At 62.1% G+C, this 54,992-nt stretch carries 59 protein-coding genes and 1 tRNA gene (1 of these 60 running past the window's edge); 29 read left to right on the plus strand and 31 right to left on the minus strand.

The window, feature by feature from the left end; genetic code table 11:
* Window positions 1–170 precede the first annotated feature (170 nt).
* Window positions 171–1,292 carry a carbohydrate ABC transporter permease gene (locus NKJ67_RS28025; RefSeq protein WP_127321754.1) on the plus strand — a complete coding sequence of 374 codons (1,122 nt, stop codon included), beginning with the start codon at window positions 171–173 and terminating at the stop codon, window positions 1,290–1,292.
* 26 nt (window positions 1,293–1,318) lie between these two features.
* A complete protein-coding gene (locus NKJ67_RS28030) occupies window positions 1,319–2,236 on the plus strand; it encodes a carbohydrate ABC transporter permease (protein ID WP_127268003.1) in 918 nt (305 codons plus the stop codon).
* A 172-nt stretch (window positions 2,237–2,408) separates the two neighbouring features.
* Here the strand turns inward: NKJ67_RS28030 and NKJ67_RS28035 are convergent, their stop codons facing one another.
* Together NKJ67_RS28035 and NKJ67_RS28040 are read right to left on the minus strand one after the other, a co-directional pair.
* The gene (locus NKJ67_RS28035; protein ID WP_352584438.1) at window positions 2,409–3,152 is read right to left on the minus strand and encodes a creatininase family protein; all 744 of its coding nucleotides are present in this window, start codon (window positions 3,150–3,152) and stop codon (window positions 2,409–2,411) included.
* A 3-nt stretch (window positions 3,153–3,155) separates the two neighbouring features.
* Window positions 3,156–3,722, minus strand: a complete 567-nt coding sequence (locus tag NKJ67_RS28040) for an SIS domain-containing protein (protein ID WP_256748239.1) — start codon at window positions 3,720–3,722, stop codon at window positions 3,156–3,158.
* 178 nt (window positions 3,723–3,900) lie between these two features.
* On the opposite strand from NKJ67_RS28040, the gene NKJ67_RS28045 reads away from it, so the two are divergent.
* A complete protein-coding gene (locus NKJ67_RS28045; RefSeq protein WP_352584440.1) occupies window positions 3,901–4,923 on the plus strand; it encodes an aldo/keto reductase in 1,023 nt (340 codons plus the stop codon).
* Window positions 4,924–5,127: 204 nt separating this feature from the next.
* Here NKJ67_RS28045 and hupB read toward each other — a convergent pair whose 3' ends face one another.
* The 4 genes from hupB to clpP form a co-directional block, all read right to left on the minus strand.
* On the minus strand, window positions 5,128–5,400 hold the full coding sequence (gene hupB, locus NKJ67_RS28050; RefSeq protein ID WP_127268007.1) for a DNA-binding protein HupB: 273 nt from the start codon (window positions 5,398–5,400) through the stop codon (window positions 5,128–5,130).
* A gap of 298 nt (window positions 5,401–5,698) precedes the next feature.
* Window positions 5,699–8,110 carry an endopeptidase La gene (gene lon / locus NKJ67_RS28055; protein WP_127810676.1) on the minus strand — a complete coding sequence of 804 codons (2,412 nt, stop codon included), beginning with the start codon at window positions 8,108–8,110 and terminating at the stop codon, window positions 5,699–5,701.
* Window positions 8,111–8,418: 308 nt separating this feature from the next.
* On the minus strand, window positions 8,419–9,693 hold the full coding sequence (gene clpX, locus NKJ67_RS28060) for an ATP-dependent Clp protease ATP-binding subunit ClpX (RefSeq protein ID WP_013532190.1): 1,275 nt from the start codon (window positions 9,691–9,693) through the stop codon (window positions 8,419–8,421).
* Between the two features lie 297 nt (window positions 9,694–9,990).
* Window positions 9,991–10,620, minus strand: a complete 630-nt coding sequence (clpP, locus tag NKJ67_RS28065; protein WP_013532191.1) for an ATP-dependent Clp endopeptidase proteolytic subunit ClpP — start codon at window positions 10,618–10,620, stop codon at window positions 9,991–9,993.
* 338 nt (window positions 10,621–10,958) lie between these two features.
* Here clpP and NKJ67_RS28070 point away from each other — a divergent pair, with 338 nt between their 5' ends.
* Window positions 10,959–11,549: a hypothetical protein gene (locus NKJ67_RS28070; protein WP_256748238.1), complete on the plus strand. Its 591-nt coding sequence runs from the start codon at window positions 10,959–10,961 to the stop codon at window positions 11,547–11,549.
* A gap of 17 nt (window positions 11,550–11,566) precedes the next feature.
* Here NKJ67_RS28070 and NKJ67_RS28075 read toward each other — a convergent pair whose 3' ends face one another.
* On the minus strand, window positions 11,567–12,670 hold the full coding sequence (locus tag NKJ67_RS28075) for an NAD(P)/FAD-dependent oxidoreductase (RefSeq protein WP_127269906.1): 1,104 nt from the start codon (window positions 12,668–12,670) through the stop codon (window positions 11,567–11,569).
* Between the two features lie 103 nt (window positions 12,671–12,773).
* Between NKJ67_RS28075 and NKJ67_RS28080 the strand changes: the two genes are divergently transcribed.
* Entirely contained in the window at window positions 12,774–14,024 is a 1,251-nt protein-coding gene (locus tag NKJ67_RS28080; RefSeq protein WP_352584444.1) for a cytochrome P450, read from the plus strand.
* A 64-nt stretch (window positions 14,025–14,088) separates the two neighbouring features.
* Window positions 14,089–14,805 carry a transporter substrate-binding domain-containing protein gene (locus NKJ67_RS28085; protein WP_352584536.1) on the plus strand — a complete coding sequence of 239 codons (717 nt, stop codon included), beginning with the start codon at window positions 14,089–14,091 and terminating at the stop codon, window positions 14,803–14,805.
* A gap of 91 nt (window positions 14,806–14,896) precedes the next feature.
* Here the strand turns inward: NKJ67_RS28085 and NKJ67_RS28090 are convergent, their stop codons facing one another.
* The 7 genes from NKJ67_RS28090 to NKJ67_RS28120 form a co-directional block, all read right to left on the minus strand.
* Complete coding sequence (locus NKJ67_RS28090; protein ID WP_292563070.1) at window positions 14,897–15,247, minus strand: cupin domain-containing protein; 351 nt, start codon at window positions 15,245–15,247, stop codon at window positions 14,897–14,899.
* 6 nt (window positions 15,248–15,253) lie between these two features.
* Window positions 15,254–16,534, minus strand: a complete 1,281-nt coding sequence (locus NKJ67_RS28095) for an O-acetylhomoserine aminocarboxypropyltransferase (RefSeq protein ID WP_127269928.1) — start codon at window positions 16,532–16,534, stop codon at window positions 15,254–15,256.
* A 225-nt stretch (window positions 16,535–16,759) separates the two neighbouring features.
* Complete coding sequence (locus tag NKJ67_RS28100; protein ID WP_127269926.1) at window positions 16,760–17,281, minus strand: CoA-binding protein; 522 nt, start codon at window positions 17,279–17,281, stop codon at window positions 16,760–16,762.
* Complete coding sequence (locus NKJ67_RS28105; RefSeq protein ID WP_256748233.1) at window positions 17,268–18,032, minus strand: GNAT family N-acetyltransferase; 765 nt, start codon at window positions 18,030–18,032, stop codon at window positions 17,268–17,270. The genes NKJ67_RS28100 and NKJ67_RS28105 overlap by 14 nt, the downstream gene beginning before the upstream one ends.
* Window positions 18,029–18,805 carry an AAA family ATPase gene (locus tag NKJ67_RS28110; RefSeq protein WP_127329671.1) on the minus strand — a complete coding sequence of 259 codons (777 nt, stop codon included), beginning with the start codon at window positions 18,803–18,805 and terminating at the stop codon, window positions 18,029–18,031. Before NKJ67_RS28110 ends, NKJ67_RS28105 begins: the two co-directional genes overlap by 4 nt.
* Window positions 18,805–19,227 carry a VOC family protein gene (locus NKJ67_RS28115; protein WP_127322812.1) on the minus strand — a complete coding sequence of 141 codons (423 nt, stop codon included), beginning with the start codon at window positions 19,225–19,227 and terminating at the stop codon, window positions 18,805–18,807. Before NKJ67_RS28115 ends, NKJ67_RS28110 begins: the two co-directional genes overlap by 1 nt.
* Before the next feature lie 10 nt (window positions 19,228–19,237).
* Window positions 19,238–20,059, minus strand: coding sequence for an enoyl-CoA hydratase (locus NKJ67_RS28120; RefSeq protein ID WP_352584448.1), 822 nt, complete (start codon window positions 20,057–20,059; stop codon window positions 19,238–19,240).
* Between the two features lie 150 nt (window positions 20,060–20,209).
* Here NKJ67_RS28120 and NKJ67_RS28125 point away from each other — a divergent pair, with 150 nt between their 5' ends.
* On the plus strand, window positions 20,210–20,656 hold the full coding sequence (locus NKJ67_RS28125) for a PaaI family thioesterase (protein WP_128308861.1): 447 nt from the start codon (window positions 20,210–20,212) through the stop codon (window positions 20,654–20,656).
* Window positions 20,657–20,674: 18 nt separating this feature from the next.
* Here the strand turns inward: NKJ67_RS28125 and NKJ67_RS28130 are convergent, their stop codons facing one another.
* The gene (locus NKJ67_RS28130) at window positions 20,675–21,259 is read right to left on the minus strand and encodes a TetR/AcrR family transcriptional regulator (protein ID WP_352584450.1); all 585 of its coding nucleotides are present in this window, start codon (window positions 21,257–21,259) and stop codon (window positions 20,675–20,677) included.
* A 113-nt stretch (window positions 21,260–21,372) separates the two neighbouring features.
* On the opposite strand from NKJ67_RS28130, the gene NKJ67_RS28135 reads away from it, so the two are divergent.
* The 3 genes from NKJ67_RS28135 to rpsI all read left to right on the plus strand — a co-directional run bounded on the left by NKJ67_RS28135 (window position 21,373) and on the right by rpsI (window position 22,984).
* Window positions 21,373–21,753, plus strand: a complete 381-nt coding sequence (locus NKJ67_RS28135) for an SRPBCC family protein (RefSeq protein ID WP_352584452.1) — start codon at window positions 21,373–21,375, stop codon at window positions 21,751–21,753.
* Between the two features lie 282 nt (window positions 21,754–22,035).
* Entirely contained in the window at window positions 22,036–22,500 is a 465-nt protein-coding gene (gene rplM, locus NKJ67_RS28140; RefSeq protein ID WP_013532205.1) for a 50S ribosomal protein L13, read from the plus strand.
* Between the two features lies 1 nt (window position 22,501).
* Window positions 22,502–22,984 (plus strand): 30S ribosomal protein S9, encoded by a 483-nt coding sequence (gene rpsI, locus NKJ67_RS28145; RefSeq protein WP_023810272.1) that lies wholly within the window; start codon window positions 22,502–22,504, stop codon window positions 22,982–22,984.
* A gap of 228 nt (window positions 22,985–23,212) precedes the next feature.
* Here the strand turns inward: rpsI and NKJ67_RS28150 are convergent, their stop codons facing one another.
* A complete protein-coding gene (locus NKJ67_RS28150; RefSeq protein WP_352584454.1) occupies window positions 23,213–24,112 on the minus strand; it encodes a LysR family transcriptional regulator in 900 nt (299 codons plus the stop codon).
* A gap of 91 nt (window positions 24,113–24,203) precedes the next feature.
* Here NKJ67_RS28150 and NKJ67_RS28155 point away from each other — a divergent pair, with 91 nt between their 5' ends.
* Window positions 24,204–25,091 (plus strand): aldo/keto reductase family oxidoreductase, encoded by an 888-nt coding sequence (locus NKJ67_RS28155; protein ID WP_352584456.1) that lies wholly within the window; start codon window positions 24,204–24,206, stop codon window positions 25,089–25,091.
* A gap of 179 nt (window positions 25,092–25,270) precedes the next feature.
* Here the strand turns inward: NKJ67_RS28155 and NKJ67_RS28160 are convergent, their stop codons facing one another.
* Window positions 25,271–26,329: a glycerophosphodiester phosphodiesterase family protein gene (locus NKJ67_RS28160; RefSeq protein WP_352584458.1), complete on the minus strand. Its 1,059-nt coding sequence runs from the start codon at window positions 26,327–26,329 to the stop codon at window positions 25,271–25,273.
* Window positions 26,330–26,425: 96 nt separating this feature from the next.
* Window positions 26,426–27,634, minus strand: coding sequence for an acyltransferase family protein (locus NKJ67_RS28165; protein ID WP_352584460.1), 1,209 nt, complete (start codon window positions 27,632–27,634; stop codon window positions 26,426–26,428).
* 124 nt (window positions 27,635–27,758) lie between these two features.
* Here NKJ67_RS28165 and speB point away from each other — a divergent pair, with 124 nt between their 5' ends.
* Genes speB through NKJ67_RS28180 form a run of 3 tightly spaced genes read left to right on the plus strand, consistent with a single transcriptional unit; the run spans window position 27,759 to window position 30,562 of the window.
* On the plus strand, window positions 27,759–28,766 hold the full coding sequence (gene speB, locus NKJ67_RS28170) for an agmatinase (RefSeq protein ID WP_352584462.1): 1,008 nt from the start codon (window positions 27,759–27,761) through the stop codon (window positions 28,764–28,766).
* Between the two features lie 30 nt (window positions 28,767–28,796).
* Window positions 28,797–29,723: an N-acetyl-gamma-glutamyl-phosphate reductase gene (gene argC, locus NKJ67_RS28175; RefSeq protein ID WP_352584464.1), complete on the plus strand. Its 927-nt coding sequence runs from the start codon at window positions 28,797–28,799 to the stop codon at window positions 29,721–29,723.
* A complete protein-coding gene (locus NKJ67_RS28180; protein WP_352584538.1) occupies window positions 29,720–30,562 on the plus strand; it encodes an aminoglycoside phosphotransferase family protein in 843 nt (280 codons plus the stop codon). Before argC ends, NKJ67_RS28180 begins: the two co-directional genes overlap by 4 nt.
* 26 nt (window positions 30,563–30,588) lie before the next feature.
* Here NKJ67_RS28180 and NKJ67_RS28185 read toward each other — a convergent pair whose 3' ends face one another.
* On the minus strand, window positions 30,589–31,680 hold the full coding sequence (locus tag NKJ67_RS28185; RefSeq protein ID WP_352584466.1) for a COX15/CtaA family protein: 1,092 nt from the start codon (window positions 31,678–31,680) through the stop codon (window positions 30,589–30,591).
* Window positions 31,681–31,878: 198 nt separating this feature from the next.
* On the opposite strand from NKJ67_RS28185, the gene NKJ67_RS28190 reads away from it, so the two are divergent.
* Window positions 31,879–32,094 (plus strand): DUF2842 domain-containing protein, encoded by a 216-nt coding sequence (locus NKJ67_RS28190; protein WP_352552823.1) that lies wholly within the window; start codon window positions 31,879–31,881, stop codon window positions 32,092–32,094.
* Between the two features lie 15 nt (window positions 32,095–32,109).
* On the opposite strand, the gene NKJ67_RS28195 is transcribed toward NKJ67_RS28190, so the two are convergent.
* A complete protein-coding gene (locus NKJ67_RS28195) occupies window positions 32,110–33,168 on the minus strand; it encodes a polysaccharide deacetylase family protein (protein WP_352552825.1) in 1,059 nt (352 codons plus the stop codon).
* A 91-nt stretch (window positions 33,169–33,259) separates the two neighbouring features.
* Between NKJ67_RS28195 and NKJ67_RS28200 the strand changes: the two genes are divergently transcribed.
* Both NKJ67_RS28200 and NKJ67_RS28205 read left to right on the plus strand, forming a co-directional pair.
* Window positions 33,260–34,483, plus strand: coding sequence for a GNAT family N-acetyltransferase (locus NKJ67_RS28200; protein ID WP_352552827.1), 1,224 nt, complete (start codon window positions 33,260–33,262; stop codon window positions 34,481–34,483).
* A gap of 4 nt (window positions 34,484–34,487) precedes the next feature.
* The gene (locus tag NKJ67_RS28205) at window positions 34,488–35,324 is read left to right on the plus strand and encodes a GNAT family N-acetyltransferase (protein WP_023810260.1); all 837 of its coding nucleotides are present in this window, start codon (window positions 34,488–34,490) and stop codon (window positions 35,322–35,324) included.
* Between the two features lie 46 nt (window positions 35,325–35,370).
* Here NKJ67_RS28205 and NKJ67_RS28210 read toward each other — a convergent pair whose 3' ends face one another.
* Window positions 35,371–37,641, minus strand: a complete 2,271-nt coding sequence (locus NKJ67_RS28210) for a GumC family protein (protein ID WP_352584468.1) — start codon at window positions 37,639–37,641, stop codon at window positions 35,371–35,373.
* A 258-nt stretch (window positions 37,642–37,899) separates the two neighbouring features.
* Between NKJ67_RS28210 and NKJ67_RS28215 the strand changes: the two genes are divergently transcribed.
* From NKJ67_RS28215 to NKJ67_RS28255, 9 genes are all read left to right on the plus strand, one after another.
* Window positions 37,900–38,463, plus strand: coding sequence for a polysaccharide biosynthesis/export family protein (locus NKJ67_RS28215; RefSeq protein ID WP_013532220.1), 564 nt, complete (start codon window positions 37,900–37,902; stop codon window positions 38,461–38,463).
* A gap of 10 nt (window positions 38,464–38,473) precedes the next feature.
* On the plus strand, window positions 38,474–39,604 hold the full coding sequence (locus NKJ67_RS28220) for a glycosyltransferase family 4 protein (RefSeq protein ID WP_352552831.1): 1,131 nt from the start codon (window positions 38,474–38,476) through the stop codon (window positions 39,602–39,604).
* 94 nt (window positions 39,605–39,698) lie between these two features.
* Window positions 39,699–41,234 carry an undecaprenyl-phosphate glucose phosphotransferase gene (locus NKJ67_RS28225; RefSeq protein ID WP_352552833.1) on the plus strand — a complete coding sequence of 512 codons (1,536 nt, stop codon included), beginning with the start codon at window positions 39,699–39,701 and terminating at the stop codon, window positions 41,232–41,234.
* Complete coding sequence (locus NKJ67_RS28230) at window positions 41,231–42,499, plus strand: O-antigen ligase family protein (protein ID WP_352552835.1); 1,269 nt, start codon at window positions 41,231–41,233, stop codon at window positions 42,497–42,499. The genes NKJ67_RS28225 and NKJ67_RS28230 overlap by 4 nt, the downstream gene beginning before the upstream one ends.
* A 56-nt stretch (window positions 42,500–42,555) precedes the next feature.
* A tRNA-Pro gene (locus NKJ67_RS28235) sits at window positions 42,556–42,632 on the plus strand.
* Window positions 42,633–42,866: 234 nt separating this feature from the next.
* On the plus strand, window positions 42,867–43,622 hold the full coding sequence (locus NKJ67_RS28240) for a TIGR04255 family protein (RefSeq protein WP_352552837.1): 756 nt from the start codon (window positions 42,867–42,869) through the stop codon (window positions 43,620–43,622).
* 7 nt (window positions 43,623–43,629) lie between these two features.
* Window positions 43,630–43,956: a hypothetical protein gene (locus NKJ67_RS28245; RefSeq protein WP_352552839.1), complete on the plus strand. Its 327-nt coding sequence runs from the start codon at window positions 43,630–43,632 to the stop codon at window positions 43,954–43,956.
* A 39-nt stretch (window positions 43,957–43,995) separates the two neighbouring features.
* Window positions 43,996–44,589, plus strand: a complete 594-nt coding sequence (locus NKJ67_RS28250; RefSeq protein ID WP_352552841.1) for a hypothetical protein — start codon at window positions 43,996–43,998, stop codon at window positions 44,587–44,589.
* A gap of 244 nt (window positions 44,590–44,833) precedes the next feature.
* Complete coding sequence (locus tag NKJ67_RS28255) at window positions 44,834–45,718, plus strand: hypothetical protein (protein ID WP_352552843.1); 885 nt, start codon at window positions 44,834–44,836, stop codon at window positions 45,716–45,718.
* Window positions 45,719–45,738: 20 nt separating this feature from the next.
* Here the strand turns inward: NKJ67_RS28255 and NKJ67_RS28260 are convergent, their stop codons facing one another.
* Together NKJ67_RS28260 and NKJ67_RS35205 are read right to left on the minus strand one after the other, a co-directional pair.
* Window positions 45,739–46,200 (minus strand): YbaK/EbsC family protein, encoded by a 462-nt coding sequence (locus NKJ67_RS28260; protein ID WP_352552844.1) that lies wholly within the window; start codon window positions 46,198–46,200, stop codon window positions 45,739–45,741.
* A gap of 186 nt (window positions 46,201–46,386) precedes the next feature.
* A complete protein-coding gene (locus NKJ67_RS35205) occupies window positions 46,387–46,884 on the minus strand; it encodes a helix-turn-helix domain-containing protein (protein WP_502902456.1) in 498 nt (165 codons plus the stop codon).
* Window positions 46,885–46,955: 71 nt separating this feature from the next.
* On the opposite strand from NKJ67_RS35205, the gene NKJ67_RS28270 reads away from it, so the two are divergent.
* Together NKJ67_RS28270 and NKJ67_RS28275 are read left to right on the plus strand one after the other, a co-directional pair.
* On the plus strand, window positions 46,956–47,570 hold the full coding sequence (locus tag NKJ67_RS28270; RefSeq protein WP_352584470.1) for a hypothetical protein: 615 nt from the start codon (window positions 46,956–46,958) through the stop codon (window positions 47,568–47,570).
* Window positions 47,571–47,770: 200 nt separating this feature from the next.
* Window positions 47,771–47,962, plus strand: a complete 192-nt coding sequence (locus NKJ67_RS28275; protein ID WP_164781747.1) for a hypothetical protein — start codon at window positions 47,771–47,773, stop codon at window positions 47,960–47,962.
* Between the two features lie 342 nt (window positions 47,963–48,304).
* On the opposite strand, the gene NKJ67_RS28280 is transcribed toward NKJ67_RS28275, so the two are convergent.
* The 7 genes from NKJ67_RS28280 to NKJ67_RS28310 all read right to left on the minus strand — a co-directional run bounded on the left by NKJ67_RS28280 (window position 48,305) and on the right by NKJ67_RS28310 (window position 53,051).
* Entirely contained in the window at window positions 48,305–48,607 is a 303-nt protein-coding gene (locus tag NKJ67_RS28280; RefSeq protein ID WP_127270978.1) for a hypothetical protein, read from the minus strand.
* Window positions 48,608–48,700: 93 nt separating this feature from the next.
* On the minus strand, window positions 48,701–49,240 hold the full coding sequence (locus tag NKJ67_RS28285; protein WP_127270980.1) for a MerR family transcriptional regulator: 540 nt from the start codon (window positions 49,238–49,240) through the stop codon (window positions 48,701–48,703).
* Window positions 49,241–49,365: 125 nt separating this feature from the next.
* A complete protein-coding gene (locus tag NKJ67_RS28290) occupies window positions 49,366–49,689 on the minus strand; it encodes an integration host factor subunit alpha (protein WP_013532231.1) in 324 nt (107 codons plus the stop codon).
* A gap of 103 nt (window positions 49,690–49,792) precedes the next feature.
* Window positions 49,793–50,764, minus strand: a complete 972-nt coding sequence (locus NKJ67_RS28295; protein WP_127320649.1) for a beta-ketoacyl-ACP synthase III — start codon at window positions 50,762–50,764, stop codon at window positions 49,793–49,795.
* Between the two features lie 9 nt (window positions 50,765–50,773).
* A complete protein-coding gene (plsX, locus tag NKJ67_RS28300; RefSeq protein ID WP_352584473.1) occupies window positions 50,774–51,844 on the minus strand; it encodes a phosphate acyltransferase PlsX in 1,071 nt (356 codons plus the stop codon).
* A gap of 113 nt (window positions 51,845–51,957) precedes the next feature.
* Window positions 51,958–52,506: a YceD family protein gene (locus tag NKJ67_RS28305; protein WP_027162417.1), complete on the minus strand. Its 549-nt coding sequence runs from the start codon at window positions 52,504–52,506 to the stop codon at window positions 51,958–51,960.
* Window positions 52,503–53,051 carry a ubiquinol-cytochrome C chaperone family protein gene (locus tag NKJ67_RS28310; protein ID WP_127329707.1) on the minus strand — a complete coding sequence of 183 codons (549 nt, stop codon included), beginning with the start codon at window positions 53,049–53,051 and terminating at the stop codon, window positions 52,503–52,505. The genes NKJ67_RS28305 and NKJ67_RS28310 overlap by 4 nt, the downstream gene beginning before the upstream one ends.
* Before the next feature lie 114 nt (window positions 53,052–53,165).
* On the opposite strand from NKJ67_RS28310, the gene NKJ67_RS28315 reads away from it, so the two are divergent.
* A complete protein-coding gene (locus NKJ67_RS28315; protein WP_127267855.1) occupies window positions 53,166–53,678 on the plus strand; it encodes an outer membrane protein assembly factor BamE in 513 nt (170 codons plus the stop codon).
* Between the two features lie 279 nt (window positions 53,679–53,957).
* Here NKJ67_RS28315 and NKJ67_RS28320 read toward each other — a convergent pair whose 3' ends face one another.
* Window positions 53,958–54,992, minus strand: partial view of a sodium-translocating pyrophosphatase gene (locus tag NKJ67_RS28320; RefSeq protein ID WP_127267856.1) — the end only. It continues 1,107 nt past the right edge of the window; the window shows 1,035 of its 2,142 coding nt (coding positions 1,108–2,142); its start codon lies beyond the right edge, outside the window; the stop codon is at window positions 53,958–53,960.

Consider the following 54,992-nt stretch of genomic DNA (forward strand, 5'->3'; position numbering starts at 1 on the left):
CCCCCCCCCCCCCCACAACACCACGCTCGTTCTGGGCTTCTGTTCTATTTTCTATAACCAAACCCATCTCCCCGCTTGCGGTTTAAAGCTCCCCCGCGCCCCCCCCCCCCCCCCCCCCACCACTTTAGACCGGCTCCGGCTCTTCGAGAGCCTTCAAACGGGCGAGATTTGTGGCTGACCAGACTTCGACCGCGAACCAGTGGCCGGCAGATGCCGGCCCTTCCGATCTGATCTCTCCAGGCCGCAAACGCCTTGGCTGGGCGCTGATGGCCGTTGCGACGCTTGGCCTGCTGGCGACGATCGTGCTGGAGATCCTCTACAAGGGCAGCACCGATACGATCGGCTTCGAGACCTGGCGCCCCGTCGTCTATGCCTATGTTTTGTGGGGCGTGGCGATCGGCATCGGCCAGGTGCTGACGCGCGGCGAAGACGGACAGCGTGCCCTGTTCCTGCTGCCGGCGCTGCTGTTCACCATCGCCATGGTGATCTTCCCGACGCTGTTCGGTTTCTACATCGCCCTCACCGACTGGAACCTCAGCTCGTTCAGCGGTCGCAAGTTCAACGGGCTCGACAATTTCTGGCAGATGCTGGCCGATCCCTACTACCGCAACGCGCTGTTCAACATGGTGCTCTATGTGCTGGCGGTGGCGGTCGAATATGTCATCGCCTTCGGCTTGGCGCTGCTGCTCAACGCGCAGATCCGGGCGCGAAAATTCTTCCGCGTCGTCTTCCTGATGCCGTTGATGCTGTCGCCGGTCGCGGTGTCGTGGATGATCGGCAAGTCGCTGATGGAATACCGGTTCGGACCGGCAGCAACGCTGGCGCGCCATCTCGGCTGGGAAAATCCCGCCTTCTTCTCTGACCCGATCATCGCGCGCATATCGATCATGATACTGGATGCCTGGACCTTCATTCCGTTCATGATGATCATGCTGCTGGCCGGGCTGCAGGCGATGTCGCGCGAGGTGCTCGAAGCCGCACGCGTCGACGGCGCCAATGCGTGGCAGACCTTCTGGCAGGTCACCTTCCCGCTGATGCTGCCGGTGTCGGTGACGGCGGTGATCCTGCGCATCATCTTCAAGTTGAAGCTTGCCGACATCATCATCACCGTGACGTCCGGCGGCCCGGGCGGCGCCACCGATTCCGTGTCGAGCTTCATCTATCGCGAATACCGCGACCGCTCGAATGTCGGCTACGGAACCATGCTGGCGATGGCCTATCTGGTGATCATCGTCGTCTTCGTCACGTGGCTGTTGAAATTCGCCAACCGTTTTGTCCGCAATGTCAATTAAAGCAAGATGGGGGTGAATTGAGCCCGATGAGCGTTCAGACCACCGAATATGTCGCCTCGGAAATCCGCTCGCCGGCGAGCTTCCTCGCCAGCCGCGTTTTCATCTATGGCGCGCTGGCCTTCTGGGCGTTCATCTGCCTGTTCCCGATCTATTGGACGGTGACAACCTCGTTCAAGACCGCGGTCGACGTCACGCAGGGCCATCTCATCCCCTTCGTCGACTTCCAGCCGGACTGGAAAGGCTGGCGCTCGCTCGGCCTGTCGCCGGACTCGATTTTCCAGACCTCGACGGTGCGCGAGGAGTTCCTCAAGCGCTTCATGAATTCGGTGATCACCTCGGTCGGCGCGTCGAGCCTCGCCATTGTCATCGGCAGCCTCGCCGCCTATGGGCTCACCCGCTATCGCTATCATTTCGCCTGGTTCAAGAACGAGGACATCTCGTTCTTCTTCCTGTCGCAGCTGATCCTGCCGCCGGTGGTGCTGGCCCTGCCCTTCCTGGTGCTCTACCGCGAGGTCGGCCTGCTCGACACGCGCATCGGACTGATCCTGCTCTACACGCTGATGGTGCTGCCGATCGTCATCTGGATCATGCGCGACCAGTTCAACTCGATCCCCGTCGAGCTCGAGGAAGCAGCCCTGGTCGATGGGCTGTCGATCTGGGGGGCGTTCTTCCGCATCGTCATGCCGATCGCGCTGCCGGGCATGGTCGCCGCCTTCATCCTGGCGATGGTGCTGTGCTGGAACGAGTATTTCTTCGCCGCCCTTTTGACCTCGACCGACGCCAAGACCATCCCGGTCATGGTGGCGAGCCAGACCGGATCGCAAGGCATCAACTGGTGGTCGATGGCGGCGCTCGCCACGGCAGCCATCGCGCCGCTGGCGGTGATCGGCATCGCGCTTGAGCGCTATCTGATCATGGGCATGACCGCAGGAGCGGTGAAGTAGCAGGGCCGGCCTTCCCTTCTCCCCTTGTGGGAGAAGGTGGATCGGCGCGCAGCGCCGAGACGGATGAGGGGTGTTCCAGCGGAGTGAGACGTCGGTGTTCCCTAGAACACCCCTCATCCGACCGAGCTTCGCTCGGCCACCTTCTCCCGCAAGGGGAGAAGGAAGAACCGCGCTAGGCCCTCAGAATCATCCGCAGGTGGTCCATGATCATGGCGACGCCCTTCTGCCCTAGCTCGGCCGAAGCATCCTTGGCGCTCGCCGTATACCAGCTCTTGTTGTCGTTGAAGTGAGCGGCATCGACAGCCTCCGGGCATAGCGCCAGCATCAGCGAGGTCTCGCCGATGCCGGCATGATCGAACGGGTACTTGCCGTTCATGTCAGCCGACATCAGCGGATGCACTTGCACCCAGTTGAAGAAATTTTCACCCGCGGCGTGCCCGGAATAGTAGTCGGCCATCGCCTGAGAGCCCCACCAGCCCTCGCCGCGCTCCTTTTCGAGGAAGCGGAAGATCGCCTGGCGGCCGGCGGTCTTGAACGCCAGATCGGTCGGCATGCCGGCGGCAAAGTTCTCGGTCTGGTGGTGGATGATGGCGTGGATGTTGCGAAAGCCGATGCGCAGCAGGCTGTAGAACAGCTCCTCGCCGAACGGCGCCAGCGCATTGCCGCCGACCTGCACCGAGCCGCTGCCTTCCGGCGGCGCCACCGCATAGCTCGCAGCACCGTAATAGAAGGGCGGCAGGATGACGACGTCCTTCTCCTTTTCGAACAGCTCCAGCGTCTTGACGACGGCCAGCGTGTCCATGCCGACGGCCATGTGCTCGCCATGGTATTCGAGCACGCCGAGCGGCAGAGCGACCGGCCAATTCTCGGCGATCGCCCTGCGGATCTGGTGTGGCAGCATCAGTTCGTAGCGCATGATCTATTCCATGTTGGTGTGGCGGGCGCGCATGGCTTCGGGCGACGCTCCGATCAATTCCCTGAGCTTCAGCACCATCACCTCGAACAGCAGGAACAGCGCGCCTTCGAACACCGAGCCCATCGGCAGCACCGATGTCTTCTGCGCCCCCTGATCGTTGGCCATGGTCTGCGCGGGAATGAGCAGGGTGAAGTCGGCAAGCCTTGCCGCGCTGCCTTCGGCCTGGGCGGTCAGCAGGAGGTTGGTCGCGCCGGCATCGTGCGCGACCTGCATCAGGGTCAGCACGGTCGAGGTCTCTCCCGGCCCGGAGCTGACCAGGAAGACATCGCCCTGCCCCAGCGGCGGTGTGTTCATGTCGCCGACCACGGACACCGGCAGGCCCAAATGATAGAGCCGCATGGCAAAACCCTTGACCTGCAAGGCCTCGCGGCCGCAGCCATAGACGACGATCTGTCGCGCGCCGGCCAGCATTTTGCAGGCGGCGTCGATCCGGCTTTCGTCGATGCGGGCCAGCACGCCGCCGAGTTCCTCAAGCGCGGTCTCGAACAGGCTTTTGCTCTTGTCGCTCACCGCGATCCTGCCATCAAAAATCACCCCTGGGATTTGCCGCCATTGCTGCCACGAACAGCTTGATTTCGTTCATGCTAGCAACCGCGAAAATGCGTGTCCAACGCGCAGCGATGCTTTTGCCTGATCACAGGCGTGATAGTGTCATGTCAGACAAATCAGGCGAGGCAAGCAGCAGCATATGAAGACACGGCATTTCGACCGCATCGGCAATGGCGGCATCAGTTTCACCGAGCTCGGCTTCGGCGCGGCGCCGCTCGGCAACCTCTACCGTGCCGTCTCCGACGAGGACGCCAACGCCACGCTGGAGGCCGCGTGGGCGACCGGCTGCCGCTACTACGACACCGCGCCGCTCTATGGGCTCGGCCTCTCGGAAACGCGGCTCAACCCGTTCCTGCGCGGCAAGAAGCGCGACGACTATGTGCTGTCGAGCAAGGTCGGCCGCATCATGCGCGCCTGCCCGCCCGAAGAGCGCACCGGCATCGGCAAGTTCTTCGACACGCCGTCGCGCCGCGAAGTGTACGACTACAGCTATGACGGTGTCATGCGCTCGTTCGAGGCCTCGCTTGAGCGCCTCGGCGTCGACCGGATCGACATCCTCTTCGTCCACGATGTCGACATCTTCACGCATGGCAGCAAGGAAGCCTCCGACCGGCGCATCGAGGAGTTCATGCGCTCGGGCTATTACGGCTTGCTGTCGCTGCGCGACCAGGGCGTGATCAAGGCGTTCGGTGGCGGCATCAATGAGTGGCAGGTCGCGCAGACGCTGGCCGAGCGCGGCGACTTCGACCTGTTCCTGCTGGCCGGACGCTATACGCTCCTGGAACAGGAGGCGCTGACGTTCTTCCTGCCGCTCTGCCAGGCACGCGGCATCGGCATCGTTCTCGGCGGCCCCTACAACTCCGGCATCCTGGCGACCGGACCGAAGCCCGGCGCCTACTACAACTACTCGGAAGCGCCGAAGGACATACTCGATCGGGTCGCCGGGATCGAAAACGTCTGCAAGCGTCATGGTGTCAGGCTGATCGAGGCCGCCCTGCAATTCCCGCTGCTGCACCCCTCGGTCGTCTCGGTGATCCCCGGTGGCCAGCGGCCGAGCGAGGTCGAGAGCAATCGCTCGCTGCTCGATGCGAAACTGCCCCCAGCGCTTTGGGCCGATCTCAAGAAGGAAGGTCTTATGCGCACCGAGGCGCCGACCGCGTAAGCCGGCCGCCGTCGCGTCAGCGTCGGGCACAAAAATGAAAAGCCGGGCAAGCCCGGCTTTTCTGGTCGCGTGTACCTGCGTAGGCTATAAAAAATGAAAAGCCGGGCAAGCCCGGCTTTTCTGGTCGCATGTACCCGCGTCGGGCGCCAAAATGAAAAGCCGGGCAAGCCCGGCTTTTCTGAGGTCTCTGAAAAGAAAAAACGCTTAGTTGACTGCGTCCTTGAGGCCTTTGCCGGCCGAGAACTTCGGCACGGTGCGCGCCGGGATCTTCACTTCGGCGCCGGTCTGAGGATTGCGGCCGGTCGACGCCGCACGCTTTGACACGGAGAAATTGCCAAAGCCGACAAGCCGGACATCGCCGCCCTTCTTCAGTTCGCCGGTGATCACGGAAAATACCGCATCGACCGCCGACTGCGCGTCACCCTTCGAAATGCTCGCGGCGTCGGCGACAGCAGACACCAGTTCGTTCTTGTTCATAAAAATTCCCTTCCATGAGAACACCGGAACTATCGACTCATCCGGCAGGAAACGGACTTTAGAAAGAAGCGCTCCCGCAACCAAGTCGAAAAGGCAGGAAAAAAGCGGAAAAAGCCCGGAAATGCTGGGTTTTTCACATGAAAAAGCCGGGCTCTAGGCCCGGCTCTCCGTTTGTGCGCTGCAACCTTGACGAAAACCAACGCATAGCCTCGAAAACCGTAGCCGGTTTTCGGAAAGGGCCATGCGCAAGTCCGAGCGTTAGAGCGTCCTTTGTGCGTCCAGATGGACGCCCGGCGCTCTAATGCGCCAGGGACTTTCCAGCGTCGTCGGCACTGTCTGTCGAGGCCGGCGGATTGACCGGTTCGACCCATTCGATCGGCTCCGGCATACGCACCAGCGCGTGGCGCAACACCTCGCCGACACGTGAGACCGGAATGATCTCCATGCCGTTCTTCACGTTGTCCGGGATCTCCGCCAGATCCTTGGCATTGTCTTCCGGGATCAGCACCTTCTTGATGCCGCCGCGCAGCGCGGCGAGCAGCTTCTCCTTGAGCCCGCCGATCGGCAAGATGCGGCCGCGAAGCGTTATCTCACCGGTCATCGCCACATCCGCCCGGACCGGAATACCCGTCAGTACCGACACAATGGCTGTCGCCATGGCAGCACCCGCAGACGGGCCGTCCTTCGGCGTGGCGCCTTCCGGCAAGTGCACGTGGATGTCGCGCTTGTCGAACAGCGGCGGCTCGATGCCGAAATCGACGGCGCGCGAGCGGACATACGAGGCCGCCGCCGAAATCGATTCCTTCATCACGTCGCGCAGGTTGCCGGTCACCGTCATGCGGCCCTTGCCGGGCATCATGACGCCTTCGACCGTCAGCAGTTCGCCGCCGACTTCCGTCCAGGCAAGACCTGTAACGACACCGACCTGATCGTCAGCCTCGACCTGGCCGAAGCGGTAGCGCTGCACACCAAGGTAATCGGAGAGGTTCTCCGCCGTGATGCTCACCGTCTTCTTCTTCGTCTTCAGGATCTCGGTCACCGCCTTGCGCCCGAGCTTCATCAGCTCGCGCTCCAGGCTCCTGACGCCCGCTTCGCGGGTGTAGGTCTGGACGATGGCGCGGATCGCGTCCTCACCGACGGAAAACTCCTTCGGCTGCAGCGCGTGATCGCGGATCACCTTCGGCATCAGGTGCCGCTTGGCGATCTCGATCTTCTCGTCCTCGGTGTAGCCGGCGATACGGATGATCTCCATGCGGTCCATCAAGGGCGCCGGGATGTTCAGCGTGTTCGCCGTCGTCACAAACATGACGCTCGACAGGTCGTATTCGACCTCGAGGTAATGGTCCATGAACGTCGAGTTCTGTTCCGGATCGAGGACCTCAAGCAACGCCGATGACGGATCGCCACGGAAGTCCTGGCCCATCTTGTCGATCTCGTCGAGCAGGAAGAGCGGGTTGGACTTCTTGGCCTTCTTCATCGACTGGATGACCTTGCCGGGCATCGAGCCGATATAGGTGCGCCGGTGACCACGGATCTCGGCCTCGTCACGCACGCCGCCAAGCGCCATGCGGATGAATTCGCGACCAGTCGCCTTGGCGATCGACTTGCCGAGCGAGGTCTTGCCGACGCCGGGAGGGCCGACGAGGCACAGGATCGGCCCCTTCAGCTTCTTCTGGCGGCTTTGCACGGCGAGATACTCGACAATGCGCTCCTTGACCTTGTCGAGGCCGAAATGATCAGTGTCGAGCACGTTCTGCGCGAACGCCAGGTCCTGCTTGACCTTGGAGTTCTTGCCCCACGGGATCGACAGGATCCAGTCGAGGTAGTTGCGCACGACGGTCGATTCAGCCGACATCGGCGACATCGTCCGGAGCTTCTTCAACTCGGCTTCCGCCTTTTCGCGGGCCTCCTTGGAGAGCTTGGTCTTCTTGATGCGCGCCTCGATCTCGGCGGCCTCGTCGCGGCCGTCCTCGCCCTCGCCGAGCTCCTTCTGGATCGCCTTCATCTGCTCGTTGAGGTAGTATTCGCGCTGCGTCTTCTCCATCTGGCGCTTGACGCGCGAGCGGATGCGCTTCTCCACCTGCAGGACGGAGATTTCGGCTTCCATGAAGCCCATAGCCTTTTCCAGCCGCTCCTTGACCGAGAGCGTGGCCAGCATTTCCTGCTTCTCAGGGATTTTGATGGCGAGATGCGAGGCGACCGTGTCGGCGAGCTTGGAATAGTCGTCGATCTGGCTGGCTGCACCCACCACTTCGGGCGAGATCTTCTTGTTCAGCTTGACGTAGTTCTCGAAGTCGGTGACGACCGAACGCGCCAGCGCCTCAACCTCGACCTCTTCCTCGTCCGGCTCGACCAGCGCCGCGGCGCGGGCCTCGTGGAAGTCGGGACGGTCGGTGAACGAGACGATTTTCGCACGCGAAGCGCCTTCGACCAGAACCTTGACGGTGCCGTCGGGCAGCTTGAGCAATTGCAGCACATTGGCGAGCGTGCCGATGTCGAAGATGGCATCGGGCTCGGGATCGTCGTCGGCGGCATTCATCTGGGTGGCAAGCAGGATCTGCTTTTCCTGACCCATCACCTCTTCCAGCGCCTTGATCGACTTCTCACGCCCGACGAAGAGCGGCACGATCATGTGCGGGAACACCACGATGTCGCGCAGTGGGAGAACTGCGAAGACGCCGTCGCTGGGTGCCTTGGATACTTTGGCCATTGTCCAACCTTTCATGTCGCGGCCGCCAATCAGCCAACCGCGAATCTTATATTAACGACCGGGGATCGTTCCGCCTACCACCGTTTATGACGGGAGTTTTACAGCACAGAAATCGGGCACCTCGGCCTTCTCCAGTTAGTTGGATGCACGACCCCCAAAGATCAAGGGGCGTGTCCAAATCCGCACTTCCAACCCGTCCGCGAGTGACACATTTGCGACGCCAAGCCGTACGCCGCGCAAAAGCCCTGTGTGACAGCAAAACGGCGCCTTGCGGCGCCGTTTCAGAATTTCGCTGCGGGCTCATCATGTCAGGCGCTGACATTGCCCTTCTTTTCCTTCTGCTCGGAGTAGATGTAGAGCGGCCGGGCACTGCCGGTCACCACCTCCTCCGAAATCACCACTTCGCGCACGCCCTCGAGCGCGGGAAGCTCGAACATCGTGTCGAGCAGGATCGCCTCCATGATCGAACGCAGGCCGCGCGCGCCGGTCTTGCGCTCGATGGCGCGCTTGGCGATCGCCGAAAGAGCGTTCTCGTGGAAGGTCAGGTCGACATTCTCCATCTCGAACAGCCGCTGATACTGCTTGACCAGCGCGTTCTTCGGCTCGGTCAGGATCTGGATCAGCGCCGGTTCGTCGAGGTCTTCCAGCGTCGCCAGAACCGGCAGACGGCCGACAAATTCGGGGATAAGACCGAACTTCAACAGATCCTCGGGCTCGACCAGGCGGAAGACATCGCCAGTGCGGCGATCCTCGGGCGAAGCGACGACCGCGCCGAAACCGATCGAGGTCTTGCGGCCGCGATCCGAGATGATCTTGTCCAGCCCGGCGAAGGCGCCGCCGCAGATGAACAGGATGTTGGCTGTATCGACCTGCAGGAACTCCTGCTGCGGGTGCTTCCTGCCGCCTTGCGGCGGCACGGAGGCGACGGTGCCTTCCATGATCTTCAGGAGCGCCTGCTGCACGCCCTCGCCCGACACGTCGCGGGTGATCGAGGGATTGTCCGACTTGCGCGAAATCTTGTCGATTTCGTCGATGTAGACGATGCCGCGCTGGGCCCGCTCGACATTGTAGTCAGCCGACTGCAGCAGCTTCAGGATGATGTTCTCGACGTCCTCGCCGACATAACCGGCTTCGGTCAGCGTCGTCGCGTCAGCCATGGTGAAGGGCACGTCGATGATGCGGGCCAGCGTCTGCGCGAGCAGCGTCTTGCCGCAACCGGTCGGACCGATCAGCAGGATGTTGGACTTCGCCAGTTCGACATCGTTGTTCTTGCCGGCATGCGCGAGGCGCTTGTAGTGATTGTGGACCGCCACCGACAGCACGCGCTTGGCGTAGGGCTGACCGATGACATAGTCGTCGAGAACCTTGAGGATCTCCTGCGGTGTCGGCACGCCTTCGCGCGACTTCACCATCGAGGTCTTGTTCTCTTCACGGATGATGTCCATGCAGAGTTCGACGCACTCGTCGCAGATGAAGACCGTCGGACCGGCGATCAGCTTGCGCACTTCGTGCTGGCTTTTGCCGCAAAACGAGCAGTAAAGCGTGTTCTTGGAATCGCCGCTGTTGTTGCCGACCTTGCTCATTTTCATGTCCTTTCATGGCCGCCCGCCGATGGTCTGGCTGAAAGGGCGCATACTCTATCTATCGCGGGAATCCGCCGCCGCCAGTGTGTCCCGGCTCCCGCAACGCATTCCGTACGAAACACAAATCAGAAAACGTGGCAATGATTCGCGACAACCCCGCATAAAGCTAAGCCGCCGAAACTCAACATAGCCTTAACGTAGGCAATCCTGTCCCCCGAGGGAACAGCCAATTGTGGCCGAAATGCCGCAAGACGCGCCAAAAGCGCGTGATGGTGCCATCCAACTGCCAACTTGCCTTTATGCCAGCGCCCCTTCGGCCGCCTCGCGCGACGAAATGACCTTGTCGATGAGGCCGAAATCCTTGGCTTCGTCGGCGGTCATGAAATGGTCGCGGTCGAGCGTTTTCTCGATCTCTTCGTAGCTCTTGCCGGTGTGCTTGACGTAGACCTCGTTGAGGCGACGCTTCAGCTTGATGATATCCAGGGCATGGCGCTCGATGTCGGACGCCTGGCCCTGGAAGCCGCCGGAAGGCTGGTGAACCATGATGCGGGCGTTCGGCGTGGCAAAGCGCATGTCCTTGTGACCTGCGGTCAGGAGCAGCGAACCCATCGAAGCCGCCTGGCCGATGCAGAGCGTCGACACGGCCGGCTTGATGAACTGCATGGTGTCGTAGATCGCCATGCCCGAGGTGACGACGCCGCCCGGCGAATTGATGTAGAGGTTGATTTCCTTCTTCGGATTCTCGGCTTCGAGGAACAAAAGCTGCGCGCAGACCAGCGTCGCCATGCCGTCCTCGACCGGACCGGTGATGAAAATGATGCGCTCCTTGAGGAGGCGCGAGAAAATGTCGTAGGCCCGCTCGCCGCGATTGGTCTGTTCGACCACCATCGGAACGAGGTTCATGTAGGTTTCGACGGGGTTCTTCATCAGATATCTCTTATCTCGCGGTGGGATTCCGGCGCCGGGAATGCCGGCAGATCGGGCAGAATCGGTTCTGGATCGTTATTCCGTAAATAGGATGCCGGCTCATCCTTGTGCAAGGCCGACCCCTCCTAGCCATCTGGGTAAGTCGAATCAAGCTTTCTGACCAAGGATTCGGGCCGGCGGATGCTTCCGCGGGTCCGGAGCCGCATGGCCGGCCGCGCAAGGTAGCAGTTTCTTAACCGCGTCACTTAACGAAATGCGCCGAAACCGCTTTTTTCCGAGACGGCTTCCTCTACAATTCAACGTTGAACTTATGCGTAGAGTTCAACAGGGGAAGTGTCATGCCCGGGAAAACCGCATGCTTCACCATCGCCGGCCTGACCATGCTCGGCACGATTTCGCAGACGGCGGCCGGCGGCCGCGCCGTCGAATGTTATGAGCCGGTCCGCAGTCCGGCCGTCTACGACACGGTCTATGAAGACGTGATGATCAGTCCGCCCGGTCAGCAGGTCGACTATATCGCCCCCATCTATGGCACGCGCGAGCGCGTCGTGATGACCGTTCCGGCGCAAGTGACCTACCAGATCGTGCCGGCCGTCACCCGCACCGTCTACCGCACGGTCCGGATCGATGGCGGCGGCTATTCCTGGGAATGGCGCGTCATCCATGGCCGCAAGGTGCTGTGCAAGGTCTGGCACAAGGCGCGCTACGAACGTGTTGCCAAAACCGTGGTGATCCGGCCCGAACGCACGCGGCGCGTGGTCATCCCCGCACAATACGACAGGATCGCCCAGGAGGTGCTGGTGCGGCCGGAGCAAAGGCGCATCATCGATGTTCCCGCCTCCTACCAGACCGTCGCGCGTCGTGTGCTGGTTCGCGAGGGTTCATCGGGCTGGCGGCGGGTGCATATTCCCAGGCATTGCCAGAATTAGGTCACCCCCGGCGGCGCTCAGGCGACCTCCGCCCGCAGCCATGCCTTCAAGCCGGCAATATCCCCATCGCCGACAGCAGCGGCAACGCGCCTGCCGACCGCCGCGCCGAACTTGTAGCCGTGACCGGAGCATGCCGAGACAACAAGGCATTTGCCCTTTTCATGCGCCATGAATTTTTCGTCTGATGTGAAAGTGTAGGCGCAGGTGACGACCTCGGTCACACGATAGTCCTCGATGCGGTCGATCGGCGGCGAAAACAGGTTGCGGATCGCCTCGCCCTCCCCCGCCACCGGCTGACGGTTCCAATCGGCGTCGCTGGTCGGCACCCTGTGCCGCCCGGACCCGAATTTCATGCCGGCGCCGCCGGAGGGCGGGATCACATAGCCGTCGATCGCGCCGCCGACATCGAGGACGACCGGTGCCGCCTGCCAGGCCGCCTCGAGATCGGCGGGCGGTTCGACATAGGCAAGTGCGGTTCGATAGGTCTTCAGCTCGCCGTCCAGCTCCGGAAACAGTTTCAGCACCCAGGCGCCGGCGGCGACAACGATGCGGTCGGCCTGCATGGTCTCACCGCTTTCGAGCACGATGTGGCCGGCTTCGGCGTCGACTTCGACGACCTTGCTATTTTCGTAGACATTGGCGCCGTTGGCGCGCAGCCACTTTGCCAGGCCGGACGCGATCTTGCGGCAATGCAGGGCGCCGCCTTCGGTTGAGAAATAGGCGTAGCGGAACGACCCGGCTTCCAGGAACGGCCAGCGCTTCACGGCTGCATCCGGCTCCAGCAATTCGAACGGAAAATTGCCTTCTTCCAGGCCCTCGCGATATTCCTCGGCCTCGTCGCCCGGCTCGCGCGAAATGCAGACAAATCCTCTGGGATCGAGGTGGCTTTCGCCGAGATCGGCCCACATCTCGTCCCAGGCCTGGTAGGCTTCGGTGATCAGCCGGCCATAGCCGGTCCCCGCGCGGTAGGCGCGGCGGATGATGCGATGATGGTCGCCCGACGCGGCCATCGGGTTTGGGATCGGCCCTTGCTCGACGATCGAAACGCTGTGGCCGGCCTTGACCAGCGACCACGCCGTCGAGAGACCGGCAATACCCGCGCCGACAACGATCACCTTCATCAAATCAGACTTTCCGCAGCCGGTCGGCTGGCTCAACGTATTGGATTGCGGGCGCCAACATACGGTCTGGAACCAGGCTGGCAAGCCGCGCTATTGGTCTGGCATGAGCAAATTGACGCTTCCCGCCCTGGCCTTTGATCCAACCACTCGACATCTGCGGCTTGACCCGCACGAGCCGGCTTTTTTCCAAAACCCTTATGATGCCTATGCTTTCCTGCACGGCGTATCGAATGCATTCTTCTGGGAAGAATTCGGCTTCTGGTGCTTTGGCGGTTTCGACGACGTCAACCGGCTGCTGCGCGATCGCCGCTTCGGCCGCCAGAACCCGGCCGGCATTCCAGACAGCCGCGGCATTGGACAGGATCGCAGCCATCTCAGGGCCTTCGACGGCGTCGAAGCCAATTCGATGCTGGAACTGGAGCCGCCGGTGCACACGCGGCTGAGAACACTGGTCAACCGGGCCTTCGTCTCGCGCCAGGTCGAACGGCTGCGGCCGCGTGTCGAGGCTTTGGCCAACGAGTTGATCGACCGTTTCGAACCAGGCAAGACGGTCGACCTGTTGCCTGCTTTCGCGGCGCCCTTGCCGATCACCATCATTGCCGAAATGCTCGGCGTCCCGGTCGAAATGGGGCCGCAACTGCTCGACTGGTCGCACCAGATGGTCGCCATGTACATGCATGGCCGCACACGCGCGATCGAGGAGACGGCCAACCGCGCCGCCCGCGAATTTGCGGATTTCCTCCGTGGCTACGTCACCGAGCGACGCCGAGATCCCGGCGACGACCTGTTGTCGCTGCTGATCTCGGCGCAGGAGGACGGTGAGAGGCTGTCGGAGGACGAGATGGTGTCCTCGGCGATCCTGCTGCTCAATGCCGGCCATGAAGCGACCGTGCATCAGACCGGCAATGCCGTCCGCTCGATCCTTTTGCAAGGCGGCGATGTCAGCCGCTTCTTCGGTTCGCCCGAGGCGACCGCGGCAACGGTCGAGGAATGCCTGCGCTTCGACGCGCCGCTGCACATGTTCGCGCGCTATGCCTATCAGGAGATCGAGGTCGCGCCCGGCATCGTCGTGCAGCCGGGCCAGACGATCGGGCTGCTGCTGGGCATGGCCAATCATGACCCACGCGCCTTCGCCGATCCCCTCGCCTTCTGGCCCGACCGTGCCGACCAGAAGAACGTCTCCTTCGGCGCCGGTATCCATTTCTGCATCGGCGCGCCGCTCGCCCGGCTCGAATTGCAGGTGTCGCTGAAAACCTTGTTCGAACGGCATCCGAAGCTGCATCTTGCCGAAGAGGCGCGCTTCCGCGACACTTACCACTTCCATGGGCTGGAAACGCTCGCCGTCGGCCTCTGACGGCCACAAGCCGGGGCTACCTCAGACTGTCCCGGGGAAATAGGATGGCGCCGGCTTGCCTGACATGACTGAATTGAAATTCGCCTTCCTGGAAGAGCCGCCATTCTGCTTTGCAGGTGCATTGGGCGAGGTCTCAGGCTGTGACGTCGAGCTTGCGCGCAGGCTCGGTGACATGCTCGGATTGGCGAGCTTTAAGCCGATCGAAACCGAATTCGCTGAACTGCTGCCGGGATTGGTCGAGGGCCGTTGGACCATGACGACCGGCCTGTTCGTCTCCGAAGAGCGCAGGCAGCTTGTCGACTTTACACGGCCGATCTGGGCGCTGCAGGACGGGTTGCTGGTCGCGAAACACAATCCGCGTGGCTTTCGCGGCTACCAATCCATTGCCGAGGACCGGACAGCGTTGATTGGTGTCATAACCGATCAGGTTCAGCATCTTACGGCGTTGCACAACGGAATCGCATCCGAGCAGGTCAGGACGTTTGCAACGCAGGCGGATGCGGCGGACGCAGTGGCCAGCGGCGCGGTGCACGCCTACGCCAGCGTTGCGATGGCGCACCGAGGCTATCTGACCCGGCGGCCCGATATGCCGCTTGGGCTCGTCGAGGTTCCCCCGATTGAAAAGCAGCCGGCGGCCGGTGCCTTCGCGATCGCCAAAGGCAATTCAGCCCTGCTCCGGCGCATCGATGCTTGCCTCGATGAATTGGTGGGCAGCGACTGGCACCGGCGGATGATGGCGCGTTACGGATTCTCGGACAGCGATATCGATCGCATCGTCTGATCAGCGTCGATGCCTAAAACGCGACGCGCTTTAGGCCCTTGTTTCTATGCATGTCGTTCTCCCAAAACCGGGCCACTTTGGGCGACATGCATCAGAGCTTGATCACATACTCCTTGCGAGTCGTTTCAAGCACTTCCCAGCTGCCTTTGAAGCCGGGCCTGAGCACGAAGCTGTCGCCGGCCTTGACGGTGCGTGCCTGCCCGCCGTCTTCCGCGATCACCGACAGGCCGGACAGGATGTGGCAGAACTCCCATTCGTCATAGACGATGCGCCATTTGCCCGGGGTCGATTCCCAGATGCCTGCGTAAAGGCCGCCGTCGCGCTCCTCGACATTCCAGGTGCGGAATTTGGGATCGCCCGAGATCAGCCGATCCGGCGCCGGCGCGCCCTGTTCGGCGTCGACAGTGTCGACGCCGATGGCAAGAAATTTTGACTCGCTCATGATCGGTCAGACCTTGGCTAGCGCCTGTTCGAGGTCGGCGACGATGTCGTTGACGTCCTCGATGCCGATGGAAAGCCGCACCGTGTCCGGTCCTGCGCCGGCCTTGACCTTCTGCTCGTCGGAAAGCTGGCGGTGCGTGGTCGAGGCCGGGTGGATGACCAGCGACTTGGTGTCGCCGACATTGGCCAGGTGCGAGAACAACTCGAGCGCCTCGACGAATTTGACGCCGGCGTCATAGCCGCCCTTCAGCGCGAAGGTGAACACGGCACCGGCGCCCTGCGGCGAGTATTTCTTCTGTAGCGCATTGTTCTTGTCGGTCGGCAGGCCTGGATAGTTCACCGAAGCGACCTTGGGGTGGTTGGATAGCCAGGCGGCGACCGTCACGGCGTTATCGCAGTGACGCTGCATGCGCAGCGGCAGAGTTTCCAGGCCGGTCAGGATGAGAAAGGCGTTGAACGGAGAGATCGCCGGGCCGAGGTCGCGCAGGCCGAGCACGCGCGCGGCAATGGCGAAGGCGAAATTGCCGAAGGTTTCGTGCAGGACAAGACCGCCATATTCGGGACGCGGTTCCGACAGCATCGGATATTTGCCCGACTTCGACCAGTCGAAGGTGCCGCCGTCGACGATGGCGCCACCGATCGAATTGCCGTGGCCGCCGATGAACTTGGTCAGCGAATGGACGACGATGTCGGCGCCATGCTCGATCGGACGGATCAGGTAGGGCGAAGCCAGCGTGTTGTCGACGATCAGCGGCAGGCCATGCTTGCGCGCGATGTCGCCGATCTTCTCGATATCAACGAAAGTGCCGCCCGGATTGGCCAGGCTCTCGATGAAGATCGCCTTGGTCCTGTCGTCGATCTGGCTCTCGAAGGTCGAGATGTCGTTGGTGTCGGCCCAGCGCACCTCCCAGCCATAATTCTTGAAGGCATGGCCGAACTGGTTGATCGAACCGCCATAAAGCTTGTTGGCGGCAACGAAATTGTCGCCCGGCTGCATCAGATTGTGGAATACGATCACCTGCGCGGCGTGGCCGGAAGCGACCGCGAGTGCCGCCGTGCCGCCTTCGAGGGCCGCCATGCGCTCTTCCAGCACCGCCTGCGTCGGATTCATGATGCGGGTGTAGATGTTGCCGAAGGCCTTGAGCCCGAACAGCGACGCGGCATGGTCGGCATCGTCGAAGACGAAGGAGGTCGTCTGGTAGATCGGCGTGGCACGCGCGCCGGTCGCTGGATCGGGCTTGGCACCGGCATGGACGGCGAGCGTGTTGAAACCTGGCGTGCGGGTCACTGAAAACCTCCCTTTTGAAACTCTTGAAATCGCCGGGCATTCTTGGCGAAGCATGAGCGCGAATGCAAAGAAGAAAATGCCCTTCGGCGAACGATCTGCGGCCGAGGCCCGAGAAAATGCACTGGGCTAAGGAATAATTTTGCGCCCAAGGCGCATTGCGCATCAGGCCTTGCTTTTGGTGCACGTCGTTATCCCAAAACCGCCGCGCACTTTTAGCGACGTGTCCTACTTCTGGCGCACGCCAAAACTCTGGAATCCCGACCGCATCAGCGGCTTCTTCGACGACAGCACACCGGAATTGACGCCGGTCCAGCCGATCTCGCCGGACAGCTTGCCGTATTCGATCTTGGGGCAGCGGTTCATCACCACCTTGATGCCGGCGGCCTCGGCGCGCGCGGCGGCCTCGTCATGGCGAACGCCAAGCTGCATCCAGATGACTTTCGGCAAGGGATCGAGCCGCAACGCCTCGTCGACGATGCCGGGCACCGCCGCCGGCGCGCGAAAGACATCGACCATGTCGATCGGCTCGGGAATATCGGCGAGCCTCGCATAGGTCATCCGGCCGAGGATCTCCTTGCCGGCCTGGCCAGGATTGATCGGAAACACCGAAAATCCCTTGGCCAGCAGATATTTCAGCACGAAATAGCTTGGCCGCACATCGTTGGCGGACGCGCCGACCATGGCGATGGTCTTCACCGAATTGAGGATGCCGGCGATGTAGGTGTTGTCGTAGCTATCGTGGTTCATGCGGCTTCCTGCGGTAGTGGTATCGGTAAAGTTCACGGCTGAACCCAAGCGAGGCATAGAGAGCGCGAGCCGGCGTGTTGTCGACCACCACCTGCAAGCATGCGGCGTGAACCCCTGCCCGCCGCGCCCAGCCGATGAGGCCGCCGACAGTCTTGCGGCCCAGACCTTGCTGCCTGAAACGGCCATCGGTTTCAACCGATTCCACCACAAGCAGGCCATTGCGGATGACGCCATAGGCCAAGGCGGCAATTTCGCTGTCGCGTTCACAGGATACGAACGCCCGGTCGCCGACGATCAGCCCGGTCATCTCGCGAAAGATGCGGCACTCGGCGTCGTCAAAGGTCCCCATGCGGAACCGCGCCGCGAGCCAGTCCTCGCCCGGCACTTTCGAAACGGTGACCTGCTCATCGCGGACTTCAGCCAGGTCGCCGATCCCGGCATGGAGATGGATCGTGCCGCCTTCCGGCTGGTATCCGCGATGGTCGAGTATGGCTTCGAGCTCGCCGGCGATGTCGGGAACCCGAAACAAGGGCGTCTGGCCGTGGCCGATGTAGAAGGACTCGGCGGCGCCGATGACAGCATCCGGCGCGCCACGCTGGCCGCGCAAGGGATTGGCCGAATTGGTGCGCCGGATCCGTCCGCCCGATCGCCGCAGGAGCCAGCCATCAAAGACCGCACCGGTCGCCGCCGGCCAGCCTTCGCGGCATGCCTGCTCGACGCGCCAGTTGAGATCATCGTCGCCGGCGCTCACGCGTCATCCTCCCGCAGCGCTTCCTCCATGAACGCCTGCGGATCGGTACAGAAGTCGCGCATCATGCGAAAATGATCGGTATCGCTGAAATCGGTCGGGTCGAGCCCGAAGCGGCTGATGCGGAACAGCCGCGCGCCGGGACAAGCCATCAGCAGCGGCGAATGCGTCGCCATGATCACTTGCGCGGTGCCCGACTGGTCCATGCGCCGCAGCATCTTGAGCAGCTCGATCTGTCGCGTCGGCGACAGTGCGCTCTCGGGTTCGTCGAGGATGTAGATGCCTTGCCTGCGGCAGCGCTCCTCGAAAAATCGGATAAAGCCCTCGCCATGCGACCAGGACAGGAAGTCCGGCGGCGCCCCGCCGGACTCCAGCGCTGCCTGATCGAGATAGCGGGCCACGGAGTAGAAGGATTCGGCGCGAAAGAACCAGCCGGCGGTGACTTTCGGCAGCCAGTGACCACGGAATGCGTTGGCCAACGCAGCACCACTCTTGTCGATAGCGCTGGAATGGTCGACTGGCATATATCCCTTGCCGCCGCCGGCTTCGTCATAGCCGGCCAGTGCGCCGATCGCCTCGAGCAGCGTCGATTTGCCGGTGCCGTTCTCGCCGACAATGATGGTGATCGGCGTGGTGAATTCGAGCTCGAACTCATGGCCGCGAAACAGCGGCAGGTTCCAGGGATATTTCTCCCAGTCCGCCACGCGCTCGGCGTCGAGCAGGATGCGCTTCAGATAGGGAGCCTTTAGCCGCGTCAGCTGCTTGCGATGGGCCATCAGCCGGGTAGCGAAATCGTGCCGTCTTCCGCGATCGGAAAGGCCGGATTGTGCGCCACTTCCCAGACATGCCCGTCGGCGTCGGCGAAATAGCCGTACCAGCCGCCCCAAAAGGCCCGGCCGGCCGGCTTGACGATGCGGCCGCCGGCTTTTTCCGCCCTGGCGAGCACGTCGTCGACTTCGGCGTCGGAACGAGTGTTGTAGGCGAGGTAGACCGCCGATGGCGCCGCGGCGAAGGCGATGCCGGAATCCTCTTCTGCGCTGGCGCGCGGGAACAGGCCGAGGATGACGCCGCCCATCTGGAAGAAGGCGACCCCGTCGGTGATGCCGGCATGCCGCTTCAAGCCCATCTCTTCGTAGAAGCGCACGGCGCGGTCTAGATCATCGGTAGCAATGGTGATGATGGAGATGCGCGGTTCCATGACGTTCTCCTTACTCGTCCTTCCATTCCGGCTTGCGCTTGCCGATGAAGGCGCCGATGCCCTCCTCCGCGTCGCGCGCAAGCATGTTCTCGACCATGATCCGGCCGGTATAGGCATAGGCGTCGGCCAGCCCCATTTCAGCCTGGGCGTAAAAGGCTTCCTTGCCGGTCTTGACCACCAAAGATGATTTGGAAGCAATGGTTTGCGCGTATTTGGTGACGATCTGATTCAGGTATTCGCGCGGCACGACGCGGTTGACCAGGCCGAACTCCTTGGCGGTCGCCGCATCGATCGTCTCTCCGGTCAGCAGCATCTCCATGGCATGCTTGCGCGAAACGTTGCGCGACAGCGCCACCATCGGCGTCGAGCAGAACAGCCCGATATTGACGCCCGGCGTGCAGAAGGTCGCCTCATGCGAAGCGATCGCCAGATCGCAGCTGGCGACCAGTTGCAGCCCGGCGGCGGTGGCAAGGCCGTCAACCTCGGCGATCACAGGCACGGGATGGCGCACGATGGCCTGCATCAGCGTCGCACAAGCGGCAAACGTCTCTGCGAAGAAGGCCTTGCCATGATCGGCGTCAGTGCGGTGCGCCGTCATTTCCTTGAGATCATGGCCGGCGCAGAACACCTTGCCGGCCGCCGACAAAACGATGACGCGAACGGCCTTGTTGGTCTTGGCGCGCTCAAGTTCGGCCGTCAGCGCCGCCATCACCGCCAGCGACAGGGCGTTGGCGGGCGGATTGGCGAGCGTGAGGCGCAGCACGCCCTTGTCCAGTCTTGCGGCAACCGGACCGTCGACGGCAGCAGGCTTGATGGCTAGGATTTCGGCCATGGAAATGTCTCCGCGATTCCGCTCGGGGCTGTCAGAGTATCTAATACCGGATCGGATTTCGTCCAACACCCATCGCTTGCGCCAAGGGACGAAGGTTGCCAGAAATGCCGCGCCGCGCCCATACAGGTAGGCCAAAAACGAGAGACCGAAATGCCCGCCCAAACCAATTTGAAGCCGGTGCTGACCGCACAACAAGTCAATGCGCTGATGGAAACCGTCTATCCCCAGCTCAACGAGCAGTTCAAATATTTCGAAGCGATCGACGTGTTCCCTGGCGGCTGCACCGTGCGGCTCAATGCCGGCGAGCGGCATTTGCGTCCCGGCGGCACGGTGTCCGGCCCCTCGCTGTTCACGCTGGCCGACATCGGTGGTTATGTCTGCGTGCTCAGCCATGCCGGGCCTGATGCGCTCTCCGTTACCGTCAACCTCGACATCAATTTCGTGCGCAAGGCCGAGGCCGGACCGATCGACGGCCATTGCCGCATCCTGAAGCTGGGAAAGAGCCTGATGGTGTTCGACATCGACATCGTTGCCGGCCCGGACGGACACACGGTGGCGCACGCCACCGGCACCTATTCGATCCCGCCAAAGCGTTAGCCGAATTCCTACCGCCAACTATTTGTCCGCCAGCGGTCCCAAGATTTGCAGAACCGTCTCAAGAATGAGGCGCCGCAAGTTGGCAGGCCTATCGAGGTGACTGGCGATGAGCAGCCCATCGCTGGCAACGGTGAGGATATCGGCGGTGGTTTCGGAATCCGAACTGCCGTCGGCCACAAGCAGGCCGCGCAGCAGGTCACGCTTCCATTGCCTATGCTCATCGATCGCCTGCCGTACCGGATGGCTCGGATCGGGATATTCGGCGGCAGCGTTCAGAAACGGGCAGCCGCGGTAGCCAGGCTGGGCGGCGGCGTCCGCAACAAGATCAAAGATAGCCAGGATCGAATCCCGCGCCGATCGCGCGCTGATCTTGTCGATCATGGCCCTCCCTTGCCGGCTTTGGTTCTGAATGTACGCGCGGACGAGTTCGTCCTTGGCTGGAAAGTACTTGTAGAAAGTGGCCTTGGCCGCGCCTGCCTCGGCGATGATCCGGTCGATGCCGACCGCGTGCACGCCCTCGGCGTAGAACAGGTTCGTGGCTGTATCAAGTATGCGGCTGCGCGCAGCACTCGCCCGGCCGATGTCAGTAGCGTGGTCCACCATATCGAATACCCTTTGACGTCGACCCTCTTCCGCCATACAGACAGACTTGTCTAGTAGACAAACCTGTCTGCTCTTAAACGAGAGGTGCCAAAGTGGGATCAGTTATCAGGGAAATGATAGTCGACGCATCGCCTGAGAAGGTCTGGCAGACCGTCGGCAACTTCGCCGAAGGGCCGCGACTGACAACGCCAGATATTTTCGTGGATTGCCGGTTGATCGAGCCCGACTTGCGGCAAATGACCTTCGCCGACGGCAACGTCGTGCGGGAGAGGCTTATAGCCCGCGACGAACAGGCACGCCGCATTGTCTGGGCGTGGGAAGGAGAAGAGGTATCGCACGACAACACCTCCATGCAGGTCTTTGCAGAGAACAATGGACGCAGCCGGTTGGTGTGGATTCATGACACCTCACCGGACGAGCTCTGCGACTGGCTTGCCGCGGCGATGGACCAAATTGGGCCAGAGATCCGCCGCTCGCTCGAAAGAGCCAACTGAAGACCGGACCGGTCAAAGAACGTTCCGGCCATGCTCCGGAACGTTCTTTTCTCGCGGTATTATAATACCTATCCTATAACCCATTGTTTTTGCATCACCTTTTAGGAATACTCTAGCAACTTCAGCCTTGACGTGCCCCATCACCCTCGCCTATAAGCCCTTCACGAAGCAGCGGCCCGCAAAGGCCGCCGTTTTGTTATTGGCGGCGGGCAAGCGCTTTTCGCCAATCCAAGCAACAAGAAACGCCTTCTCTTATGAAGGTCAGAACCGAGAGCAGAAAACATGACAACCTTTTCGCAGAAGCCTGCGGATGTGGTGAAGAAGTGGATCCTGATCGACGCCGAAGGTCTCGTCGTCGGTCGCCTGGCCACTGTCATCGCCAATCATCTTCGCGGCAAGCACAAGCCGACCTTCACCCCGCATGTCGACGACGGCGACAACGTCATCGTCATCAATGCCGACAAGGTGGTGTTCACCGGCAAGAAGTTCACCGACAAGGTCTATTACTGGCACACCGGCCACCCCGGCGGCATCAAGGAGCGCACCGCGCGCCAGCTGCTCGAGGGTCGTTTCCCGGAGCGTGTCGTCGAGAAGGCCGTTGAGCGCATGGTCCCGCGTGGCCCGCTCGGCCGTCGCCAGATGAAGAACCTGCGCGTCTATGCAGGTGCAGAGCATCCGCATGTCGCCCAGCAGCCCGTCGTGCTCGATGTGGCCAAGCTGAACGCCAAGAACAAGAAGGTCGCATAAGATGGCTGAGCTTTCCTCGCTCGCAGAACTGGGCGCCGCCACCGGCAACACCAATACCCAGCCGGCGGCCCCCGTCCACGTCCAGAAGCTCGACAAGTCGGGCCGCGCCTATGCCACCGGCAAGCGCAAGAACGCCATTGCGCGCGTCTGGGTGAAGCCGGGTTCCGGCAAGATCATCGTCAACGACAAGGAATTCGCGACCTATTTCGCGCGTCCGGTCCTGCAGATGATCCTCAACCAGCCGATCATCGCCTCCAACCGCGCCGGCCAGTACGACATCGTCGCGACCGTCGTCGGCGGCGGTCTCTCCGGCCAGGCGGGCGCCGTGCGTCACGGCATCTCCAAGGCGCTGACCTACTACGAGCCGACGCTGCGCGCCGTGCTCAAGAAGGGCGGCTTCCTGACCCGCGACAGCCGCGTTGTCGAGCGCAAGAAGTACGGCAAGGCCAAGGCCCGTCGTTCGTTCCAGTTCTCGAAGCGCTAAGCGTACGCTGCTTCAGACAATCGAAAAGGTCGCCTCCGGGCGGCCTTTTTGCTTTTTGGCGCTCTTTGTTTACGGCTCGGCAGTCACCCCACCCGCGCCTGCGGCGCGACCTCCCCATCAAGGGGAGGTAGAAGAAAAGCGCGGCGCCCTACCTCCCCTCGATGGGGAGGTCGGCGCGGAGCGCCGGGTGGGGTGATGGCGCCTACGCAGTTCATGCCTGGCGCCAGATCAGGCCTTGCCGCCCTTGATATAGTCGATGAACGCCCGCAGCGGGGCCGGCACCAGCCGCCGGCCGGGATAATAGAGGAACGGTCCGGGAAAACTCGGCCACCACGGTTCGAGAATGGGCTCAAGCGCGCCGCTTTCGAAGTAGGGGCGAAGCCAGCCCTCGAAGAGGCCGATGATGCCGGTGCCGGCGATGGCCGCATCGACGGCAAGATCGGTCGCGCCGCCGATCCGCACGATCAGCGGCCCTGTCGGATCGACCCGCACCACCTCACCGTCGCGCTCGAACTCCCAAGGCAGCATCGCACCGCTGGAAAAGCGCCCGCGCACGCAAGAGTGGCCAAGCAGGTCGCTCGGGTGTTGCGGCCGCCCATGACGAGCAAGATAGGCAGGGCTGGCAGCGGTGGCGAAGCGCTGCACGCGCGGTCCGATCGGCACCGCGATCATGTCCTGCTCCAGCCGCTCGTCATAGCGGATGCCGGCGTCACACCCGGCCGCCAGCACATCGACAAAGTTCTCATCGGCGATCACTTCCAGACGGATGCCGGGATAGGCGGCGAGGAAACCCGGCACGATATCCGGCAATATCAGCCGCGCGGCGCTGACCGGCACATTGAGACGCAGCGAACCCGCCGGCCTGTCGCGAAAGCCGTTCACCACATCCAGCGCCGCCTCCACCTCCGACAGCGCCGGGCCGAGCCGCTCCAGAAGGCTGAGGCCCGCCTCGGTCGGAACAACGCTGCGCGTCGTGCGATTGAACAGCCTGACACCGAGCTGCGCCTCGAGGCGGCGCACCGCCTCGCTCAAGCCCGAGGCGCTGCCGCCACTCGCACGCGCGCCATCGCGAAAACCGCCGGCGCGCGCCACCGCCACGAAGGCGTTCAGATCACTGAGGTCCATCATTGTTCGCCATTCCGCACGGCCTGTGTGGATTGTACCGGATTATCACAAGGTTGGGCAGCGCCTATCTCTGGCTCCTCAAAGGAGATCAATCATGTCCAATATTCAACAGGCCGGCACCTTCACCCCCGCCACCTTCAAGCTTGGCAGCCATACCGTGAAGCGGCTCGGCTACGGCGCCATGCAGCTCGCCGGTCCCGGCGTGTTCGGGCCGCCCAGGGACCATGACGCTGCATTGGCCGTGCTGCGCGAGGCGGTTGCGCAAGGGGTCGACCACATCGATACCAGCGACTTCTATGGCCCGCATGTCACCAACCGGCTGATCCGCGAGGCGCTGGCACCCTACAAGGACGATCTCGTCATCGTCACCAAGATCGGCGCCCGGCGCGGCGTGGATGGATCGTGGTTGCCGGCGTTTTCTCCCGAAGCGCTGACCCAGGCGGTGCACGACAATCTCAGCAATCTCGGGCTCGAGGTGCTCGACGTCGTCAATCTACGCGTCATGTTCGACACCCATGGTCCCGCCGAGGGATCGATCGAAGCGCCGCTCACGGTGCTGGCGGAGCTTCAACAACAGGGCTTGGTCAGGCACATCGGGCTGAGCAACGTGACGTCGGCGCAGATTGCGCAAGGACGTGGGATCACCGAGATCGTCTGTGTGCAGAACCAGTACAATCTGGCGCATCGCGGCGACGACGCCCTGATCGACGATCTTGCTCGCGACGGCATCGCCTATGTGCCGTTCTTCCCGCTCGGCGGCTTCAATCCACTGCAATCCTCCACCCTGTCGGACGTCGCAGTGCGCCTCGGCGCCACCCCGATGCAGGTCGCGCTCGCCTGGCTGCTGCGCCGCGCGCCCAACATCCTGCTGATCCCCGGCACATCTTCGGTTGGGCATTTGCGGGAAAACCTCGCTGCTGCCGAACTCAAGCTTTCGGGGGATGTGCTCAACGAATTGGATGGGATGGCTAAGGCGGCGTAAAGCGCGCCAATCTCCCCCCTTGAGGGGGAGATGTCGCCAGAGGCGACAGAGGGGGTCGGCACGACCGGGCGCGACCTCCTGCGGCAGATGAAGGTTGGCGCTCTGTGCGCAGCGACCCCCTCTGGCCTGCCGGCCATCTCCCCCTCAAGGGGGGAGATCGCTGTTCCAGCGGCGAGCCTCTAGTTGATACTCGCCGTATTCGCCGGCTCGGCCGGCCGCGCCTCATTGGCATAAGGGACGCGAAAACCATTCGCCGTCAGCCATACGATGGCTGCCTTCGGCTCGTCCGTCTGGATGATTGTGGCGCCGCGATCGGCCCAAAAACCCCAGACTTCGCGCGGCAGGCTGGCCTGCACCGCCAGTTCGTCGCCGCGGCCGCCGGCCAGGAAGCCGCCCGGTTTGTTGGCGATGGCGTAGGTGTCGGCCCAGATGTGCCAGTTACCCCTGACCGCGGCCGCGCGCATGCGCATGCTGAACAACGGTCCGCCGGTCTCGGTCAGCGTCTCGGCGCCTGCCCGCCAGTTGATCAGCTCGATTGCGCGCGGCGAAAAGGCATGGCCGACCGTCCGGGCGAAGCCGGCATCACGCACCGCGTCATCGGCGATGATCGGCATGAACTGGAAGCCGCCGCCGATAGCGGTCATTGCCGCCTGGACCGTGGTGATCCGGTTCTGGTTCCACAAATTCTCCTTGACGATAACCTGCTCGGCCATGCCGAGATCGCGAGCCACCGCGATCATGCCCGAGAGGTCGCCGACGTCGAGCTTGTTGTCGAGGTTGATGAGGATCCTGTCCCTGGTTGCCAGCAGCATCTCGCGAAGCGTCGAAACCGTCTCGTTGGTGACGGCGCCGGTGCCCTCAATCACCAGCCGGCATGTCTTGAGATCGGCCAGCGTGTACTTGACCGCCTCGCCCTTGCAGGTCGTGGTGCGGTCGAGCCAGCTGTCATGCATGACGACGAACTCACCCTCCTTCGAGCGCCTTATGTCGACCTCGACGATTTCGGCGCCCATCGCGATCGCGCCTTCGACAGCAGCAATCGAATTTTCCGCATAAAGCGTCTTGCCGGCCTGCATGCTGCCGGCGCGATGCGCGGCCACCATGACGTGGTCGCGCCATTGGTTGGCATGTTCGAAGCGGTCGAGGATCTGTCTGGCGCGGGTTTCGCCGGCTAAGGCTTGGCCGGAGGTGACCGCAAGTGCGGTGTAAAGTAGAAGGCTCAGCCAGATGGTCCGCATCGAGAATCGCTCCTTGCCGGATCGAAACCCGGATAGGCGATGCCCGTGACATCTAGGTGAACGAAGCCGGCTAGCAGCTTTCGCAAAATGCTCGCGTCAGATGCGTTTCGAGAGTCGGCGGAACCACGCCATGGCCGGCATCTCGACGAAACGCCAGGTGATCCAGGAGGCGGCAATGGTGGCGGCGAGCATGACGACGATCGCCACCGATCCCGCCCAGCCGGCGCCGAAGCCGGTGGCAGCCTGGCCGCGCAGCATGAAGTCGCCAATCAGGCCGAGGCCGAGTTTGCGCTCGACAAGCCCGGCGACGTTGATCATGCGCGCCTGGACGAAGATGTGGACCATGTAGATCGAGTAGGACAGCGCGCCGAGGGTCAGCATGAACGGCGCTCTCAGCAAGGCGCTGATCCAACCGCCTTCATGGGCGAACAGAAACAGCGCCAGCGCGAACACCAGGGGTGCCGCGATGCCGAAATCACTGTCGCCCGCCAGCGAGACGAAAAGCACGATAACGGCCACCATGACGATCTCGGCAAGGGTCCAGTCCATCCGCGGGCCGCCCCTGGCGAGGGCCTGTCGTGCCCCCGCAATGGAATCATGCTGAAACCACGCAAGCAGGGCGCCGAGCGAGAAGCCGTACAGGCAGCGGATGAAGCCGAAATCGAAGGACACATCCATATGATGGGTCGAGAAGCCGAGCAGGAACAGCGGCGCGGTGACGGCGGCGGCAACGAACCATATCCAGGCGCGCGCGCCGGCGACCAAGACCACGCCGGCAAACAGCAGATAGGCGAAGAACTCCGCCGAAATGCTCCAGCTTGGCGCATTCCAGGTCAATTGATCCTCGAAGCCGACACCCTGCAGCAGGAGAAGATTGGCAAGCAGGCTCTTGAGATCGAAACCACCGGTGAAAGGAGCAGCCCCGGTTCCATGCAGTTGCGGCAGCATCAGCCGCAGCAATTCGAAGCCGGCAAAGGCGGCGAGCATGAGCAGATGCAGCGGGTAGATGCGGCCGAAACGGACCAGGGCGAAACGGGCGACCTGTTCCGGCTGGTTCAGCCGATTGCCGTAGCTGCTGGCGATGACGAAGCCCGAAAGAACGAAGAAGAAATCGACGAAGAGGTAGGACGAACCGATGAAGGCGCTTTGCGAAATCGTCGAACCGGTCGGGAAGTGAAACAGCGCCACCAGAAGCGCGCAGATGCCGCGCCACGAATCGAGGACCAGAAAGCGTTCGCCGGCGACCGTACCGCTGTGGGTCGACACCGCGGCACGGGGAGGATTAAGAAACGCGGTCTGCGTCATGATGATACAAATCCTGTGTTGCCGTGGCACTCGGGCGGCGCCGTTTCGTCTCCCCAAGCTGTGACTGGCATCTTCCGTGCCGGTTCTGTAGTGGTTGCACCCCGATGAAAAACGAGGATCCGTAATGGCGAACAACATTATCGACCACGCCTTCACCGCCCGTTCCAAAACGGGCGCCGCGTTCGAGCCGACCTATGCCGGCGCGCTGTCGTTCATGCGGCGCAAATATACCAAGGACGTGAAGGGCGCGGACGCTGTGGTGTGGGGTATTCCCTTCGATGCCGCTGTCACCAACCGGCCTGGCGCCCGTTTCGGGCCGCAGGCGATCCGTCGCGCCTCGGCGATCCTCGACAACGACCCGCAATATCCGTTTTCACGCGATCTGTTCGAGCATCTCGCGGTCGTCGACTATGGCGACTGCCTGCTCGATTCGGGCAACCACCAGAAGACGCCCGGCACGATCGAGCGCGAAGCGGCGAAGATCCTCAAATCCGGCGCCTTCCTGCTGACGCTCGGCGGCGACCATTTCGTCACCTGGCCGCTGCTCAAGGCGCATGCCGCCATCCATGGTCCGCTCGCTTTGGTGCAGTTCGATGCGCATCAGGACACCTGGCCGGACGACGGCAAGCGCATCGACCACGGATCCTTCGTCGGCCGCGCCGTCAAGGAAGGCATCATCGATCCCGACCGCTCGATCCAGATCGGCATCCGCACCCATGCGCCCGACACGTTCGGCATCAAGATCCTCTACGGCCATGAAATCGAGGAGATGCGGGCGTCCGATATCGCCTACGCCATCGTCGACCGCACCGGCGGCAAGAAGACCTATCTCACCTTCGACATCGACTGCCTCGACCCGGCCTATGCGCCGGGAACCGGCACGCCGGTTGCCGGCGGACCGTCCTCGGCGAAGATCCTGTCGACGCTGCGTCAGCTCAACCAGATCGATATTGTCGGCGCCGATGTCGTAGAGGTTGCACCGGCCTATGATCACGCCGATATAACGGCGATCGCCGGCTCGATGGTGGCCATGCAATATCTCGGCCTGCTGGCGGAGCGAAAGGCCCGGCTTGAAGAGCTGAACAACGGCAACCACAATGGCGCCGCAGTGAATCACGGCAACGGCATATAGTCCTAGAATATCAGGGAATTTGATCAACCCATGAAACCGAAAATCTTCATCGACGGCGAACACGGCACCACCGGCCTGCAGATCCGGGCGCTGCTTGCCGATCGCGGCGACCTGGAAATCATCTCGGTTCCCGCCGAACGCCGCAAGGAAACGGCCGCACGCGCCGAGTTCCTCAATGCCGCCGATGTCGCGATCCTGTGCCTGCCCGACGATGCGGCGAAGGAAAGCGTCTCGCTGATCGCCAACGACACCACCAAGGTCATCGATGCGTCGACCGCGCATCGCGTGGCGGAAGGCTGGGCGTATGGTTTCGCCGAGATGGACAAGGACCAGGCAAAGGCGATCGCCTCGGCAAAACGCGTCGCCAACCCAGGCTGCTGGCCGCAGGGACCGATCGCCACGCTACGGCCGCTGGTCACGTCAGGCCTGCTGCCGGCGGATTTCCCGATCACCGTCAACGGCATTTCGGGCTATTCGGGCGGCGGACGGCCGATGATCGAGGACTATGTCGCCAAGGGCGAGGAAGCCTCGGAATTCCTGCCCTACGGCCTCACGCTTCAGCACAAGCACGTGCCGGAATTGAGGGCCTATGCCAGGCTGTCGCATGATCCGATCATGCAGCCGGCGGTCGGCAATTTCGCGCAAGGCATGATCACCGTCGTGCCGTTGCAGCTTGGCGGCCTCGACCATGTGCCGACCGGTGCGGAACTGCATGCGGCGATTGCCGACCATTTCGCCGCCATCAAGGGCGGCGTGGTCGAAGTGGCGCCCTATGCGCATTCGGAGCGCATGCCGGAGATCGATCCCGAGGTCTACAACGGCACCAACCGGATGAAGGTCTATGTCTTTGCCAATGACAAACGGGCGCAGGCCCTGCTGCTGGCGGTCTATGACAATCTTGGCAAGGGTGCCTCCGGTGCCGCCGTGCAGAACATGGACCTGATGCTCGGCCTCTGATGGACACGCCAGCCTTTCCGGCGCGCTGGAAAGTCAGCGCGCCCGAACTCATTGCCGAGACCTTTTCGAGCCGCATCTGGAAGGTTTTGCGCGAAGACGGCTCGCCGGCGATCGTCAAGGCGCTCAAGCCTTTCGACGATGTCGCCGACGAGTTGCGCGGCGAGCATTATCTCGCCTGGCGGCGCGGCGAAGGCGCGGTGCGCCTGCTCGGCCGCGACGGCCACAGCATGCTGCTGGAATATGCCGGTGAAACGCTGCTTCAGCAGGTTCTCGAAGAACAGGGCGACTTTGCCGCGACCGCAATTGCGGCCGAGGTGATGGCGAAACTGTTTTCACAGGGGAAAGACCCCTTCCCGCCCGAACTTCAGCCGCTGAGGGAACGGTTCGCCAGCCTGTTCAACAAGGCAAATGCCGATCGCGACGCCGGCCATGAGAGCCTCTATGTCGAGGCCGCCACTATTGCCGACCGGCTGCTGGCCGATCCGCACGATATCAGGCCCCTGCATGGCGATCTGCATCACGAGAATATCCTGCACGGACCGCGCGGCTGGCTGGCTATCGATCCGAAGGGCGTTCTCGGCGACCCCGGCTTCGACGCCGCGAACATGCTCTACAACCCGCTCGGCCGGGACGATCTGTGCCTCGACCCTGAGCGGATCGCAGATATGGCCGGGATTTTTGCCAACACTCTGGGCCAGACACCACCCGCTATCCTCGATCATGCCATTGCCTATGGGTGCCTGTCGGCATCCTGGCACCATGAAGACGACAATGCTGTCGAGGAGAGCCGCGAATTGTCGATCGCCGAGGCGATCCGGGCGGTGCGGGCAGGCTTCTGATCCGGACCCGGTAGACCAGCTCGGGATCAGCCCCTGAGCGCTATTCCCGCCGGCAAGGGATAAGCACCCTTGGTGCCGCGCCAATGGGCGGCTGCAAACCCCAGGACGATGAGCGCAAATCCCTGATGGGTCAGCGCCAAATGCAGCGGCACATGCATCAGCAGCGTGCCGATGCCGATCGAAGCTTGGACCAGCACCAGTAGAAACAGCAGCGTCGCGCGCCGCGCATGCGTTGTTTCAGGCAGCCGCCGGCGCGTGGCGATCATGTGCCACAAGGCCACGGCGAAAACCGTGTAGGCGCCGAGCCGATGGATGAACTGCACCGTCTTCGGACTCTCGAAGAAGTTGCGCCACGCCGGCTCGAGGATCAGCAGATCGCCCGGGATGATTTTGCCGTCCATCAGCGGCCAGGTGTTGTAGCTCAGGCCTGCGTCGAGCCCGGCGACCAGGCCGCCGAGATAGATCTGGATCAGCGCCAGCAGCACGATGAAGCCGGCCAGCCTCTGCGTCGACCGATCGGCGGCGGGTTCGGAATGCGGCGCCAATCCTCGCGCGACCACCATGGTGGCGGTGAAGATCAGCGCGGCGAGTGTCAGGTGGGTCGCCAGCCGGTACTGGCTGACGGAGACCCGGTCGACCAATCCTGAAGCCACCATCCACCAGCCGATGGCGCCTTGCAGGCCGCCAAGCAGCAGAATGCCCACCAGCTTCGCTCCCAGGCCGCGCTCGATGCGGCGCGTCGCCCAGAAGAACATGAGCGGCAACGCAAAGACCAGGCCGACGCTGCGCGCCAGGATGCGGTGCGCCCATTCCCACCAGAAGATCGACTTGAACGCCTCAATGCTCATGCCCTTGTTGAGCTCGGCATATTGCGGGATCTGCTGATAGAGCTGGAATTCCTCTTGCCACTCGGCATCGTTGAGCGGCGGGATCACGCCATGGATCGGCTTCCACTGCGTTATCGACAGGCCGGAATCGGTGAGCCTGGTGGCGCCGCCGACCAGCACCAGCGCAAACAGCACCAGAAGCACCACATAGAGCCAGCCGCGCAGCAGCGCCCGGTTATGCAGGTCGCGGTCGCGGGCGACGTATGGCGCGGCAGCTGATATGGCAGCCATGATCTTGTCCCGGCAGGTTGATTTGGCGGATTGGTGGACCATCGCACCCGTGCTGGCAAGACCATACGGCGCGGCACGCCGTCGCGCCGCGTCTCACCGGTTGCACAGTTTCGCCTCAAGGCCTATGCGAGGCCAATACCCCTTGAGCCTGCCAAGCCGCCTGTGCAAATTCCGGCATGCTCGATCAGGAGACCAACCATGCCCCTGCGCCTGAAAAAGCTGATCGGAATGCTTCTGCTGGTGGCGCTGGTCATCATCTATGCGCTGGTCGCATCGATCTTCGCGGTCGCCCGGCTCTCGGAGTCGGGTCCGTGGGTGCATTTCCTTTTCTTCCTGCTCAGCGGCCTGCTCTGGGTGCTGCCGGCAATGGGCATCATCAAATGGCTGATGCTGGAGCCGAGGGCCAAGCGCTAGGGGAAACCGCCAGCGTCAGATGGTGACGACCATCTTGCCGGCATTGGCGAGCGGCGTCGTCACGCCCGACAGCATGGTGCGGATGTGGGCGAGGCTCTGGTAGCGGCCGTTGACGGAAATGCGCGGCAAGGCATGCAGGAACCCGGCATGCTCGGCGCGCAGCACGCCGTGGCGCGTCGTCACGGCGGAGGTATAGCCTGCGTCGCGGGCAAAGCCCACTTCGCGGCAGCCGACGGCGCTGGCATAGCCATAGGGATAAGCGAAATGGCGGGGCTCTTCGCCCAGTTCGGCCCGCAACATGGCGCGCACGGCGCCGACCTCGTGCCGGGCATCGGCTTCGGAAAGCCGCTTCAGATTGCTGTGGTTGATCGTATGGGCGCCGATCGTCACCAGCGGATGCGCGGCGATGCGGCGGATTTCATCCCAGTTCATCAATGTGCGCAAGCGTGGGCCGTCGGAGTCGATGCCGTTTGCGCGAGCTAGGTCACGCAACACAGCCTGCAGGTCCTCCTCGCGGATTTCGGCGGTGAGATAGGCGTGCAGGCGTGCATTGGCCTGCAGCTTCTTCGCGGGGGTCGAGCAATCGATTGTCAGGGGACCGTTCGGCCGCGTCAGAGTGAGGGTATCGCGCGCGTTGACGATGTCCTCGACAACGTCCCACCACAGGTCGGCTGTGCCGTTGATCAGCCCGGGCGCGACATAGATGGTGATCGGCGCGCCGTGCTTCTCGAGCACCGGCAGCGCCTCGACCATGTTGTCGCGATAGGCATCGTCGGCGGTGATCGTGGCAAACTGACCGCCTTTGCCGCCCACCTTGATGCACTCCACCGCTTCGTCCATGGAGACGAAGGCATAGCCATGCGCCTTCATGTCGGCGATCATGGCGTCAAGGAAGCCGGGCGCGATATTCAGATGCCGGTTGACGCTGTCCGGCTTTTCCGGCGTCGCGGTAACACGGTGCAGCATCAGGATGGCGCCAATGCCGCCGATGAACGGCTTGGCCAGCGGTGCAAGGCCGGTATAGCGGGCGACGTTCAGCGCCAGTTTCCGGATTGCCTCCCCGCCGTCGATCATTCATTCACCTTTTGCGCCTAGGCTGATCCAAGCACGGAATGCGCCTATGCGAACCCCCAAATCGCGATCAATACGCCCTAAGGATTGAGGTATGGTTGACGCAACTGCGTCATTTGACGGCAATCGGCTTGCGGCGACCGAGGCATCGTCGCGCGCCTTGCCACGGGACCATGCCGGCCTGTCGATTTCAGTGGCGTCCACGGACGGCCTCGCGGCCTATGCCGAGTTCTGCCGCTCGGCTCTGTTTGGGCCGGCGCAGAGTGCTGCCTGGGTCCAGAATTGGGCGGGCGAGACACGACCGGACCTGCTCGTCACGACGCTGAGTGCCGAGGGCAAACCGGTTTTTTCGCTGGCGCTGGAAGTTTCCTCCAAGGGGCCGTTCCGGATCGCCCGCTTCATGGGTGGGCGCCACGCCAACGGCAATTTCGTCGCCGCGGACCCGGACTGGCTGGCCAAAGCGGATATACCGGCCCTCCGATCGGTGCTGGCGGCCATCGCCAAGGCACGCCCGGACATCGATCTGGTCGCGCTCGAGCGGTTGCTGCCCGATCTCGACGGCGTCGCCAATCCGCTCGCATCGCTTGACCATTTTTCCAGCCCCAATCTGTCGCTGGCCGTCGATCTCGCCGGCGGCTTCGATGCGCTGCTTTCCCGCGCCAGCGGCAAACGCAAACGCAAGAAGCACCGGTCGCAGATCCGGAAATTCGAGGCCGTAGGCAGCTATCGGCGCATTGAGGCCCGCACCCCCGACGAGGTGGACACGCTGCTCGACGCCTTCTTCGAGATGAAGGAGCTCCGCTTCCGCAAGATGGGCATCGCCAATGTTTTTGGCGACGCGCAGGTACGCGGCTTCTTCCGCGCGCTGTTCATGCAGGCGCTTGCCGAGGACAAGCCTTCGTTCGTGCTGCACGGACTCGCGGTTGCCGGCAAGCTGCGCGCCATCACCGGTTCAAGCCGCTCGGGCAAACGCCTGATCTGCGAATTCGGAGCGATCGCCGAGGACGATCTCGGGCACGCCAGCCCCGGCGACTTCCTGTTCTTCGACAACATCCAGGAAGCCTGCGAGACTGGTTTCGAGGTCTATGACTTTTCGGTCGGAGATGAGCCTTACAAGCGGCTGTGGTGCGATATCGAAACGCGGCATTTCGAAGTGCTGGTCCCGTTGACCGTGAAGGGCCGCATGCTGGCGCTGACGCTTCGGCAAGGCGCGCGGCTGAAAGCCTTCGTCAAGAACAGCCCGATGATCTGGAAGCTGACCAAGGTGCTGCGCCGCAAAGCCGCCGGTCAGGCAGCGCCCTCGGAAGAAGATAGCTGACGCCATGAAGCCGATCATCCGCACACTGTCCCTGCAGGAACTGGGGCTTCTCGTCGACTGGGCGGCCGCGGAAGGCTGGAACCCAGGTCTTGAAGACCCGGCGATGCTCCAGGCGGCGGACCCCGAAGGCTTCATCGGCGCCTTTGTCGGCGACGACATGGCTGCGGCAATTTCGGCCGTGGCCTATGGAAGCGAATTCGGTTTCATCGGCCTCTACATCTCCCGGCCTGACATGCGCGGCATGGGCTACGGCAAGACGGTGTGGGACGCCGGCATGAAAAGGCTCGTTGGCCGGACCGTCGGCCTTGACGGCGTCGCCGAGCAGCAGGCCAATTACCGGCGCAAGGGCTTCGCACCGGCCTACGAGACCATCCGCTTCACCGGGCGCAAGGCAGGCCCGGCGGTCAGGGACGATGGGCTGCGGATGATTACAAAGCAGCTCCTGTCCGACATCGTCGCCTATGACTCCCATTGTTTTCCGGCGTCACGATGGGCCTTCCTGCAGGGATGGCTGCAGGAACCGCATCATGGACTGGCGGCGATCGGTTCGCGCGGCGTCACCGGCTTTGGTGTGGCGCGCCGCTGTCGATCCGGCTTCAAGATCGGCCCGCTGTTTGCCGACGACATGGAAACCGCTTTGCAACTCCTGGAGGGACTGGCCGGTGCCTGTGAGGGCGGCGAGCTGCACATCGACGTCCCCGCCGATAACACCGGCTTCATAACTGCGCTCGATGCGGCCGGCTTTGCGCCGACCTTCACCACCACGCGCATGTACAAAGGTCCTGCCCCGGAACTGGACCTGCAAAGGGTGTTCGGCGTAACGACGCTTGAACTGGGATAGATCGGGCGAACCGCAGAACGGTTCCGCCAAGCGATCCGCGGCTCCCTCAGGCAGCGGCAGTGCGCCGTCCCGGGACCGGATTGCCGGGCGGTTCGTGGCCGAGCGGCGTCACCAGCGTCAGGTCGGGGTAGCCGTTCTCGATCAGCTTGACCGCAGCCTGCGTCACCTCATCGTCGGCCTCCAGCATGGAGAGAAAGACCTCGGTGGCATCGCCGGTCAGGCGGCCGATGCCTTGCGCGTCGGCCGGTCCGCACTCGACCACGACCAGGTCGTAGGCTGTCGTCAGCGACTGCATGATGATCGGCAGCCGGTCGGCGGCACGCATGGCACGAACCGGATCGGCGGTTCCGACGGGAATGACGTGACAGTCCGAGTAGAGATCGGCGTGGATGACGTCGCTGAACTGCGCTTCCGAAGCGAGCAGGTTGGTGATGCCCGGGAAAAGGCCGCTGTCCAGCATCGGCCGCGAGGCGGCCCCCGACGCGGTGAGGTCCAGCAACAGCACGCGCAGCCCGGCGTCGGCGACCTCGCGCGCCACCAGGATCGCGGATGCAGCCGCCTCGTCGCCTTCCGGCGAGACGAATATGGCGCGCGCCGCACCGCTGGAGATCAGCTTTTCGGCAGCTTTCTCGATATCGATCTCGCCCAAGGTGGAACGCGCCGGTTCGGGCTCGACAGCCGTTTGCTCTGTCGCCGCAGTTGCGGGCATTGCGACCACATCCGGCGCCTCGGCCATGGCCGGCATCGCGGCGGCATAGGGCTCCGCATCTGCTTCATCCGCAGGTTCAGGCAGCTCCTGGCGAACGACGGGGTCCTGCAAAACGGCAGGCTCCTGGCGGAGAAATGGCTTGGCGACCGGCGCCTGCGCCACATGGGGCATTGCGACCTCATCGATCCGTTCGAAACGGGAACCGCTCGCCGGCCGCATCGCGCGGCCTGAAAACAGCTCCCGCAGAAGCGTCACGATGGCCATGATCAGCAGCGATGCGGCGAAAGCCGCGCCGACGATCGGCCCGACCTTCGGGAAATAGGCCTCGGAGGGAACAGAAGCCTTCGAGGCGATCCGGGCGTCGACCGGCAGATAGTTGCGATCCTGGCGCGATGCCGCTTCGCGGTAGTTGGTCAGGTAGAGCTCGAGTTGCTGTCGCTTGGCGGTCGCGTCGCGCTGCAGTGCGTCGAGATCGACCTGCTGTTCGCCGGCCTGCGCCGAAGCGGCCTTCAACGTGTTGACGTCGGCGACAAGCTGGTTCTCGCGGGCCTTTGCCGTCTCGGCCTGCATCAACAGGCCTTTCATGATCTTCTGGGCCTCGCTGCGGATCTGCGCGTCGAGATCGGACAGTTGCGATTTCAGCGCGCGAATGCGCGGATGATTGCCAAGCAGTGTCGTCGACAGATCGGCGATGTTGGAGCGCAATTCGACCTGTCGCTCACGCAAGCGTTGGATCAGGTCCGATGACAGAACCTCCGGCACGGCATCCAGCGAACCGCCATTCTGCAGCGCCCTGCGCACACCGTCGGCGGTCGCTTCCGCAGCGGCGTGGTTGGCGCGCACTTTCGACAGTTCGCTCGACAGTTCTGAAAGCTGCTGGGTGGCCAGCACCGAATTGTTGCCACCCATCAGAAGATCGGACTGGGCGCGATAAGCGGCGACCTTCGCCTCGGCATCCTTAACCTGCCGCTGCAGGTCGGCGATTTCCGGCGCCAGGAAGTCCGCCGCGGCGCTGTTCGATTCGAGCTTGGCCGCCCCTTGCCCCGCTATATAGGCGGCGGCGATAGCGTCTGGTATGGCGGCCGCGAGCTTGGGATCTTCCGATGAGAACTCGATGGCAATGATGCGGGTCTTCTCGACGCCATAGACGTTGAGCTTCTCGTGCATTTTCTTCAGCACGCGCTCTTCCGTCGGAATTTCCATCGGGTCGCTTTTCAAGCCGACCAGGACCAGAGCGCGGCTCAGCGCCGACATGTCGAGCGCTTCATTGAACTCGGGCAGTTTTTCCAGACCGAGCTTTTGCGAGACCTGCTTGAGGATTTCGTTGGAGGAAATGATCTGGACCTGGGTGGCGACGCCCTGTTCGTCGAGAATAGGCTTGTCGGTGTCGTTGTTGTTGCTGGCCGGCCGCGTGTAGATGGATTCGCGCGGCGCGATCTCCACCTGCGTCTCGGCTTTGTAGTGCCGGGTTGCCAGCGAGGCGAAAGCGAAGGCCAGCCCGGTTGCCAACAGGACGACGAGGACTATACGCAGCCAGTTCCTCGCCAGGCTGGCGAAGAGCTGCCTGAGATCGACATCGACATCTGCGGCCGCGGACTGAACGGACATGCATCCCTACTCCGATACTGGGTCAGCACGCACCGTAAACAACTATGGTAACTCAGCCGTTAAGATCGTGGTAAGTTTCCGTTAGGGTTTACTGGCGGGTGACAAACAAAACCGCCAAAAATCACAAAAACTCTTGCCGATGCGCCACGTGTCGGCCGCTCCCTTTACCGGCCATTAACCCTAACAGGATGATAACGGACCTCGATCCCTAGAGTTGCTGCGACGTTGCAGCGACCAGTCGAAGGTACCTGTCCGGCCATGAAAAGCACTGCTTCCCTGTTTCGCGCGCTGCTTGCCGTATCGATGCTGGCTGGCTGTTCCAGCTACCGGCCGACGCCGGCCGCCTTCCATGAGGTGCTCGATCAGCCCTACCGTCTTGGCGCCGGCGACCGCGTCCGCGTGACCGTGTTCGAGCAGGACGGGCTGACCAACACCTACAGCGTCGATCAATCCGGCTATCTCTCCTTCCCGCTTGTCGGCGCCATACCAGCGCGCGGCCACACCGCGCAGCAAATGGAAAAGGAGATTGCCGACAAATTGCGGCAAGGCTATCTGCGCGATCCCGACGTTTCGGTCGAGATCGACCGCTACCGCCCGATCTTCGTCATGGGCGAAGTGGGTGCCGCCGGCCAATATTCCTATGTTCCCGGCCTGACGGTGCAGAAGGCGATCGCCATTGCCGGCGGCTTCACGCCGCGCGCCAACCAGGAAAGCGTCGACATCACCCGCGACATCAACGGCAAGGTGATGACCGGCCGCGTGGTCACCTCCGACCCGCTGCTGCCGGGCGATACGGTCTACGTCCGCGAACGTCTGTTCTGACAGATACCAAGTGGCGGACAGGCTCAGGATCGTCCATTGCTTTCGCTCACCCGTCGGAGGAATTTTCCGGCATGTGCGCGACCTGGCCGAGGCGCAGGTCGCCGCCGGGCATTCCGTCGGCATCGTCTGCGATTCGACGACAGGCGGCACGTTCGAGGAACATCTGTTCGAGCAGATGAAGGACTTGCTGGCGCTCGGCATTCATCGCACGCCGATGCAGCGCCACGTCGGTCCCGGCGACCTTGCCTCGGCCTGGCGCACGTACAGGATCATCAAGGAATTGCGGCCGGACGTACTGCATGGGCACGGCGCCAAGGGTGGCGCCTATGCCCGTCTGTTCGGCTCATTGTTGCGGGTATCAAGGTCTCGCGTAGCCCGCCTTTATTCGCCGCATGGCGGCTCGCTCCACTATGACGAGAACACGACCACCGGAAAGCTGTTCTTCGCGCTCGAGCGCTTCATGGCTCGCTTCACCGACTATCTGCTGTTTGTCTCGGACTATGAGCGGCGGACCTATCGCCACAAGGTAGGCGAGCCGCCCATTCCCAACACCCTCGTCTATAACGGCCTGCGCGCCACTGAATTCGAGCCGGTGATCACCGCGCCGGACGCAGCCGACCTGCTTTATATCGGCATGATGCGCGACCTGAAGGGACCGGACATCTTCATCGACGCATTGGCGCTCGCCGGCCCGCGGTTCGGCCGCGCGCTGACCGCGGTGATGGTCGGCGACGGCGACGACCTTCCGCGTTACCACGGGCAAGTGAAACGCCTCGGGCTCGAGCGCCATGTCCGCTTCCTGCCGCCGATGCCGGCCAGGGAGGCCTTTGCCCTTGCCGCGCTTATCATCGTTCCCTCGCGCGCCGAAGCCATGCCCTATATCGTCCTGGAAACGCTTGCCGCGGGAAAGCCGATGATTGCAACCGCGGTCGGCGGCATTCCGGAGATATTCGACACCGGTTCCCCTGCCCTGATCCGACCCGACCCGATCGAGCTCGCCGACAGGATGAGCCAGGCGCTGGCCGACCCGGCCGCCTATCGCGACCTGATGCCCGATGGCGCCAACCTCAAGGCACGCTTCGGCGCCGATGTGATGGCCGCCGACGTCGAGAAGGCCTATTTCGCCGCGCTCGGCAGGTAGGCACAGGATCAAGCCGTTCCAAAGCCATACGTTGTTTCAAGGGTTTCTTAGCTCTCTTTTGCTATGACCGTGGGGAAGCTTGCGGAAAGCCCTCATGAACGAGATCGACCCCGCGCGCCGCTTTTCAGCAGAGGCGGTGCGTAAATTCGACGGCCCGGCCGATGGCGACACGCCAAGCGGCATGAACGATGTCGCCCGCCAGGTCGCCTCGCAGTACAGGCGCGATACGATGTCGCCGATCATGGTCAGCGGTGTCCTGCGCATGGTCGAATTCGGCTTGCTGTTCCTGTCCGGGCTTGCCGTCTATTTCCACTATGTCGGGTTCTTCAACTATCTCGCCTGGCAATATCCGGTGACGATGGCAGCGGGCTCGTTCCTTGCCGTGGTGCTGCTCGACGTCACCGACTGCTACCAGATCGTCGCCCTGATGCGGCCCATCGCCAATTTCGGCCGCGTGCTGCTCGTCTGGGCCGGCACTTTCGCCCTGATGGCGCTGACGGCGTTCGTCATGAAGATGTCGGAAGACTATTCGCGCCTTTTGTTCGGCAGTTGGTTCGTCGTCGGCTTCGTTCTCATCTTCGGCCTCAGGCTGGTGATGTCGAGGCTGATCCGGGCCTGGGCGCGCGATGGCCGCATGGAACGGCGCGCCGTCATCGTCGGCGGCGGCAAGGCGGCGGAAATCCTGATCCGCTCGGTCGAAAAGCAGCCCTACAACGATATCCGCATCTGCGGCATCTTCGACGATCGCGGCGACAAGCGCTCACCGCCCATCGTCGCCGGCTACCCCAAGCTCGGCACCATTTCGGAACTGATCGAGTTCGCCCGCATCGCCCGCATCGACATGCTGATCGTATCGCTGCCGCTGACCGCCGAATCGCGCGTTCTGCAACTGCTGAAGAAGCTGTGGGTGCTGCCGGTCGACATCCGGCTTTCGGCGCATTCCAACGCGTTGCAGTTTCGCCCGCGCGCCTATTCCTACATCGGCGCGGTGCCGATGCTCGACATCTTCGACAAGCCGATCAACGACTGGGATTCTGTGGCCAAACGCGCCTTCGACATCGTCTTCAGCCTGATCGGCATCGTCGTGTTCTCGCCGGTGATGCTGGCGACCGCCATCGCCATCAAGCTCGACAGCAAGGGTCCGGTGCTGTTCCATCAGAAGCGGCACGGTTTCAACAACGAGATCATTGAGGTCTACAAGTTCCGTTCGATGTATACGGACAAGGCCGACCCGACCGCCAAGCAGACGGTGACCAAGAACGATCCTCGCGTCACCCGCGTCGGCCGCTTCATCCGCAAGACCTCGATCGACGAGCTGCCGCAGTTCTTCAACTCGCTGCTCGGTTCGTTGTCGCTGGTCGGCCCGCGTCCGCACGCCATCGCCGCGCAGTCGCATAACCTGCTCTACAACGAGGTGGTCGACGGCTATTTCGCCCGCCACAAGGTCAAGCCCGGCGTCACCGGCTGGGCGCAGATCAATGGCTGGCGCGGCGAGATGGACACCAACGAAAAGATCCGCATGCGGACGGAGTATGACCTCTACTACATCGAGAACTGGTCGCTGCTGTTCGATTTGCGGATCCTGTTCCTGACGCCGCTCCGGCTCTTGAACACGGAAAACGCCTATTGAGCGCGATCAGCCATGATCTGCCGCGCGCGGCGGTCAACGCCAAGCTGGTCGCGCTGATTTCCTCGGGCGCGGTCTTCCTCGGCATTCTGCTGTCCGGCTTCGTCATCAGCGAGCCGGCGCCCTATGAGCTCTACATGGCCGGGCTGATCGCCATCTGGGCGCTTTTCGGCTTGAGGATTTCCCGCGCGGCCACGCCGCTGCTGGTGCTGCTGGTGACGATGAACATCGGCGGCATGATCTCCATGACGCAGATGGCGGACCTTGCCAACACGCCGCTCTACCTCGCCGTGTCGCTGTTTCTCGCCTTCAGCGCGGTGTTCTTCGCATCGATCACCGCCGTACAGCCGAACCTCTACCGGCTGATCTTCATTGCCTATGTGGTTTCGGCCGTGGCCACATCGCTGCTTGGCATTGCAGGCTACTTCCACGCCTTTCCAGGCGCGGAGATGTTCACCAAATACGATCGTGCCGCCGGCGCCTTCCAGGACCCGAACGTGTTCGGCCCCTTCCTAGTGCTGCCCGGCATCTATCTGCTCTATCTGCTTTTGACCGGACCGGTGACACGCATGCCGCTGCTGGCGGTACCGCTGCTGATCATCACCGCCGGCATCTTCTTCTCCTTCTCGCGCGGCGCCTGGGGCATGTTCGCCGTCTCGGCCGTCCTGCTCACCGGCTGCCTGTTCCTGCAGAGCGCCAGCGGCAAGTTCCGGCTGCGCGTGGTGGTGATGACGATTGCAGCACTGGCGCTGCTGGTCGTCGCCATGATCGTCATCCTGCAGCTGCCCGGCGTGTCGGAGATGTTCTCCAACCGTGCCCATCTCGAACAGAGCTACGACACCGCCCGCCTCGGCCGCTTCGCCCGCTACGGCATCGGCTTCCAGATGGCGATGGAGCATCCGTTCGGCATCGGTCCGCTGGTCTTCGGCACGATCTTCGGTGAAGACACCCACGACATCTGGCTGAAGATGCTGATGGATTATGGCTGGCTCGGCTTCGTGTCGTTCCTCACACTCGTCGCTTGGACGATGGCAGCCGGATTCCGCATCCTGCTGCGCGACCGGCCGTGGCAGCCCTATCTCCTGTGCGCCTATGTCGCCTTCATCGGCAATATCGGGCTCGGCACCTTCATCGACATCGACCACTGGCGCCATGTCTACCTGCTGCTCGGCCTGATCTGGGGCGCCATCGCGCTGGAATACAGCCATCGGCGGCTGTTGCGGCCGGCCTTGCAGGGCTCGCCGGCACCGGCAATCGCAGCGGGATAAAAGTCGCGGAATTCGGTTGACCCGCACCGGGTTATCACGATACATCGCGACCGGTCCGGAGTGTAGCGCAGCCCGGTAGCGCACTTGACTGGGGGTCAAGGGGTCGTCGGTTCGAATCCGGCCACTCCGACCAATTATATCAAGGACTTACCCCCAAAGTCCTTTTTGACAGAACTCTTGGATTCGCGACGCGGGTATTTGTTCGGGTAACAAGCCTACTTCCAACTGATTCATTTGGTTGATTTCTAATTTCAAGATTTCCATGAAGTTGGCGCCTTCCGGGATTGACGCTACTGAAGTTGTGCGCATTTGCTCTGGCAGGCTCGCACATTGGTACGAATCGGCGACTTAGTGAGCAGACATTGAAATGACCAAGCTCCCAGTTGCACTGCACAAAGATCCAATCGCTAATGCGGTTTTTGAGATCCGGTTCTCGTCGGACGTAACCGGAATTTCGGACATTCTGCCTGGACTGATGTTCTCGAAACTCCGCGGACGTTATGACCGGGTAATCACTCTACCGGCTGGGGAAATGCCGCCTGCTCTCCGAGCACAACTACCCAACAGTGAATACCAGAGCGTCAAAAGCCTCGTAGGCAAACGTACGAGCATTAATTTTGCTGAGCGCTCTTTGGTCGTTGAGCTAGTGCGCCCATATTGGGGCTGGAAGGCGTTTAAGGAACTGATTTGTGAAGTTCTTGGCACCGTCCGAGACACTGAATTGGTGTCGAAAGTGGAGCGTTGCTCCATCCGCTACACCAATGTTTTGGAGGGCACAGGAAGCAATTCTGTCTTCGATGCGCTCAACGTGTCAGGGACGGTTGGGGATTTTAAGATCAAAGAAGATGGTTTCCACCTACGAGTGGAAACGCTTTTGGACGATGGAATCCTCGCCATTATTCAAGTCGCGAATTCGGCCATGGTCGAAATCCAAGACGCGATTTCACATGTCAAATTGAGCGGAATTTTATTGGATGTGGACTGTATTTTGTCGAGTTCGCTAGACAATTTTTGGCAAGAATTTCCGGATCTCATCGAGATGATCCATTCCGGTGAGAAGCGCGTATTTTTCGGAATGCTGAACGACAAGACATTGCAGGCCTACGGGCCAAAGTGGGAGTAACTCCGTGATGTTCACCGCCAACACTGTCCAGACCAGCTCAACCATGACTTCACAAAGCGCCGTGGCGCTGCTGGCAGCGCTCGTTCAATGCGCAACGCCTTTTACCTCGGCGCATGCTCAGGTTGCTCCGCGGCAGGTACTGGTTAAGTACGAAAGAAGTGAATCCAGCGACGCACCTCGGATGATCGTTCGCGACACCACGAACTCGGATGAACTTCTTGCGGCTGACCTACACTCCTTTTTCAACAGACTCGCTGCGGCTCAGACTGACGTTGAGGAGGAGTTCTTGCCTGCCCTCTATGACAAACGAACTGATTTTTACACCTTGCTCTAAATGGCGATGGAATCCACCGTTTCCGGGGCTTCAGGTTCGTTGGCTGACGAACTGGCAAAGGTGTTTCCGCGCTATCTGACGGACGCCAGTAAGGACGAACTTCGGAAGCGCATCCAAGCCTACCCGAACAATCAAAACTTTTATTCGACCAAATGGGAAGGCCCACCGGGGCCGCTCCAAGGTGATGGCTGGAATGGCTTTGAAAAGTTGGATTTTGCCACTGCCAACCGATACCCGGTGGCCGGGATCGTAATTTCAAATAGCTGCGATATCGACGAGGAAAACAAATCTCTGCGAATGCGAAACATTGTGTTCGCTCCCATTGTCCCCCTTTCCAGATACGCTGATCAGTTGCGTTCCTCTGGGAAGCTCTCGGACGAGAAAATTGCGACGCATCTGGGCGCGATAAAGAGCCAGCAGAAAACAGAGCTATTCTATCTCCCGGAATCAAATCGGACGCCTGAAGCTATTGTGCAATTCGACGACGTCGCGACACAGCCCTTGGGCGCTTTCGCGGAAGCTCCAAAGAAAGAGCGTCTCTTCAGGCTCAATAACTATGGCTTCTACATTCTGCTCATGAAATTTTCGATTCATTTTACCCGCTTTGGAGAGGCACTTGATAGAGCCGGCTAACACCTCCGCAGTGTTCGTAGCCATCGGTGCCCTCTGAGGCCCCTCTCTCGAAAGCACCAAGCACCTGAGCACCGGTCAAAGAGTCGTCCGCTAGATTTCGGGCGCTCGGACCAGAAACCAAGGACTTGGGCCGATAGTTCAGACCATTGATCACCCCTACATCTGACCAAGGGTATTGCCTGGGTAGTCACGTAGGCATTTTTTCATATGGGATGATAGAGTTTCCGCCGAGTGGAGGGGGAAGATGCAGAAGCTTGTTACGGTCAAAAATTCTGTTGTTGAGTTGGTTTCCGTCGGCGTTTTCGGAGCGATGTCGGGAGCGGTCATCTTTGCCTTCTTAGCCGACAGAATAGCGTCAACCGCTGAATACGCGACTTTACTAAGTGGCTTCGGCGGGGCCGTCTTAGGATCCGGTATGAGCGCCTTCGTGGCGCTCGTGCTCGCGAGGCAGACAGCGAAGGAAACTCTGGATAGGGACATCGGCGCTAGAAACGCCGAGCAGCAATCTTACGCGCTTCGCCTGATGGTAAAGGCCTCATTGATTTTGAGCGATGTCGTTGCCATTCAGCGCACGATAGAATCATCGCTATCTGATGCGAATGATCGGCATCTGACCTCGCTACCTCTTTGGAAGCGCATTCTGCCGATCGTGGGGAGCTACCAGCTATACGATGTCGATGCTGCTGAGCTATCGCCCCTTATCGCAGCAAAAGACAGTGACCTCATGCAATCTGCCGTAACGCTTTTCATGCAACATCGAAACTTGGTCGAGGCGGTTAAGGTCTACAGCGAAAAAAGGGACCTAGTTAAAGGCCATATTACACATCACATCGCGTCAGCAGATGGCGTCATCACCTCTGATCTAACCAAAGAAGAGGTGTCGCGGTTGGCGCCGCTAGAGATGGAACTTGAAAGCCTCGTAAAAAATATCAGGTCGATGATTCCAGATTTGGTAACCTTGGGAGAACAGGTGACCTATGGCGTCGGACCGGCGATGAGAAAATTCTATGCCGACGATGAGTTCCCTGTGTTTAAGCCAATATCTTCACCGGATCAGCCGTCCCATCCGCCGACAGTGGCGGCCGAAGTCGGGGCAAAATCTCAGAACGTGTCCTCTACCGTCGGCTAGAATTCTATGTTGGGCCTGATCTACCCTTGGCACACATCAACCCATTCGGCCCCAATCAGCTCAACCATGCGCTGCGGGCTGATCCGCACGGCCGCGTTGGTGGCGCCGGCGGCAGGCACCACCTCGTCGAATTCACGCAGCGACACGTCGCAGTAGACCGGCAGCGGCGCCGGCAGGCCGAACGGGCAGACGCCGCCGACCGGATGGCTGGTTGCTTCGACAACCTCGGTGGCGTCGAGCATACGCGGCTTGCCGCCGAACTGGTCCTTGAACTTGCGGTTGTCCAGCCTGGCGATGCCGCTGGTCACCACCAGCATGGTGCGGTCGCCGACGCGCAGGCAGATCGTCTTGGCGATCTGTGCCGGCAGCACGCCATGCGCCTCGGCCGCCAATGCCACCGTAGCCGAGCTCGCTTCCGTGACGATGACGTCGATGTCGGGTGCATGGGTGTCGAAGAAGGCACGAACGGATTCCAGGCTCATGTCGAAAACCCATGGTTCAAAAACTTGAAGGACGGCATATTGCTGTCCAGCAGCCGAGGCCGCCGCGCGTATAAGCACGTGCGGCATACAAATCGGCAAGCCCCAGGCTGAAGCAGAATGCCGCGGCAGGTACAAAGAAACCCGCCAAGAGACCTTGGCGGGTTCTCTGGAATGCCTGGTGCGGATCTACGCCAGCGATCGACCTTGCGCCGCCGGCGTCGGCGCAGCCGGGGTGATCAGAGCCTCCTGGGGAAGGTGAAGCGCGGACACAATACGACGCAGCTTCGACGGGTCGGTCACTCTGCCGCTTTCGATATCCTCAATCTCGTCCACCGCCAGGCCGCATGTCAGGGAGAGCTCTTCCACGCTGTAACCGCGGGTCTCCCGCATCGCTCTGAGGGTGTTGTAATCTGGCCCGCTCCCGTTGGTTGCCGGTCCGGAGTGGGGTTCGCTTTTCGCATTATGGGGCATTGGCAACTCCATGACTGAAAGAGTTTGATCAAATGAGGAGTGTTGCCTGAGACGGTCGGGAAGATGCCCTCTCGCCGGCGATTTGCCAAGAGCCAAAAGGGCCGTCACGGGATCGTGAACCGGGTGCCTGGCGCGGCCCTCTCGCGCACACGTCGCGATCAAGTTGTTTTGAAGGCCTGATCGGCCTTTTGCCGGCAGTTTCGCCGCGCCCATTCGTTATCTCCGGGTCGCTGGCGTGAAACCATCCGGTTCCAGCCAGTTCGTTCCCGGAAGGATTTTTTGCAATGAACCTGAAGACAGTCATGGTCGTGCTCGGCACGATTTCCAGCCTTTCCGTCGCCGGCGCAGGCGCCGCCCAGGCCGCAGACGCGCTGCGTGTGCGCGGCACGGTGGTCAGTTTCGAACCCACGCTGCTCACCGTGAAAACGCGCCAGGGCGATACCGATGCGATCAAGCTCAAGGCTGGCTGGAAGATCTCGGGCGTCGCCAACGCCTCGGCAAAGGACATCAAGCAGGGCGATTTCCTCGGCATTGCCTCTGTTTCGAAAGCGGATGGCGGCAGCGGCGCCCTGGAGGTGGTGGTCTTTCCGGCCGCGCTGAAAGGCACTGGCGAAGGCGATCGTCCCTGGGACCTGCAGCCAAACAGCCGGATGACCAACGGCACCGTCGCCGACGTTACCGATATAAGCGGGCGATCCGTCACGCTGACCTATGACAATGGCCAGACCAAGAAGATCTCGATCCCCGACGCCACGCCCGTCGTGACCTTCGCGCCGGCGACGCCGACCGACCTCAAGCCGGGTGCGACGGTCTTCGTCACCGCTGAGCGGGGCAGCGACGGCGCGCTGAGCGCCAGCCGCGTCGTGGTCGGAACCAACGGCGTCGTGCCACCGATGTAGTCGGACAGGCGGCCCAATGGCCGTCTCTCTCGATCTTGCCGTGCATGGTGGCGGGAGGCTGGATTGGGCAGAAACAGTCCAGAAACAAAATTCTACAATCGGGAAATACTGACGAAAAAATTCAGGCGCGTAATTCCATTCGCGGCGGCCGGGCTATCGCCCCGATCCATATGCGCCCGCGAAACAAAAGGAAACCATCCATGAAGAAGTCCCTCCTCTCGGCCCTCGGGCTTGCAGTTGCATTGGCTTTCACGGTGCCCGTCATCGGCGCGACGAGCGCGGATGCGGCCCCGATGGCCAAGCATCATCGTCACCACCATCATCACCGCCACCATGTCCGCCACCACCATCATCACCGCCACCACCACCATGTGATCGGAAACAAGGCCTAAGCACCGCAGACCGCCACCGAGAAGACCGGCCTTGGCTTCCTGTCCAAGGCCGGCTACTCCGCCCCGCGAGGCTCGATCTCGGACTGGATCGACAATTCACGCAAATCCACGCCGCGACGTCGTCGTCTATCCCGGCGCTGGTATGGCACCACGACCAATCCGGCGTTCGCCAGCGAAATCGAGCGGCTCTGGCGGCTCGACCAATCGCATTGCGCCGGCGGCACAGAGGTGCGAGGCGCCTCCAGCGACAACAGACATAGCCGACCGCAAGGAAAATGACGGATCACCTTGAGGCGAGCCGTCACTTCTCATGCTCGTATCCCTGGGATTGGGTTCTAGAATTCAGCGCCGGCTGAACAGCAGACTGGCGACAAGACCGAGCACCACAAGGCCCACCGCCGCGGCAGCCGCCGGATGGTCGCGGGCCGACCTCTCGATCACCCTGCCCTGTTTACGGATTGCCGGCATGGCGTCGCGCAGGCGCCCGGCAAGATCGGAATAGGTGTCCAGCGCGGCATCGCGACCGTCCTCGTAATACGCGCCGCCTCGCCTTGCCACGGCCCTCTTCAAGCTGGCCAGTTCCTTGGTAAGAGCCGCGACCTGCCTGTCGAGATCGATGTCGGAGAGGGTCGAAAATGATGCCATTGGTATGTTTCCTTCACTTGCAGAAGGAAGCGTAACGCCTCACCGGAAGACGGGTTCCGGCTTTCGAACTATCGATGTCGCGTCGGGCCGCGGTCAGCGCACCTGGTCAAGCAGGCGCTTGCATTCCAGGAGGTCGAACAGCGCCTCCTGCAGCAAGGCCCTGTTGTCGCGCGAGAGTTTCGACGCATCCGGCTGCACCGGACCCTCCTCGTCGCTCTTGCCCAGGCCGAAAAAGCGGCGGCTGGGTTTGACGCGGGGCTGGCCAACCAGTTCGTCGTCCATGCCGCGCGGCTGGGCCGCAGGCGTCAGCGGCACCTGATCGGCCTGCTTTCGCTGCGAGATCGCCTCTACGGCGGCCATGTCGCCATTGCCGATGGCAACCAGGAAATGGTTGCCGTTCTCGCGCAACAGCTTCTGCACGCCCTTGATGGTGTAGCCCTGGTCGTAGAGCATGTGGCGGATGCCCTTGATCAGCTCGACATCCTGCGGCCGGTAGTAACGACGGCCGCCGCCGCGCTTCATCGGCTTGATCTGGTTGAAACGCGTTTCCCAGAAGCGCAGCACATGCTGCGGCAGATCGAGATCTTCGGCGACCTCGCTGATGGTACGAAAGGCGTCGGGGCTCTTGTCCATGGGCGAATCCTCACGCTGGACGATGATCCGGCCTACCTGCCGAATCGGGGCTTATTTCAGCGGTTTATGAAGCAATATTCAAGCCCGGCGTCATGGCGGCGACGGTTTTCAACCGCGCAGTAGGACTACTTGCCGCTTTTGGCCTTGCCGCTCTGATGGGAGCGCAAGATACGGCTCTTCAGCACATTCGACGACTTGAAGGTCATCACCCGACGCGGCAGGATCGGCACTTCCTCGCCGGTCTTGGGATTGCGGCCGATGCGTTCGTTCTTGGAGCGGACGTGGAATGTCGCGAAGGACGACAGCTTCACCGTTTCGCCGCGCACGATGGCTTCGCAGATTTCATCCAGCACCGCTTCGACGAGTTCGGCCGATTCAGTGCGCGACAGGCCGACCTTCCGGTAAACTGCCTCGGCAAGGTCGGCGCGCGTAAGTGTCTTTCCCCCCATGCGACCGTCCCATCAGCTCAAAACATAAAATTCGGCACAACAACGGCAGAGCCTAAGTAATTGATCCGTCAAGGTCAAGGACCGAAACTGGACCGTTCGGCACTTACCAGCGAACCAGGACAGCGCCCCAGGTGAAGCCGCCACCCATCGCTTCCAGGAGGACGAGATCGCCCTTCTTGATGCGGCCGTCGGCGACGGCCACCGACAGCGCCAACGGCACGGAAGCAGCCGAGGTGTTACCGTGCAAATCGACCGTAACCACCACCTTTTGCTCAGCTATCCCGAGCTTCTTGGCGGAAGCGTCAATAATTCGTTTATTGGCCTGGTGGGGCACGAACCAGTCGAGATCATCGGCTGAGATACCCGCTTGCGCGAACGTCGCCTCGATGACGTCGGTGATCATGCCGACCGCATGCTTGAAGACTTCGCGGCCCTCCATCCGGAGGTGGCCGACCGTACCCGTGGTCGACGGCCCGCCGTCGACGAAAAGCTTGTCCTTGTGCGTGCCGTCGGAGCGCAGGCTGGCCGCCAGAACGCCATGGTCGGCGATCGCACCCGTCCCCTCGCCTGCTTCCAGGATCATGGCACCGGCGCCGTCGCCGAATAGCACACAGGTCGAGCGGTCGCTCCAGTCGAGGATGCGCGAGAATGTTTCCGAACCGATCACCAGGACACGCTTGGCCAGGCCGCCGCGGATGTAGAGATCGGCGGTGGTCACGGCATAGACGAAGCCCGAACAGACCGCCTGCAGGTCGAAGGCAAAGCCGTGATGCATGCCGAGCCGGTTCTGGATCTCGACGGCAGTGGCCGGGAATGTGTTGTTGGGCGTCGAGGTCGCCAGCACGATCAGATCGATGTCGGCGGGCGTGAGGCCGGCATTGGCAAGTGCGGCACGTGCCGCTGCTTCCCCCAGCGAAGCCGTGGTCTCGTCGTCACCAGCGATATGGCGCTGGCGAATACCGGTACGCTGGGCGATCCACTCGTCGGAGGTCTCGACCATGCCTTCGAAATCGGCATTCTTCATGATTCGGCGGGGCAGCGCGGCGCCCGTGCCGCGCACGACTGATCTGATCAAAGTTCTTTCCTATTCCTTTGCGTCGGTGACGACGTCGGATTTCCTAGATGACAGGGCACGCGGGTTGCGCGCATGAAACAGATCCAGATCGGCCTCGATGCGGTCGAGGAGGTTGTTGCGGACCATGTCATAGCCGAGTTCGATCGCGGCGGCGAACCCGTCAGAATCAGCACCGCCATGGCTTTTGACGACGATGCCGCTCAACCCCAGGAAAACGCCGCCGTTGGACCGGCCGACATCCATCTTTTCGCGCAGGCGATCGAAGGCGCCCTTGGCGAAGATGTAGCCGATCCTGGCCATCAGAGTCCGGCTCATCGCCGCGCGCAGATAGCCACCGATCTGGCGCACCGTGCCTTCCGCCGTCTTCAGCGCGATGTTGCCGGCAAAGCCTTCGGTGACGACGACGTCGACCACGCCCTTGCCGATATCGTCACCCTCGACGAAACCGTGATAGTTCATCGAGGCCATGTTGGCTTCGCGCAGCATGCGCCCGGCCTCCTTGACCTCTTCCTGGCCCTTGATCTCCTCGACGCCGACATTGAGCAGGCCGACGCTGGGCCGGGCTATGCCGAAGACCGAGCGCGCCATGCCGGTGCCGAGAATGGCAAAATCAATGAGCTGTTGCGCATCGGCCCCAATGGTCGCGCCGACGTCCAGCACCACGCTTTCGCCGCGCAATGTCGGCCAAAGGGCTGCGATCGCCGGGCGATCGATGGTGGCCATGGTGCGCAGGCAAAATTTCGACATCGCCATCAGCGCGCCGGTGTTGCCGGCGGAAATGCAGGCGTCGGCCGTGCCGGCCTTGACCGCTTCGACGGCCTTCCACATCGATGACTTCCAGCGGCCGTGGCGCAGCGCCTGGCTCGGCTTGTCGTCCATCCTGACCGCAATTTCGCAATGGAAGAATTCGCTGATCTCGGCGAGCTTGGGAAATTTGGCAAGCTCCGGGCGCACGACCTCCTCACGCCCGAAGATGACGAAGCGGATGTCGGGACGACGGGTCGCAACCGTCATGAGCGCTGGAATGACCACGGCTGGTCCGTGATCGCCGCCCATGGCATCGATGGAAATCCTGATCACGCGGTATTTATCTCACGGTTAGGCGGCAGGTCGCTTGAGCGACCGCGAAGGTTCGGCGAAAATAACGGTTTTGGGCTGCCGCACAACCGACTTTTCCGTCGCGGGCGAGCTTTTCAGGATTTTCCCAGCAAGGATCGCAGTTTTTGCTGAAATTCATTCTCCGCCGGTTCGGTCTCGCTGCCGGCATTGAGCGATGCGCCCTGCTTACGCGGATAGGGGTCGATGGCGAGCCCGAAATACTGTTCGGCGAGTGCCCCGACATCGATCGTGTCACCGGAAAATGTCTCTGGACTGTCAGGGCCTTCCGCATCGAGCAGGATCTCGCCGCCACCATCGAAGCCCTGCCGTCCGAGCTTGGAATCCTCGGGCAGCAGCAGCGCTTCGACCGGTTCGTCGATATGCGCTTCGACAGGCTCGAGCGTGACGATGCAGGCCTGAGTGATGTCGGCCTCGACGCGGCCGCTGATCTTCACGCCATTGCGCTTCCACGACGCCACCAGAAGCTCGGCGCGATAGGATTCGACCGAAATCAGCCCGTGCTCCTCGGCCAGTGCCGCACGCTGTGCGGCATCGGCCTCGATAACCAGCGGGAGGCCCTTCTGCGGCAGGCGCGTAATGTTGGCGCGGAAGGAGACCGGGCTTTGCGGGTCAACATGCTTCATTGTTCAACCTCCTTGGCGGCGGGAAAGGTCAGCGTGCCGGAGACAATCGATTCGGATGGCTGCGCGGCCAGATGACTGCGCGCGTCGGTAACATAGTTGGCCAGCAGCGATGCTTCCAACCAGGCGCCCGCGTCGGGCCGGACATTGCGGGCAAGAGCCGCGGTCAGCCCGTCATGGTCGTTTCTTTCCAGGGCATCGTCATAGGCAGCGGTACGGCCATAAAACATCTTTGCCAGCTTTTTCATGCGTTTGGGCACGCCAACGTCGCCAATGCCCAATTCCCGCAACGAATGGTCGACGTCGAGGAAGAACTCGTCGATCAGCACCTGGGCGACCTCCTGCGCCGCACCGCTCTCCCCGCGCAACCTGTGCTGGAACAGGAACATGTGCAGCGACAGCATCTCGAAACGGCCAAGCGGCGTATCTGGCACATTCCAGTGGGAATAAAACACAGTCTGCCGCGCCGCCGCCACGATTTGTGCGTAAAGCGCCTCGGTGATAGCGCGGTTGGCGTAGCGTTCGCGGCCAAAAAAGCGCTGGAACATTGGGGATGGTCTCCTGGGGACCGTTTGTTGAAGTGGGCTTGTTGCATCGGCAAGCAAGCTGGTTTACCGGTTTCGCGGCCCAGCGCAAGTTGCGGCCAGCTAATGGAGTTGTTGTTGCGCGCGCTGAATTTCAAGTCGACCTTCTCGTCCAGGCCCGCCGGCGCGATCTCGCTGCTGATGATCGTTTCGGCACTGTCCGCCTGCCACACCTCCAAGATGATGGGCGATCTCAGCCCGAGCGAGACGCTGACGCAAGGTTACGTCATAGACCAGCAGGCAATCGACCTGGTGCCGGTCGGTTCGAGCCGCGAGCAGGTGCTTCTGGCGCTCGGCACGCCGTCGACGACCGCGACCTTCGACAACGAGGCATTCTATTACATTTCGCAGACGCGCAAGCGCTACGTCGCCTTCGACAAGCCACGGCTCATTGACCAGCATGTGCTGGCTGTCTATTTCGGCGCCGATGGCCGTGTCACCCAGATCGCCAATTACGGGAAGAAGGATGGCAAGATGTTCGACTTCATCTCGCGCACCACACCGACCGGCGGCAAGGACCAGAACTTCCTCAGCCAGGTCATCAACGGTGCCAGCAAGCTGGCGCCCGGCATTCCCGGCGGCGGCGTCTAATTCCCTTCGGCTTCCATTCCCGGAAGCCTCGTCATCTCAGGCGACCAAAAACCCGCGGGAGCGATCCTGCGGGTTTTTGTTATGGGTCACCAGTCAGGGCACGGCCACTGGCATGCTGCAGTGGCCACCACTGAAAACACGACGCTGGGTCCGGCATAAGGTGCTAGCGCACGCATTGCGAAAACCGAGCGAAAGCGAGCGCTGAAGGATCGTTTGGCTTTGCCTCAACAAAAAACCCGCGGGATCGCTCCCGCGGGTTTTTTCGGGCTGAAGCCTTGATCAGCCGTGCGCGAGCACCGCCAGCAGCAAGAGTGCGACGATGTTGGTGATCTTGATCGCCGGGTTGACGGCCGGGCCAGCGGTGTCCTTGTAGGGATCGCCGACCGTGTCGCCGGTCACCGAAGCCTTGTGCGCCTCGGAACCCTTGAGATGCTTGACGCCGTCCTTGTCGACAAAGCCGTCTTCGAAGGACTTCTTGGCGTTGTCCCAGGCACCGCCGCCAGAGGTCATCGAGATGGCGACGAACAGGCCATTGACGATGACGCCGAGCAACGAGGCACCCAGCGCTGCAAAGGCGGACGCCTTCGAGCCCGAGATCAACAGCACGCCGAAATAGACGACGAGCGGTGCCAGCACCGGCAGCAGCGACGGGATGATCATCTCGCGGATCGCCGCCTTGGTCAGAAGGTCGACCGCGCGTGCGTAGTTCGGCTTCGAGGTGCCGGCCATGATGCCCGGATCCTCGCGGAACTGCTTGCGCACTTCCTCAACGATGGCGCCCGCCGCGCGGCCGACGGCCGTCATGGCGATGCCGCCGAACAGATATGGGATCAAGCCGCCGAAGATCAGGCCGGCGACGACGTAGGGGTTGGAGAGATCGAAGGAGATCTCGCCCATGCCCTGGAAGTAGGGATATTTGTCGCCATTGGCGGCAAAGAACTTCAGGTCGTTCGAGTAGGCGGCAAACAGCACCAGTGCGCCGAGACCGGCCGAACCGATGGCGTAGCCCTTGGTCACCGCCTTGGTGGTGTTGCCGACCGCGTCGAGCGCGTCGGTGGACTGGCGCACTTCCTTGGGCAGGCCGGCCATTTCGGCAATGCCGCCGGCATTGTCGGTGACCGGGCCGAAGGCGTCGAGCGCAACGATCATGCCGGCAAGACCGAGCATCGTCGTGACCGCGATCGCCGTACCGAAGAGGCCGGCAAGCTGATAGGTCGAGATGATGCCGCCGACGATGACGATCGCCGGCAGCGCCGTCGATTCCAGCGAGACCGCAAGGCCCTGGATGACGTTGGTGCCGTGACCGGTGACCGA

It is taken from the genome of Mesorhizobium sp. M0088 (assembly GCF_040322895.1).
In the GTDB taxonomy this organism is placed as follows: domain Bacteria; phylum Pseudomonadota; class Alphaproteobacteria; order Rhizobiales; family Rhizobiaceae; genus Mesorhizobium.

Bases quoted from the DNA above. Each gene is read 5' to 3' on its own strand.
- NKJ67_RS28030 (WP_127268003.1), top strand. From the start codon at position 1,319: ATGAGCGTTCAGACCACCGAATATGTCGCCTCGGAAATCCGCTCGCCG.
- NKJ67_RS28035 (WP_352584438.1), bottom strand. From the start codon at position 3,152: ATGCGCTACGAACTGATGCTGCCACACCAGATCCGCAGGGCGATCGCC.
- NKJ67_RS28045 (WP_352584440.1), top strand. From the start codon at position 3,901: ATGAAGACACGGCATTTCGACCGCATCGGCAATGGCGGCATCAGTTTC.
- hupB (WP_127268007.1), bottom strand. From the start codon at position 5,400: ATGAACAAGAACGAACTGGTGTCTGCTGTCGCCGACGCCGCGAGCATT.
- lon (WP_127810676.1), bottom strand. From the start codon at position 8,110: ATGGCCAAAGTATCCAAGGCACCCAGCGACGGCGTCTTCGCAGTTCTC.
- clpX (WP_013532190.1), bottom strand. From the start codon at position 9,693: ATGAGCAAGGTCGGCAACAACAGCGGCGATTCCAAGAACACGCTTTAC.
- clpP (WP_013532191.1), bottom strand. From the start codon at position 10,620: ATGAAGAACCCCGTCGAAACCTACATGAACCTCGTTCCGATGGTGGTC.
- NKJ67_RS28070 (WP_256748238.1), top strand. From the start codon at position 10,959: ATGCCCGGGAAAACCGCATGCTTCACCATCGCCGGCCTGACCATGCTC.
- NKJ67_RS28075 (WP_127269906.1), bottom strand. From the start codon at position 12,670: ATGAAGGTGATCGTTGTCGGCGCGGGTATTGCCGGTCTCTCGACGGCG.
- NKJ67_RS28080 (WP_352584444.1), top strand. From the start codon at position 12,774: ATGAGCAAATTGACGCTTCCCGCCCTGGCCTTTGATCCAACCACTCGA.
- NKJ67_RS28085 (WP_352584536.1), top strand. From the start codon at position 14,089: ATGACTGAATTGAAATTCGCCTTCCTGGAAGAGCCGCCATTCTGCTTT.
- NKJ67_RS28090 (WP_292563070.1), bottom strand. From the start codon at position 15,247: ATGAGCGAGTCAAAATTTCTTGCCATCGGCGTCGACACTGTCGACGCC.
- NKJ67_RS28100 (WP_127269926.1), bottom strand. From the start codon at position 17,281: ATGAACCACGATAGCTACGACAACACCTACATCGCCGGCATCCTCAAT.
- NKJ67_RS28110 (WP_127329671.1), bottom strand. From the start codon at position 18,805: ATGGCCCATCGCAAGCAGCTGACGCGGCTAAAGGCTCCCTATCTGAAG.
- NKJ67_RS28115 (WP_127322812.1), bottom strand. From the start codon at position 19,227: ATGGAACCGCGCATCTCCATCATCACCATTGCTACCGATGATCTAGAC.
- NKJ67_RS28120 (WP_352584448.1), bottom strand. From the start codon at position 20,059: ATGGCCGAAATCCTAGCCATCAAGCCTGCTGCCGTCGACGGTCCGGTT.
- NKJ67_RS28125 (WP_128308861.1), top strand. From the start codon at position 20,210: ATGCCCGCCCAAACCAATTTGAAGCCGGTGCTGACCGCACAACAAGTC.
- NKJ67_RS28130 (WP_352584450.1), bottom strand. From the start codon at position 21,259: ATGGTGGACCACGCTACTGACATCGGCCGGGCGAGTGCTGCGCGCAGC.
- NKJ67_RS28135 (WP_352584452.1), top strand. From the start codon at position 21,373: ATGATAGTCGACGCATCGCCTGAGAAGGTCTGGCAGACCGTCGGCAAC.
- rplM (WP_013532205.1), top strand. From the start codon at position 22,036: ATGACAACCTTTTCGCAGAAGCCTGCGGATGTGGTGAAGAAGTGGATC.
- rpsI (WP_023810272.1), top strand. From the start codon at position 22,502: ATGGCTGAGCTTTCCTCGCTCGCAGAACTGGGCGCCGCCACCGGCAAC.
- NKJ67_RS28150 (WP_352584454.1), bottom strand. From the start codon at position 24,112: ATGATGGACCTCAGTGATCTGAACGCCTTCGTGGCGGTGGCGCGCGCC.
- NKJ67_RS28155 (WP_352584456.1), top strand. From the start codon at position 24,204: ATGTCCAATATTCAACAGGCCGGCACCTTCACCCCCGCCACCTTCAAG.
- NKJ67_RS28160 (WP_352584458.1), bottom strand. From the start codon at position 26,329: ATGCGGACCATCTGGCTGAGCCTTCTACTTTACACCGCACTTGCGGTC.
- NKJ67_RS28165 (WP_352584460.1), bottom strand. From the start codon at position 27,634: ATGACGCAGACCGCGTTTCTTAATCCTCCCCGTGCCGCGGTGTCGACC.
- speB (WP_352584462.1), top strand. From the start codon at position 27,759: ATGGCGAACAACATTATCGACCACGCCTTCACCGCCCGTTCCAAAACG.
- argC (WP_352584464.1), top strand. From the start codon at position 28,797: ATGAAACCGAAAATCTTCATCGACGGCGAACACGGCACCACCGGCCTG.
- NKJ67_RS28185 (WP_352584466.1), bottom strand. From the start codon at position 31,680: ATGGCTGCCATATCAGCTGCCGCGCCATACGTCGCCCGCGACCGCGAC.
- NKJ67_RS28190 (WP_352552823.1), top strand. From the start codon at position 31,879: ATGCCCCTGCGCCTGAAAAAGCTGATCGGAATGCTTCTGCTGGTGGCG.
- NKJ67_RS28195 (WP_352552825.1), bottom strand. From the start codon at position 33,168: ATGATCGACGGCGGGGAGGCAATCCGGAAACTGGCGCTGAACGTCGCC.
- NKJ67_RS28200 (WP_352552827.1), top strand. From the start codon at position 33,260: ATGGTTGACGCAACTGCGTCATTTGACGGCAATCGGCTTGCGGCGACC.
- NKJ67_RS28205 (WP_023810260.1), top strand. From the start codon at position 34,488: ATGAAGCCGATCATCCGCACACTGTCCCTGCAGGAACTGGGGCTTCTC.
- NKJ67_RS28210 (WP_352584468.1), bottom strand. From the start codon at position 37,641: ATGTCCGTTCAGTCCGCGGCCGCAGATGTCGATGTCGATCTCAGGCAG.
- NKJ67_RS28215 (WP_013532220.1), top strand. From the start codon at position 37,900: ATGAAAAGCACTGCTTCCCTGTTTCGCGCGCTGCTTGCCGTATCGATG.
- NKJ67_RS28225 (WP_352552833.1), top strand. From the start codon at position 39,699: ATGAACGAGATCGACCCCGCGCGCCGCTTTTCAGCAGAGGCGGTGCGT.
- NKJ67_RS28240 (WP_352552837.1), top strand. From the start codon at position 42,867: ATGACCAAGCTCCCAGTTGCACTGCACAAAGATCCAATCGCTAATGCG.
- NKJ67_RS28245 (WP_352552839.1), top strand. From the start codon at position 43,630: ATGTTCACCGCCAACACTGTCCAGACCAGCTCAACCATGACTTCACAA.
- NKJ67_RS28255 (WP_352552843.1), top strand. From the start codon at position 44,834: ATGCAGAAGCTTGTTACGGTCAAAAATTCTGTTGTTGAGTTGGTTTCC.
- NKJ67_RS28260 (WP_352552844.1), bottom strand. From the start codon at position 46,200: ATGAGCCTGGAATCCGTTCGTGCCTTCTTCGACACCCATGCACCCGAC.
- NKJ67_RS35205 (WP_502902456.1), bottom strand. From the start codon at position 46,884: ATGGGCGCGGCGAAACTGCCGGCAAAAGGCCGATCAGGCCTTCAAAAC.
- NKJ67_RS28270 (WP_352584470.1), top strand. From the start codon at position 46,956: ATGAACCTGAAGACAGTCATGGTCGTGCTCGGCACGATTTCCAGCCTT.
- NKJ67_RS28275 (WP_164781747.1), top strand. From the start codon at position 47,771: ATGAAGAAGTCCCTCCTCTCGGCCCTCGGGCTTGCAGTTGCATTGGCT.
- NKJ67_RS28280 (WP_127270978.1), bottom strand. From the start codon at position 48,607: ATGGCATCATTTTCGACCCTCTCCGACATCGATCTCGACAGGCAGGTC.
- NKJ67_RS28285 (WP_127270980.1), bottom strand. From the start codon at position 49,240: ATGGACAAGAGCCCCGACGCCTTTCGTACCATCAGCGAGGTCGCCGAA.
- NKJ67_RS28290 (WP_013532231.1), bottom strand. From the start codon at position 49,689: ATGGGGGGAAAGACACTTACGCGCGCCGACCTTGCCGAGGCAGTTTAC.
- NKJ67_RS28305 (WP_027162417.1), bottom strand. From the start codon at position 52,506: ATGAAGCATGTTGACCCGCAAAGCCCGGTCTCCTTCCGCGCCAACATT.
- NKJ67_RS28310 (WP_127329707.1), bottom strand. From the start codon at position 53,051: ATGTTCCAGCGCTTTTTTGGCCGCGAACGCTACGCCAACCGCGCTATC.